Source organism: Terrabacter sp. 01T434 (assembly GCF_056398545.1).
Map to the genome: position 1 here is coordinate 224,205 of NZ_JBFTPP010000001.1, position 54,927 is coordinate 279,131.

54 protein-coding genes (2 of these 54 running past the window's edge) are annotated in these 54,927 nt (G+C 71.9%); 28 read left to right on the forward strand and 26 right to left on the reverse strand.

Going from position 1 to position 54,927, the window contains the following annotated elements:
- Positions 1-354, forward strand: the 3' portion of a protein-coding gene (locus AC1DIW_RS01075; protein ID WP_478106176.1) for an ANTAR domain-containing protein. It extends 15 nt beyond the left edge of the window; 354 of the gene's 369 nt are visible here — the last part of the coding sequence; its start codon lies beyond the left edge, outside the window; the stop codon is at positions 352-354.
- A gap of 30 nt (positions 355-384) precedes the next feature.
- Here the strand turns inward: AC1DIW_RS01075 and AC1DIW_RS01080 are convergent, their stop codons facing one another.
- Positions 385-1,128: an ANTAR domain-containing protein gene (locus AC1DIW_RS01080; RefSeq protein WP_478106177.1), complete on the reverse strand. Its 744-nt coding sequence runs from the start codon at positions 1,126-1,128 to the stop codon at positions 385-387.
- A gap of 174 nt (positions 1,129-1,302) precedes the next feature.
- Here AC1DIW_RS01080 and AC1DIW_RS01085 point away from each other — a divergent pair, with 174 nt between their 5' ends.
- The 5 genes from AC1DIW_RS01085 to AC1DIW_RS01105 all read left to right on the forward strand — a co-directional run bounded on the left by AC1DIW_RS01085 (position 1,303) and on the right by AC1DIW_RS01105 (position 4,756).
- On the forward strand, positions 1,303-2,001 hold the full coding sequence (locus tag AC1DIW_RS01085; protein ID WP_478106178.1) for a GAF and ANTAR domain-containing protein: 699 nt from the start codon (positions 1,303-1,305) through the stop codon (positions 1,999-2,001).
- 27 nt (positions 2,002-2,028) lie between these two features.
- Complete coding sequence (locus AC1DIW_RS01090; protein WP_478106179.1) at positions 2,029-2,685, forward strand: HAD family hydrolase; 657 nt, start codon at positions 2,029-2,031, stop codon at positions 2,683-2,685.
- Positions 2,686-2,820: 135 nt separating this feature from the next.
- Complete coding sequence (locus tag AC1DIW_RS01095) at positions 2,821-3,645, forward strand: hypothetical protein (protein WP_478106180.1); 825 nt, start codon at positions 2,821-2,823, stop codon at positions 3,643-3,645.
- Positions 3,642-4,130, forward strand: coding sequence for a phage holin family protein (locus tag AC1DIW_RS01100; RefSeq protein ID WP_478106181.1), 489 nt, complete (start codon positions 3,642-3,644; stop codon positions 4,128-4,130). The genes AC1DIW_RS01095 and AC1DIW_RS01100 overlap by 4 nt, the downstream gene beginning before the upstream one ends.
- Entirely contained in the window at positions 4,127-4,756 is a 630-nt protein-coding gene (locus tag AC1DIW_RS01105; RefSeq protein ID WP_478106182.1) for a DUF3618 domain-containing protein, read from the forward strand. Before AC1DIW_RS01100 ends, AC1DIW_RS01105 begins: the two co-directional genes overlap by 4 nt.
- Before the next feature lie 99 nt (positions 4,757-4,855).
- Here AC1DIW_RS01105 and AC1DIW_RS01110 read toward each other — a convergent pair whose 3' ends face one another.
- Positions 4,856-5,722 (reverse strand): sigma-70 family RNA polymerase sigma factor, encoded by an 867-nt coding sequence (locus AC1DIW_RS01110; RefSeq protein ID WP_442280791.1) that lies wholly within the window; start codon positions 5,720-5,722, stop codon positions 4,856-4,858.
- 211 nt (positions 5,723-5,933) lie between these two features.
- On the opposite strand from AC1DIW_RS01110, the gene AC1DIW_RS01115 reads away from it, so the two are divergent.
- Positions 5,934-6,158 (forward strand): hypothetical protein, encoded by a 225-nt coding sequence (locus tag AC1DIW_RS01115; RefSeq protein ID WP_442280790.1) that lies wholly within the window; start codon positions 5,934-5,936, stop codon positions 6,156-6,158.
- Positions 6,159-6,172: 14 nt separating this feature from the next.
- On the opposite strand, the gene AC1DIW_RS01120 is transcribed toward AC1DIW_RS01115, so the two are convergent.
- Positions 6,173-6,538 carry a histone-like nucleoid-structuring protein Lsr2 gene (locus tag AC1DIW_RS01120; protein WP_442279591.1) on the reverse strand — a complete coding sequence of 122 codons (366 nt, stop codon included), beginning with the start codon at positions 6,536-6,538 and terminating at the stop codon, positions 6,173-6,175.
- 174 nt (positions 6,539-6,712) lie between these two features.
- On the opposite strand from AC1DIW_RS01120, the gene AC1DIW_RS01125 reads away from it, so the two are divergent.
- From AC1DIW_RS01125 to AC1DIW_RS01135, 3 genes are all read left to right on the forward strand, one after another.
- A complete protein-coding gene (locus AC1DIW_RS01125; protein WP_442279592.1) occupies positions 6,713-7,753 on the forward strand; it encodes an iron ABC transporter substrate-binding protein in 1,041 nt (346 codons plus the stop codon).
- A gap of 94 nt (positions 7,754-7,847) precedes the next feature.
- On the forward strand, positions 7,848-9,308 hold the full coding sequence (locus tag AC1DIW_RS01130; protein WP_478106700.1) for an ABC transporter permease: 1,461 nt from the start codon (positions 7,848-7,850) through the stop codon (positions 9,306-9,308).
- Positions 9,305-10,465: an ABC transporter ATP-binding protein gene (locus tag AC1DIW_RS01135; protein ID WP_478106183.1), complete on the forward strand. Its 1,161-nt coding sequence runs from the start codon at positions 9,305-9,307 to the stop codon at positions 10,463-10,465. Before AC1DIW_RS01130 ends, AC1DIW_RS01135 begins: the two co-directional genes overlap by 4 nt.
- Before the next feature lie 4 nt (positions 10,466-10,469).
- Here the strand turns inward: AC1DIW_RS01135 and AC1DIW_RS01140 are convergent, their stop codons facing one another.
- Positions 10,470-11,891, reverse strand: a complete 1,422-nt coding sequence (locus tag AC1DIW_RS01140; RefSeq protein WP_478106184.1) for an ATP-binding protein — start codon at positions 11,889-11,891, stop codon at positions 10,470-10,472.
- Positions 11,892-12,022: 131 nt separating this feature from the next.
- On the opposite strand from AC1DIW_RS01140, the gene AC1DIW_RS01145 reads away from it, so the two are divergent.
- Both AC1DIW_RS01145 and AC1DIW_RS01150 read left to right on the forward strand, forming a co-directional pair.
- Complete coding sequence (locus AC1DIW_RS01145; protein ID WP_478106185.1) at positions 12,023-14,047, forward strand: alpha/beta-hydrolase family protein; 2,025 nt, start codon at positions 12,023-12,025, stop codon at positions 14,045-14,047.
- 103 nt (positions 14,048-14,150) lie between these two features.
- A complete protein-coding gene (locus tag AC1DIW_RS01150) occupies positions 14,151-14,561 on the forward strand; it encodes a DUF7144 family membrane protein (protein ID WP_478106186.1) in 411 nt (136 codons plus the stop codon).
- An 18-nt stretch (positions 14,562-14,579) separates the two neighbouring features.
- On the opposite strand, the gene AC1DIW_RS01155 is transcribed toward AC1DIW_RS01150, so the two are convergent.
- The 3 genes from AC1DIW_RS01155 to AC1DIW_RS01165 all read right to left on the reverse strand — a co-directional run bounded on the left by AC1DIW_RS01155 (position 14,580) and on the right by AC1DIW_RS01165 (position 16,396).
- Positions 14,580-14,921 carry a DUF202 domain-containing protein gene (locus tag AC1DIW_RS01155; protein ID WP_478106187.1) on the reverse strand — a complete coding sequence of 114 codons (342 nt, stop codon included), beginning with the start codon at positions 14,919-14,921 and terminating at the stop codon, positions 14,580-14,582.
- Positions 14,918-15,286, reverse strand: a complete 369-nt coding sequence (locus tag AC1DIW_RS01160) for a YidH family protein (RefSeq protein WP_442279599.1) — start codon at positions 15,284-15,286, stop codon at positions 14,918-14,920. Before AC1DIW_RS01160 ends, AC1DIW_RS01155 begins: the two co-directional genes overlap by 4 nt.
- A 141-nt stretch (positions 15,287-15,427) precedes the next feature.
- The gene (locus tag AC1DIW_RS01165; protein ID WP_478106188.1) at positions 15,428-16,396 is read right to left on the reverse strand and encodes an aldo/keto reductase; all 969 of its coding nucleotides are present in this window, start codon (positions 16,394-16,396) and stop codon (positions 15,428-15,430) included.
- Positions 16,397-16,510: 114 nt separating this feature from the next.
- Between AC1DIW_RS01165 and AC1DIW_RS01170 the strand changes: the two genes are divergently transcribed.
- The 3 genes from AC1DIW_RS01170 (at position 16,511) to AC1DIW_RS01180 (ending at position 20,971) form a co-directional block, all read left to right on the forward strand.
- On the forward strand, positions 16,511-17,350 hold the full coding sequence (locus AC1DIW_RS01170; protein WP_478106189.1) for an aldo/keto reductase: 840 nt from the start codon (positions 16,511-16,513) through the stop codon (positions 17,348-17,350).
- Positions 17,351-17,759: 409 nt separating this feature from the next.
- On the forward strand, positions 17,760-20,669 hold the full coding sequence (locus AC1DIW_RS01175) for a winged helix-turn-helix domain-containing protein (RefSeq protein WP_478106190.1): 2,910 nt from the start codon (positions 17,760-17,762) through the stop codon (positions 20,667-20,669).
- Positions 20,670-20,764: 95 nt separating this feature from the next.
- Entirely contained in the window at positions 20,765-20,971 is a 207-nt protein-coding gene (locus AC1DIW_RS01180; protein ID WP_442279603.1) for a hypothetical protein, read from the forward strand.
- A 53-nt stretch (positions 20,972-21,024) separates the two neighbouring features.
- On the opposite strand, the gene AC1DIW_RS01185 is transcribed toward AC1DIW_RS01180, so the two are convergent.
- Positions 21,025-22,830 carry an SLC13 family permease gene (locus tag AC1DIW_RS01185; RefSeq protein WP_478106191.1) on the reverse strand — a complete coding sequence of 602 codons (1,806 nt, stop codon included), beginning with the start codon at positions 22,828-22,830 and terminating at the stop codon, positions 21,025-21,027.
- Positions 22,831-22,918: 88 nt separating this feature from the next.
- On the opposite strand from AC1DIW_RS01185, the gene AC1DIW_RS01190 reads away from it, so the two are divergent.
- Positions 22,919-23,098 (forward strand): hypothetical protein, encoded by a 180-nt coding sequence (locus AC1DIW_RS01190; RefSeq protein WP_478106192.1) that lies wholly within the window; start codon positions 22,919-22,921, stop codon positions 23,096-23,098.
- Here AC1DIW_RS01190 and AC1DIW_RS01195 read toward each other — a convergent pair.
- The 5 genes from AC1DIW_RS01195 to AC1DIW_RS01215 all read right to left on the reverse strand — a co-directional run bounded on the left by AC1DIW_RS01195 (position 23,072) and on the right by AC1DIW_RS01215 (position 27,730).
- The gene (locus AC1DIW_RS01195) at positions 23,072-23,629 is read right to left on the reverse strand and encodes a copper chaperone PCu(A)C (RefSeq protein ID WP_478106193.1); all 558 of its coding nucleotides are present in this window, start codon (positions 23,627-23,629) and stop codon (positions 23,072-23,074) included. The genes AC1DIW_RS01190 and AC1DIW_RS01195 overlap by 27 nt on opposite strands.
- A gap of 316 nt (positions 23,630-23,945) precedes the next feature.
- Entirely contained in the window at positions 23,946-24,731 is a 786-nt protein-coding gene (locus tag AC1DIW_RS01200; RefSeq protein WP_478106194.1) for a response regulator, read from the reverse strand.
- Positions 24,707-26,497: a GAF domain-containing sensor histidine kinase gene (locus AC1DIW_RS01205; protein ID WP_478106195.1), complete on the reverse strand. Its 1,791-nt coding sequence runs from the start codon at positions 26,495-26,497 to the stop codon at positions 24,707-24,709. The genes AC1DIW_RS01200 and AC1DIW_RS01205 overlap by 25 nt, the downstream gene beginning before the upstream one ends.
- A gap of 53 nt (positions 26,498-26,550) precedes the next feature.
- Positions 26,551-27,054 carry a pyridoxamine 5'-phosphate oxidase family protein gene (locus AC1DIW_RS01210; protein ID WP_478106196.1) on the reverse strand — a complete coding sequence of 168 codons (504 nt, stop codon included), beginning with the start codon at positions 27,052-27,054 and terminating at the stop codon, positions 26,551-26,553.
- A 1-nt stretch (position 27,055) separates the two neighbouring features.
- Positions 27,056-27,730, reverse strand: coding sequence for a hypothetical protein (locus AC1DIW_RS01215; protein ID WP_478106197.1), 675 nt, complete (start codon positions 27,728-27,730; stop codon positions 27,056-27,058).
- Between the two features lie 193 nt (positions 27,731-27,923).
- Between AC1DIW_RS01215 and AC1DIW_RS01220 the strand changes: the two genes are divergently transcribed.
- Positions 27,924-28,424: a universal stress protein gene (locus tag AC1DIW_RS01220; protein WP_442279610.1), complete on the forward strand. Its 501-nt coding sequence runs from the start codon at positions 27,924-27,926 to the stop codon at positions 28,422-28,424.
- A 7-nt stretch (positions 28,425-28,431) separates the two neighbouring features.
- Here the strand turns inward: AC1DIW_RS01220 and AC1DIW_RS01225 are convergent, their stop codons facing one another.
- The 5 genes from AC1DIW_RS01225 to AC1DIW_RS01245 all read right to left on the reverse strand — a co-directional run bounded on the left by AC1DIW_RS01225 (position 28,432) and on the right by AC1DIW_RS01245 (position 34,224).
- On the reverse strand, positions 28,432-29,391 hold the full coding sequence (locus AC1DIW_RS01225; RefSeq protein ID WP_478106198.1) for a glycosyltransferase family 2 protein: 960 nt from the start codon (positions 29,389-29,391) through the stop codon (positions 28,432-28,434).
- A complete protein-coding gene (locus AC1DIW_RS01230; protein WP_478106199.1) occupies positions 29,388-30,482 on the reverse strand; it encodes a glycosyltransferase in 1,095 nt (364 codons plus the stop codon). The genes AC1DIW_RS01225 and AC1DIW_RS01230 overlap by 4 nt, the downstream gene beginning before the upstream one ends.
- Positions 30,479-31,561 (reverse strand): glycosyltransferase, encoded by a 1,083-nt coding sequence (locus AC1DIW_RS01235; protein WP_478106200.1) that lies wholly within the window; start codon positions 31,559-31,561, stop codon positions 30,479-30,481. Before AC1DIW_RS01235 ends, AC1DIW_RS01230 begins: the two co-directional genes overlap by 4 nt.
- The gene (locus AC1DIW_RS01240) at positions 31,549-32,652 is read right to left on the reverse strand and encodes a glycosyltransferase family protein (protein WP_478106201.1); all 1,104 of its coding nucleotides are present in this window, start codon (positions 32,650-32,652) and stop codon (positions 31,549-31,551) included. The genes AC1DIW_RS01235 and AC1DIW_RS01240 overlap by 13 nt, the downstream gene beginning before the upstream one ends.
- A 180-nt stretch (positions 32,653-32,832) precedes the next feature.
- A complete protein-coding gene (locus tag AC1DIW_RS01245; RefSeq protein ID WP_478106202.1) occupies positions 32,833-34,224 on the reverse strand; it encodes a cation:proton antiporter in 1,392 nt (463 codons plus the stop codon).
- Between the two features lie 126 nt (positions 34,225-34,350).
- Between AC1DIW_RS01245 and AC1DIW_RS01250 the strand changes: the two genes are divergently transcribed.
- A complete protein-coding gene (locus AC1DIW_RS01250) occupies positions 34,351-35,112 on the forward strand; it encodes an ANTAR domain-containing protein (protein ID WP_442279616.1) in 762 nt (253 codons plus the stop codon).
- 9 nt (positions 35,113-35,121) lie between these two features.
- On the opposite strand, the gene AC1DIW_RS01255 is transcribed toward AC1DIW_RS01250, so the two are convergent.
- Complete coding sequence (locus AC1DIW_RS01255; protein ID WP_442279617.1) at positions 35,122-35,490, reverse strand: hypothetical protein; 369 nt, start codon at positions 35,488-35,490, stop codon at positions 35,122-35,124.
- A gap of 52 nt (positions 35,491-35,542) precedes the next feature.
- Positions 35,543-36,724 carry a zinc-dependent alcohol dehydrogenase gene (locus AC1DIW_RS01260; protein WP_478106203.1) on the reverse strand — a complete coding sequence of 394 codons (1,182 nt, stop codon included), beginning with the start codon at positions 36,722-36,724 and terminating at the stop codon, positions 35,543-35,545.
- A gap of 53 nt (positions 36,725-36,777) precedes the next feature.
- On the opposite strand from AC1DIW_RS01260, the gene AC1DIW_RS01265 reads away from it, so the two are divergent.
- A complete protein-coding gene (locus AC1DIW_RS01265; protein ID WP_478106204.1) occupies positions 36,778-37,827 on the forward strand; it encodes an SDR family NAD(P)-dependent oxidoreductase in 1,050 nt (349 codons plus the stop codon).
- 12 nt (positions 37,828-37,839) lie between these two features.
- Here the strand turns inward: AC1DIW_RS01265 and AC1DIW_RS01270 are convergent, their stop codons facing one another.
- The 3 genes from AC1DIW_RS01270 to lysX are packed head-to-tail and all read right to left on the reverse strand — an operon-like array spanning position 37,840 to position 43,356.
- Positions 37,840-38,832 (reverse strand): SGNH/GDSL hydrolase family protein, encoded by a 993-nt coding sequence (locus tag AC1DIW_RS01270; RefSeq protein ID WP_478106205.1) that lies wholly within the window; start codon positions 38,830-38,832, stop codon positions 37,840-37,842.
- Between the two features lie 13 nt (positions 38,833-38,845).
- Entirely contained in the window at positions 38,846-39,961 is a 1,116-nt protein-coding gene (locus tag AC1DIW_RS01275; protein ID WP_478106206.1) for an alpha/beta hydrolase, read from the reverse strand.
- Positions 39,952-43,356: a bifunctional lysylphosphatidylglycerol synthetase/lysine--tRNA ligase LysX gene (lysX, locus tag AC1DIW_RS01280; RefSeq protein WP_478106207.1), complete on the reverse strand. Its 3,405-nt coding sequence runs from the start codon at positions 43,354-43,356 to the stop codon at positions 39,952-39,954. Before lysX ends, AC1DIW_RS01275 begins: the two co-directional genes overlap by 10 nt.
- A 244-nt stretch (positions 43,357-43,600) precedes the next feature.
- Here lysX and AC1DIW_RS01285 point away from each other — a divergent pair, with 244 nt between their 5' ends.
- Both AC1DIW_RS01285 and AC1DIW_RS01290 read left to right on the forward strand, forming a co-directional pair.
- On the forward strand, positions 43,601-45,124 hold the full coding sequence (locus tag AC1DIW_RS01285) for an FMN-binding glutamate synthase family protein (protein ID WP_478106208.1): 1,524 nt from the start codon (positions 43,601-43,603) through the stop codon (positions 45,122-45,124).
- Positions 45,121-46,842: a thiamine pyrophosphate-dependent enzyme gene (locus AC1DIW_RS01290; RefSeq protein WP_478106209.1), complete on the forward strand. Its 1,722-nt coding sequence runs from the start codon at positions 45,121-45,123 to the stop codon at positions 46,840-46,842. The genes AC1DIW_RS01285 and AC1DIW_RS01290 overlap by 4 nt, the downstream gene beginning before the upstream one ends.
- A gap of 3 nt (positions 46,843-46,845) precedes the next feature.
- Here the strand turns inward: AC1DIW_RS01290 and AC1DIW_RS01295 are convergent, their stop codons facing one another.
- Positions 46,846-47,337, reverse strand: coding sequence for a MarR family winged helix-turn-helix transcriptional regulator (locus AC1DIW_RS01295; RefSeq protein ID WP_478106210.1), 492 nt, complete (start codon positions 47,335-47,337; stop codon positions 46,846-46,848).
- A 75-nt stretch (positions 47,338-47,412) separates the two neighbouring features.
- On the opposite strand from AC1DIW_RS01295, the gene AC1DIW_RS01300 reads away from it, so the two are divergent.
- From AC1DIW_RS01300 to AC1DIW_RS01315, 4 genes are all read left to right on the forward strand, one after another.
- Entirely contained in the window at positions 47,413-47,628 is a 216-nt protein-coding gene (locus tag AC1DIW_RS01300; RefSeq protein WP_442279626.1) for a hypothetical protein, read from the forward strand.
- Positions 47,629-47,687: 59 nt separating this feature from the next.
- Positions 47,688-48,011, forward strand: a complete 324-nt coding sequence (locus tag AC1DIW_RS01305; protein ID WP_478106211.1) for a hypothetical protein — start codon at positions 47,688-47,690, stop codon at positions 48,009-48,011.
- Between the two features lie 75 nt (positions 48,012-48,086).
- Positions 48,087-48,413, forward strand: a complete 327-nt coding sequence (locus AC1DIW_RS01310) for a hypothetical protein (protein WP_442279628.1) — start codon at positions 48,087-48,089, stop codon at positions 48,411-48,413.
- 199 nt (positions 48,414-48,612) lie between these two features.
- Positions 48,613-49,857: a D-arabinono-1,4-lactone oxidase gene (locus AC1DIW_RS01315; protein WP_478106212.1), complete on the forward strand. Its 1,245-nt coding sequence runs from the start codon at positions 48,613-48,615 to the stop codon at positions 49,855-49,857.
- A gap of 24 nt (positions 49,858-49,881) precedes the next feature.
- Here AC1DIW_RS01315 and AC1DIW_RS01320 read toward each other — a convergent pair whose 3' ends face one another.
- Positions 49,882-50,361 (reverse strand): MarR family winged helix-turn-helix transcriptional regulator, encoded by a 480-nt coding sequence (locus tag AC1DIW_RS01320; RefSeq protein ID WP_442279630.1) that lies wholly within the window; start codon positions 50,359-50,361, stop codon positions 49,882-49,884.
- A gap of 194 nt (positions 50,362-50,555) precedes the next feature.
- On the opposite strand from AC1DIW_RS01320, the gene AC1DIW_RS01325 reads away from it, so the two are divergent.
- On the forward strand, positions 50,556-50,750 hold the full coding sequence (locus tag AC1DIW_RS01325; protein ID WP_442279631.1) for a BldC family transcriptional regulator: 195 nt from the start codon (positions 50,556-50,558) through the stop codon (positions 50,748-50,750).
- A 58-nt stretch (positions 50,751-50,808) separates the two neighbouring features.
- Here AC1DIW_RS01325 and AC1DIW_RS01330 read toward each other — a convergent pair whose 3' ends face one another.
- Positions 50,809-51,369 carry a MarR family winged helix-turn-helix transcriptional regulator gene (locus AC1DIW_RS01330; protein WP_442279632.1) on the reverse strand — a complete coding sequence of 187 codons (561 nt, stop codon included), beginning with the start codon at positions 51,367-51,369 and terminating at the stop codon, positions 50,809-50,811.
- A 62-nt stretch (positions 51,370-51,431) separates the two neighbouring features.
- Here AC1DIW_RS01330 and icmF point away from each other — a divergent pair, with 62 nt between their 5' ends.
- The gene (gene icmF, locus AC1DIW_RS01335; protein WP_478106213.1) at positions 51,432-54,701 is read left to right on the forward strand and encodes a fused isobutyryl-CoA mutase/GTPase IcmF; all 3,270 of its coding nucleotides are present in this window, start codon (positions 51,432-51,434) and stop codon (positions 54,699-54,701) included.
- 105 nt (positions 54,702-54,806) lie between these two features.
- Positions 54,807-54,927, forward strand: partial view of a helical backbone metal receptor gene (locus tag AC1DIW_RS01340; protein WP_478106214.1) — the 5' portion only. Its footprint extends 635 nt past the window's final position; 121 of the gene's 756 nt are visible here — the first part of the coding sequence; the start codon lies at positions 54,807-54,809; its stop codon lies off the right edge, out of view.

Here is a 54,927-nt window from a genome sequence, read left to right on the forward strand (position 1 = left end):
GCATCTGTGTTCCAGTCCGAGTCCTTGGCGGAGTCCCTGGCGGAGTCCCTGGCGGAGTCGCGGCCCCATGCCCACCCGGCGCCTGTGGAGCCGCCCGAGCGGTTCCTACCCGAGACGACGGAGGAGTACCTGCTCGACGCCCTCGAGCGCCTGGACGCCTCCGAGATGCGGGCCGGCCACCTGACGACCGCCCTCGTCCACTCCCGGACCATCGGTGCAGCGGTCGGGGTCCTCATGGCGACAGGCAAGATCACCGAGGCCGAGGCGTTCGACCGCCTGCGCGAGGCCAGCATGGGGCAGAACCGGAAGCTGCACATCATCGCCCAGGAGGTCGTGGACCGGGGAACTCTCTAGTCGGACGCCGCAGCCCGACGCGGGCACCGCCTAGCTGCGCCCGTGCGGGGACACGTCGACGGCGCCCGTGTCGATGACGTCCAGGGCGACCTCGTGCAGCTTGCGGTTCGTGTTCTGGCTCGCGATCCGGAGCAGGCCGAAGGCCTGCTCCCTCGTCAGCTTGTGCTGGCCCATGAGGACGCCCACGGCCGTGGCTATGTCACGGTTGGAGACGAGAGCCCGCTCGAGGTTGGTCGTCCGGTCGAGCAGGTGGGCTGCCGACACGGCCTGCGCGGCATGCGTCGTGAGGAGCAGGCCCTCCGCCAGGTCGTGCTCGTCGAAGGCGTTCACGTCTTGGGCGTACAGGTTCATGCCGGCGATGACGCCGGTCGCTTCGAGACTCATCCGGTAGGACAGCATGCTGTGCAGGCCCAGTTCTGCGGCCACGCGACGGCCGTACTCGGGCCAGCGCTCGTCCGTCTCGAGGTCCTCCGGCTGGTAGATCGCCCGGTCGACGATGGCATCGAGGCAGGGCCCCGAGCCCAGCTCGTACTGGATGCCGTCGGCGTGGCGCGCCACGTCGTCCGTAGCCGCAGCCGTGACGAACCGTTCGTGCGTGAACGTGGTGATGCTGGCGGCGCGGGCGGCCGGGATGCGTTCTACGGCCAGCTTCAGGACGGCCTCGAAGGGGTTGGACTGCGGGGAACGAGAGAGCTCGTCACCGAGGCGCTCGAAGTCCTCGGCCACCCGGCGCAGGTGGGCGGCGACGTCAAGGCTGCTCGTCGTGTCGTTCATGGCTGGGCTCCTCTGTCCCGGAGTGCGGCCGGAGCAGCCGCGAGAGACGTTCAGGCGGTGCGGACCCGCGCTCGAGGCGGCGGCCGCGGTGGAGAGATCGGCCATCGCCGACCTGCAGGTACCCCTACCCAAGCCACTGGAGGATGGAACGCGAAAGTGGGTACGGGGCGCGTCGTGGAGCCGATTCCTGAGACGAGAGAGGCCCTGCGTCGCCTGGAGGAGCTCGGTGACCAGGATCTCGGACGCGACCTCGACGACGCGGCCTCGGCATTGGGAAGACGGGTGCCGGGGCTGGTGGGCTTCAGCATCAGCGTCCTCGAGCAGGACGTGACGTTCACCTACCTCGCGTCCTCCGTGCCGCTTGCCGGGCTGGATGCTCTGCAGTACCTCGACGGAGGGCCCTGCGAGGAGGCGGTCGGCACCGGCTCGGTCGTGACGGCCGACCACGCGGACCCGCTGGACGAAGGGCGCTGGCAGCTGTTCGCGGCCGCGGGCAGGAGCCGCGGGGTCGGCAGCACGCTGTCGCTGCCCATCTTCGCCGGACGTGAAGTGGTCGGCAGCGTCAACATCTACGGCGCGGCCGGCGACACCTTCGCGGGCCGTCACGAGGAGCTGGCCGGGCTCTTCGGCGCCTGGGCTCCCGGGGCCGTCACCAACGCGGACCTCTCCTTCAGCAGCCGGCTCAGGGCCGCCGGAGCCGTCGAACGGCTCGAGGACCTGGCCGTGGTCGACCTGGCGGTCGGGGTCCTCGTCGCGGCCCACACGATCTCCCCGGTGGAGGCCCGACATCGGCTGGATCTGGCGGCCGCGCGGGCCGGCGTGCCCGTCGTGGACGTCGCGCGCCTGCTCGTCGACGTCGGCACCGGACGCTGACCCGCTCCCTCTGGGTAGGTCTCGACCATGATCGACACCGTCATCCTCGACGTCGACGGGACACTCGTCGACAGCAACTACCACCACACCCTCGCTTGGTCCCGCGCGTTCGGGCGACATGACCTCAACCCGCCGCTGTGGCGCATCCATCGCGCCATCGGCATGGGTGGCGACAAGCTCGTGGCCGAGGTCGCGGGTGGCGATGTCGAGACCGAGCTCGGCGACGCCCTGCGCGACCAGTGGACCGAGGAGTTCGACCAGCTCATCGGCGAGGTGCGGCCGTTCGACGGCTCCCGCCTCCTCCTGGAGACGCTCAAGGAGCGTGACCTGCGCGTCGTGTGCGCCAGTTCGGGGCAGCCGCAGCACGTCGAGACCTTCCTGGACCTCTTCGACGGGCGCTCCGTGGCAGACGCCTGGACCACGGCCGACGACGCCGAGGAGAGCAAGCCGGCGGCCGACCTGCTCCTCGCGGCACTGGGCCGGGTCCACGGCACGAGCGGGGTGATGGTCGGTGACGCGACGTGGGACGCTCGCGCGGCGCGGGCTGCCGGCATGCCGTCCCTCGGCCTGCGCACCGGCGGCTTCGGTGACGCCGAGCTGCGCGACGCCGGGGCATCGGATGTCCTCGACGGGCCGCGGGCCCTGGTGGACGCAGTGAAGCAGGGTCTGCTCGACCGTCTCTGACTCACGACCCCCCTCGGCGTTTGCGCGCGGGCCAGAGGGGTACACCATCCGGCAAGACGGCGCCCAGCATCCCGACGCTCAAGAAGCGGGCCGGACTTGGGACCCGCGCCGATCTCGGAAGGGGTTCACGTACTCATGACCGATCGAATGACCGAACGGATCGATTCCCCCCAAGCGCCGACCGCAACCCTCGGAAACGGCGCCGGCCCTGGCTCGCCGGGTGAGGCCGGCGCCAAGGAGCATGCCGGCGCCGTGGCCCAGGATGCCAAGGAGAGCACGAAGAGCGTCGCCTCCACCGCGGCCTCGGAGGCCAAGGACGTCGCCCACGAGGCGCGGACGCAGCTGCGTCAGCTCTTCGACCAGTTGACCGGTGAAGCCACCGACCAGGCCTCCGGGCAGACGCAGCGCGCCGTCCAGGGCCTGCGCTCCCTCGGCAGCGAGCTCTCCGGTATGGCCGAGAGCCAGCAGGGCCAGTCCGGCATGGCAGCCGACCTGGCGCGACAAGGGGCTTCCCGGCTCGACGCCGCCGCCAGCTGGCTCGAGGGCCGGGAGCCGGGCGAGATCCTCGACGAGGTCCGCACGTTCGCGCGCCGTCGGCCCGGCACCTTCATCGCCGGCGCCGCCATCCTCGGGCTCGTCGGCGGCCGTCTGACGCGCGGACTGACGAGCGATGCGTCCGGCAGCAGCAACGGCCAGGCCTCGCCCGTCCGGAGCAGCTCCGCCGACGCGACCTACGGCGCCGGCACGGCGTATGCCGCTGACACGGGATACGCGACGGACACGGCATACGGTGACGAGACGGCATACGCCACGGACGCGGCATACGGTGACGAGACGGCATATGCCGCCGAGCCCGTCGATCTTAGCGACACCGACCCCACTCGGGTCGACGCCGGCATCGACCCCGCCACCTACACCCACCCCGGACCGGCCACGGGGGTCTCCGGGGAGTCGCGATGAGTACCGCACTGCCCGAGGGGCAGTACCGCGGTCCGGTCGCGGCCGAGCCCGGCTTCGACCCCGTGCATGAGACAGGTCACGAGACAGGTCACGAGAAGGCGGAGTCGGCCTCCATCGGTGAGCTCGTCGCTGACGTCAGCCAGGGCCTGTCGACCCTGCTGCGGCAGGAGATCGCCCTGGCGCGCGCCGAGGCGAAGCAGTCCGTGACGCAGGCCGGCAAGGCCGGCGGCAAGTTCGGGGGTGCTGCGCTCGCCGGCTGGATGGCGCTGCTCTTCCTCTCGATCGCCGTCTGGGAGTGGCTGTCGTCCGCCCTGAACAGCCGGGGCTGGGCGGCCGTCATCGTCATGGCGGTGTGGGCCGTCACCGGCGCCGTGCTGTTCAGCATGGGGCGGCGGGACCTCAAGAACATTCAAGGCATGGAGCGCACCGTGGAGACCACCAAGCAGGTCCCCGAGGCGCTCAAGGGACACGAGGAGACGCTGTGAGCACGAACTACCAGTCCACCAGTGACGACCCGGACGTGATCCGGGCCGACATCGAGCGCACCCGGAGTGAGCTGAGCCGCGACGTCAACGCACTCGGCGAGTCCGTGACCCCCGGCAACATGGCCCGCAAGGGAGCTGACAAGGTCAAGGGCCGTGCTGTCGGGCTCAAGGACCAGATCATGGGCTCGGCGTCGGACGCCGGCCAGGCGACGTCCGACAGCGCGTCGTCGATGGCCTCCAGCGTCGGCGACGCCACCCACGGCGCCGCCAGCACGGTCAAGCGCCAGGCGCGCGGAAACCCTTTGGCTGCAGGGCTCGTCGCCTTGGGAGCCGGTTGGCTGCTGGGCTCGCTGCTGCCTGCGAGCAGCAAGGAGGCCGAGGTGGCCGAGGCGGTCAAGGACCGTGCGGCGCCGGTGCTGGACGAGGCCCAGTCGACCGTCAAGCAGATGGCGCAGGAGAGCGCCGACAACCTCAAGCAGCCGGCGCAGGACGCGGTCCAGTCCGTCAAGGACCGCGCCCAGGACTCGGTCGGGACCGTGAAGCAGGAAGGCGCGTCCGCGGTCCAGGACGTGGCCGAGAGCGCGAAGAGCCATGCCGACGAGGCAGGCGCCACCTCGGGCGCCTGACGCCGCCTGACGCCGCCTGACGCACCGCTCGACGACAACAGCTCGACGCGACGGCTCCCGACCGCATTCCAGCGGTCGGGAGCCGTCAGCTCGTGAGCGTCAGGATGCGGGGCTGAGCCGCGCGGCCGCCTCCGCTGCTTCGGGGCCCTCATCGGTGAGCCCGCCGTCCAGGGTTTCGCCGACCTGGGCGTCGAGCTGGTCGTGAAGTCGAGTGGTGATGCGTCGCAGGCGGCGCGAGACCTGCATCTGGCTGACGCCGCGGGCCTCGCCGATCTCGCGCTGGGTCATGCCGTCCACGTAGCGCATGAGCAGCAGCTCGCGCTCCTCGTCGTCGAGCTCGCTCAGGACCTGGGTGAGGCAGACGCGGTCGTCGGCCGCCTCGAGGTCGTCGTCCGGGCAGGCCAGGAAGGCTGCCAGTCCTGGCCGTTCGTCGTCGGCGGGGCTGCAGTCGAGGGACAGGGGGCGGAAACCCGTTGCAGCGGCAAAGGCCTCGCGGACCTGGTCGATGCTCGTCCCCACGGCCTCGGCGAGGTCGGCGTCGGTGGGTGTCGTGCCGAGCTCCTGCTCGAGCGCGGAGCGGACGGCCTGCAGGTCGGCCCGCAGCTCCTGGAGGCGCCGTGGCGGGCGCACGACCCACCCGCGGTCGCGGAACCAGCGCTTGAGCTCGCCGGAGATGGTCGGCACGGCGTAGGCGGCGAACGACGGCGCGTGGCCGGGCTCATAGCGGCGGACGGCCTTGACGAGTGCGAGCCGGGCGACCTGGACGAGGTCCTCGTGCTCGATGCCGCGCCCGTCGTAGCGGCCCGCCATGGTCGTGCAGAGGTCGAGGTAGAGCAGGACCACCTGCTCGATGACTCGGTCCTTCTCCTCCTCGCACGTGGCTGCGGCGAGCTCGTCGAACAACTCGGACGTCCGTGCGTCGCGGTCGATGAACGAGGATCGGGGTTGGGCAGAGTGGGGCGCCATGACTCATCTCCGGTTCATTCGGATGACGGAGTCGGCGCTGTGGTTGGACCGCTCTGACACTCCGACCCTGCCACGACCGCGCGGCTCGTGCAATCCCCTGCCCTCCCGGCCGGGGCGCCGGGACGGTCCCCCTGCCCGGCGACGGCGTGTCGCGGGCCGTCCCGGTAGCCTGAGCGTGGCCGTCCACCCACAGATTCGGAGATCCCAGAACGTGACGTCGCAGCCTGACTGGAGAAGCGGGACCCCCCACCCCACGGGCGGCTACGACAAGGTCATCGTCGCCCGCGGCGACACCCTCTACTTCACGGCGGCGCGGCTGCACCGGCTCGACGGGCCGGCCGTGGAGGCCGAGGACGGCTCGGTGCAGTACTGGGTCCACGGCAAGCGCGTGACGGAGCAGGAGTACCGCGATCGCGGGACGAGCCAACAGGTCTGATCGGGCCGTGCGCCCTAGCGGTGGGCGTCCTTGTAGGCCTTGACGACCGGCTGCGGGATGCGGCCGCGGGCGGGGGCGTGGTGTCCGTTCTCCGCAGCCCAGGCACGGATGAGCGCGTTGCGGGACTCGCCCACGGCGGGGAGCACCGTGGTGAGGCGCGCGCGGGGGACCAGGGTGTCGACGAGGCCGGGATCGGCGCTGCGCTCGTCACCGGCTCGCCGGGCCCTGGACACCCAGCCGCCCAGGGACGAGCGGAGCTGTCCGGCGTTGGCTGCGGACAGGTCGATCTCGTAGGTCCGGCCGTCGATGCCGAAGGTCACCGTCTGGTCGGCGTCCGACCCGTCGAGGTCGTCGACGAGGGACACGATGGTCTGACGCATGACCGAGAGCGTAGTGGGGTGCCGGCACGAGTACCGCGCAGCGTCAGCCGTGTCCCGCGCGATCCGGCAGGGTGGTCAAGTGCGTCCGGAACGGCATGTAAGGTAAGGCTTACCTACCAGGACGTGCCGGCCGCGAGACCGGCACGTCCCTTCCGGATCACGAAGGCAGCTCACATGACCTCCCGCCCCCACACCCTGATCGGCGTCGCCATGACGACGGCCGGTGCCCTCGCCCTGGCGGCCTGCGGCTCCGGGTCGTCCGCGAGCGGCGGATCGAGCGCCGGCACGGGCAGCATCACCGTCTACAACGCGCAGCACGAGAGCCTCACAAAGGAGTGGCTCGACGCGTTCACGAAACAGACCGGGATCAAGGTCACGGTCCGCAACGGTGACGACACCGAGATGTCCAACCAGATCGTGCAGGAGGGCGCGGCGTCGCCGGCCGACGTCTTCCTCACGGAGAACAGCCCCGCCATGACGCAGGTCGAGAACGCCGGCCTCTTCGCCGACGTCGACAAGGCCACGCTCGACCAGGTGCCCGCCGAGTACCGCCCGTCCACGGGCAAGTGGACCGGCATCGCGGCCCGCTCGACCGTCCTCGTCTACGACAAGCGCAAGCTCAAGGAGAACCAGCTTCCGGCGTCGATGCTCGATCTCGCCAAGCCCGAGTGGAAGGGCCGCTGGGCCGCGTCGCCGTCGGGAGCCGACTTCCAGGCGATCGTCTCCGCGCTGGCCGCGCTCAAGGGGAAGGCCGCGACGAACGAGTGGCTGACGGCGATGAAGACCAACGCCAAGGTCTACAAGGGCAACAGCACCGCGATGAAGGCGGTCAACTCGGGCGAGGTCGAGACCGCGCTGATCTACCACTACTACTACTACGGCGACCAGGCCAAGACCGGCGAGAACTCGGCCAACGTCGGCACCCACTACTTCAAGCACCAGGACCCGGGCGCCTTCGTGTCGGTGTCCGGTGGCGGGGTGCTCAAGTCGTCGAAGAACGCCGCGGCCGCCCAGTCGCTGCTGAAGTTCATCACGGGCAAGGCCGGCCAGGAGGTGCTCCGACAAGGCACGTCCTTCGAGTACGCCGTCGGCTCGGACGTGCCCTCCAACCCGGTGCTCGTGCCCCTCAAGGACCTCCAGGCCCCGACGGTCGACCCCGCCAAGCTCAACTCCGCCACGGTCACCGATCTGATGACCCAGGCCGGTCTGCTGTAGTTCTCCGGTGACCACCGAACTGACTGCGCTCCGGGGGCGCCGGCGACCCCCGGTGCTCCCGGTGCTCGCGGTGCTCATCGCGCTGTTCTCGCTCATGCCCCTCGGCTACGTCCTGGCGATGACCGTCGCGACCGGCTGGGACACCGCCGTCGGCCTGATCTTCCGGGCCCGCGTCGGCGAGCTGCTGCTCAACACCGTCCTGCTCATGCTGTTCTCGGTGCCGCTGTGCCTCGTGCTCGGCGTCGCCGGTGCCTGGCTCGTCGAGCGGACCCGGCTGCGCGGCAACAGGTTCTGGGCGCTCGCCCTCGCCGCGCCGCTCGCCATCCCGGCGTTCGTCAACAGCTACGGCTGGGTGTCGGCCGTCCCGTCCCTCGGCGGTCTCTGGTCGGGCGTGCTCATCTCGGTGCTGTCCTACTTCCCGCTCGTCTACATCCCGGCGGCGGCGACGCTGAGCCGCCTCGACCCGGCGCTCGAGGAGTCGGCGGCCTCCTTGGGGCTCGGGCCGTGGCACGTGTTCCGCCGAGTCGTGCTCCCTCAGCTGCGGCTCGCGATGACCGGTGGCGCGCTGCTCGTCGGCCTGCACCTGCTGGCCGAGTACGGCGCCTTCGCGATGATCCGCTTCGACACCTTCACGACGGCGATCATGGTGCAGTACCAGTCGACGTTCAACGGCGCCGCCGGCAACATGCTCGCGAGCGTGCTCGTCGTCCTGTGCCTGCTGCTGCTCGTCGCCGAGGTGCGCAGCCGGGGCACCGCCCGCTACGCCCGCGTCGGCTCCGGTGGCCAGGCCGTGCCGGGGCGTATGCCGCTGGGCCGCCTCCACGCCCCCGCGCAGCTCTCGCTCCTGCTCCTCGTCGTGCTCGCCGTCGGGGTCCCGATGTGGTTCGTCGTGCGGTGGGTCGTGCTCGGCGGCTCGGCGATCTGGGTGCCGGACGAGCTCGTCCCGGCCCTGCTCCAGACGCTGCTCTACGGCGTGGCCGGTGCGGTGGCGACGACCCTCGTGGCGTTCCCGATGGCGTTCCTCGCCGTGCGCCGGCCGAGCTGGTTCACGCGGTCCCTCGAGCTGTCCAACTACGTCACGAGCTCGATGCCCGGCATCGTCGTCGGCCTCGCCTTCGTCACCGTGAGCATCCGCCTGCTTCCCGGGCTCTACCAGACGGCGTTCGTGCTCGTCGCGGCATACGTCCTGCTCTTCCTGCCCCGCGCGCTCGTCAGCCTGCGCTCGGGGCTCGCCCAGGCCCCCCGTGAGCTCGAGGAGGCCGCGCAGGCGCTGGGCGTGCGCCCCTTGGCCGCCTTCGCCCGGGTCACCCTGCGCCTGACGGCGCCGGCGGCCGCTGGGGGAGCGGCGCTCGTCTTCCTCGCCATCGTCAACGAGCTGACGGCGACCCTGCTGCTCTCACCGAACGGCACGCGCACCCTCGCGACGCAGTTCTGGGCCAAGAGCAGCGAGATCGACTATGCCGGCGCCGCCCCCTACGCGCTGCTCATGGTCGTGCTCTCGGCCCCGATGACCTACCTGCTCTTCCAGCAGTCGAAGAAAGCGGCCGGACAATGACACCGACACCCCTGACGAGCCCGCAGACCTCCGCGGCCACGACGGTCGACTACCACGATCCGGCCGCGCGCGGTCGTCTCGAGGTGGGCGGACTCGTGAAGAGCTTCGGAGGCCAGCAGGTGCTGCGCGGGGTCACGCTGTCGGTCGACCCGGGCAGCACGACGGCCATCGTCGGCCCGTCCGGTTCGGGCAAGACGACCCTGCTGCGCCTCATCGCCGGCTTCGAGCGGGCCGAGGCGGGCTCGGTGACGTTGAGCGGGCGTGCGCTCGCCGGCGAGGGCGCCTGGGTGGCGGCGCACCACCGCGACGTCGGCTACGTCGCCCAGGACGGGGCCCTCTTCCCCCACCTCACCGTCGGTCAGAACGTCGCCTTCGGCATCGACACCGCGCGGCTGCCGAAGGGGCGCAAGGCCACGCGGGCCAAGGTGGCGGAGCTGCTCGAGATGGTCTCGCTCGACGCGGCACTCGCGGCCCGCCGTCCGCACGAGATCTCGGGCGGCCAGCAGCAGCGCGTCGCGCTCGCGCGGGCGCTCGCCCGCGAGCCCGAGCTCATGCTGCTCGACGAGTCCTTCTCCGCGCTCGACGCCGGGCTGCGGGTCGCGACCCGGCGCACGGTCGCCAAGGTGCTCCACGACGCCGGGATCACCACGGTGCTCGTCACCCATGACCAGGCCGAGGCGCTCAGCTTCGCCGACCAGGTGGCCGTGATGCGCGACGGTCTCCTCGCCCAGGTCGACAGCCCCCTCGAGGTCTACACCCGGCCGGTCGACCGCGCCACGGCGGAGTTCCTGGGCGACGCCGTCATGCTCGAGGCCTGGGTCGACGGCGACACCGCCACGTGCTCTCTCGGAACGGTCCGGCTGGCGCCCACGACCCGTCGGGGCCGCGTCCAGCTCATGCTCCGCCCCGAGCAGATCCGCGTCGACGAGAACGGCCCGATCCGCGGCGTCGTCGTCGACACCGACTACTTCGGGCCCGAGAGCACCGTCCGGCTCGAGCTGACCTCGGGGCGTGAACCGGGTTGCGAGACATCGGCGCTCGCCCGTGGGGGCGAGATCATCAGCATCCGTCACTCCAACGCGTTCATCGCCGCCAAGGGCACCGAGCTCCGCCTGCGGATCGAGGGCGAGGCCATCGCGTTCCCGCCGGACGCCTGAGCCGTCAGGGCATCGGCACCGGGACGTCGGTGCCACCCTGCGGCGTGACGCGCGTGCGCATCTGGACGATGCTCGGCATCGCCACGAACCCGCCTGCGAGGAGCGCCTCGCCCTGCCGGAAACGCGCCGCCTGAGCCAGCAGGCCCCGAGGCACGAACCCGAAGGCAGACGCGAGCTGCTCGAGGTCCTCGCGCGAGTTCATCCGCATCAGGGTCAGGTTGTCGCACTGCGACACGATGCCGGGGTGCACCTTCGAGGGGCGCTGCGTCGACAGGAGCAGCCACAGGCCGTACTTGCGGCCCTCGGCGGCGATCTGGATGAGGCGGTCACGCACCGCGACGCCGAGCGGGGTCTCGGGGTCGGGCGGGCAGAGGTTGTGAGCCTCGTCGACGACGATGAGAAGGGGCCGCCGCTCGGCCCGCCGCGCCCACAGGTCGTCGAGGACGGCGAGGGCGACGGTCAGCTGCTCCTCGGGCCGCTCGTAGCCGCCGAGGTCGAGCACGGTGGCGGCCGGCCGGCGGGCGATGACGTCGGTCACCGGCACCGCGCCGAGGGCCCACGTCCTCGTCCACTCGATGACCCCCAGGTTCTCGATGCGCTGGGCGAGGGCCTCGGCATCCGGGTCGCCGAGGGAGCGCAGGTAGGGCAGGATCTGCCCGGCGTCCACGGTGTCGAAGTCTACGGAGAAGAGGCGCAGGAGCGCGTTGTACTCCGCCCGGTCCACGATCGGGTCGAGGCGCAGCACGGCGGCCTTGGCCCGCGAGGTGAGTGTGGTGAAGCGCACCCGCAGGGGGGTCTGCTCGTCGTCAGGACGGAGGATGACGACGTCACGGCCGCCCAGGGCTCCCCCCTGGAGCGCGTTGGCCTCGACGGCCTGCTCGTGGAGCCGCACGAAGTCGCTGTTGGGGTCGAAGACGACGATGGGCAGCCGGGTCGTCAGGAGGATGCGTTCGAGGAGGACGCCGAGGGCGTACGTCTTGCCGGAGCCGCTCTGGCCGCACCAGAAGGTGTGCCGGTTGAGGCAGTTGGGCACCAGTGCGACGCCCACCGAGTCCTGCCCCGCGAGGTGGCCGAGGTGCAGCTCCGGGTCGGCCGCCGACAGCAGGTGTTGGACCGTGTCGGGCCGCGTCGGCCGGACGGCGACGTCGTGCCACGGCGAGCCCGCAGGTCGTCCCGAGGCGCCGGACCCGCCACCGAACTGCACGAGGGTGCCGGAGGCCGAGAAGCCCGCTGCGGACCCGTCACCGGTGACCTCCTCGACGAACGCGAGGACGCCGCCCTCGCCCTCGGGCTCGAGGTAGTCGCCTGGCACCGGCTGCTCGTTCGACGGGCCGCGCGCCACGAACGACCTCCCGTCCACGGACTCCAGGCGGGTCAGGCCGGGAGCCGGCTCGGGGGGCGGGGCGACGTCGACGTTCGTTGCCATGACTCCATGATGGCCACCTGGGCCGGGCCATGGGGCCGTCCTGGGCCACACGCTCCCCGCCTCGGGGCACATTCACCCTCGAAGGGTGAGCGCTGGGCGCACCGTCGTGTCCATGCTCGGAGCAGGAGGGCGTGCGACGCCGGGCCGGCGCGTCCATCGGTTCACTGGCGGGAGGGCTCATGGAGCAGTCGGACTTCGTGCAGACGGGGCAGAAGGTCGGTCTCGTCATGGCCTCCGTCGTCACGCCGTCGACCCTGGCGCCGTCGCTGTCGAAGCGCTCCTGGCAGGACCAAGGCCTCATCACCGGGCTGTCGACAGGCGCGAGCTACCTCCTCACCCTCTTCTCCCAGGACGTCATCGACGTCGTGACCCCTGCCGTCGCCGGGGCCGCGACCACCTGGTCGCTGTTCCCCGACGACTGGCCCGAGGAGCGGCGCCGCTCGGTTGCGGCCCTCGGCTGCGAGCTGGCGATGACGCCGCTGGGACTCGGCCTCGCGGCATACCTCGACCGTCGTGGCGTCGCGACGGCCAGGGACGGCCTCGTGCGCCAGGCGGCCTGGCGGATGGGCTCCACGGCCCTGTGCGGCACGATCCTCATCGGGGCCACCGCCGCGGTGCGCCGGCTCGACCGCGCCGTCGGGGCCGACGGGCGCCTCGCTGCGCTGCCCCTGTCGATCCCCGTGGGTCTTGCCACGTCCGTCGTCATCGAGCGTGCTCGCCGCATCGGCACCGACGGCGGTGTCGACGCGGCCGGTGACGTCCCGACCATCGGTGGGCTCGCCGCCGGAGGTGGCGTTCTCGCGGTGCTCTACGGCGCCGGCTGGTTCGAGCGGTGGACGGCCGAGCAGGTGCGCCGGCTCGCCCCTGGCGCAGCCCCCGGTGTGGGCCTCGCGTGGCAGGTCGTCTCGCACGCGGCGTTCGCGGCCGGAGCCGGCGTCGTCGTCAGTGCCCTGTGGACCCGGGCCATGCAACGGATCGAGGCCGTGACGACCACCGTGGACCCGTGGATGAGCGCTGCGTCCGGCGTGTGGACGGACCCGATGGTGAGCGGCGACCCGGCGAGCCTCGTCTCGTGGGACTCGCTCGGGCGCGAGGGGCGACGGCACGCCGTGACCTTCGTGCGGCCGGCACCGATCGTCAGCCCGCCGCCCCTGCCCGACGGCACGGTCCCGGCCGACCTCTCCATCCCGACCGTGATGGGCGAGCCGGCGATGGCGCACCCGGTGCAGGTGTTCGTCGGCCTCGACAGCGCAGCGACCCCGGCCGAACGTGTCGAGCTCGCCATCGCCGAGATGGACCGCACCGACGCCTGGTCCCGCTCGTTGCTCATGCTCGTCTCCCCGACGGGAACCGGCTACGTCAACTACGTGGCCATCGCCGCCGCGCAGTACCTGACCCGCGGCGACATCGCGAGCGTGACGATGCAGTACTCCCGACGGCCGTCACCGCTCTCCCTCGGCAAGGTCCGCGACGCGCGCGAGCAGAACCGTCTGCTGTGGCTGCGCATCCTCGAGCGCGTGCGCACCATGCCCCCGGACGCGCGGCCCGAGGTGGTGCTCTTCGGGGAGTCGCTCGGCGCCCACACGAGCCAGGACGTGCTGCTGGGATGGGGGACGCTCGGGCCGCAGGCGCTCGGCATCGACCGGGCCCTGTGGATCGGGACCCCCGACGGCAGCAAGTGGATGCACGAGATCACCGGCGCCCCCCGGCTCGACGTCGACCCGGCGCTCGTGGCGGTCGTCAACGACCACGAACAGTTCATGGCCCTGGACGAGGCCGCGCGGGCCCGGGTGCGCTACGTGCTGCTCAGCCACGACAACGACGGCGTCACGAAGTTCGGACTCGACCTGCTCAACCGCAGGCCGCCGTGGTTGGGTCCGGACCGGCCGCAGCCCGAGCAGGTCCCCGGGAGGTCACCCCGCGGCATACCGCCCGGCATGCGGTGGCGTCCCGTCACGACGTTCTTCCAGACGCTCATCGACATGAAGAACGCGCAGCTGCCGGGATCCTTCAGGGCCTGGGCGCACGACTACCGCGCCGACCTGCCGGAGTTCATCCGCGACATCTACGACCTCCACTGCACCGACGCGCAGATGGACGCGATCCAGGACGCCGTGCGCCGACGGGAGGCCTACCGCGAGGACGCCTTCGCCTGACTCGGCCGGCTGCGGATCATCCTCTCCGGATGAGCCGCCCGCGGGTCGAGCTTCGTAGCATCGAAACACGTCGAGAACGCTCCAACTCGTCTCGGAGGACCCCATGGCAAGCACCAGCACCACCCACCGCACCCGCACGCTCTGGGCCGCCGGCTTGAGCACCTTCGCCGCCACCCTCATGATCGTCGTCGGACTCTTCCAGTTCGTCGAGGGCCTCGTCACCGTGGTCAACGGCACGGACTTCCTCGTCCGCACGCCGAACTACGTCTTCACCTTCAACGCCTCGGCGTGGGGCTGGTTCCACATGATCGTCGGTCTCGGTGCAGCAGTGGCCGGAGGCTTCATCTTCACCGGCAACGTCTTCGCGCGCTCGGTCGGCATCGCGCTCGCCGGAGTCTCGGCGATCGCCAACTTCATGTGGCTGCCGCACTACCCGATCTGGGCGATCGTCATCATCGCCCTCGACGTCTTCGTCATCTGGGCCCTGTGCACCGTGGACCTCGGCAAGACCTGATGCGGACGCGGGCACGCGTCACCGGAGCGCGATGACGACGACGAACACCAGCGCGGCCAGCCCGACCACTCCCGTCGTCGCGGCCGTGCGGGCGAGCGTGCGCGCAGGGACACCACGCGCAGGGACGACGTCACCCGGGCGCACGAGGCGGCTGCCGTCGCGGTAGCGACGACGAGCGGTCAGTGCGAGGTCGACGCTCCACACCAGGCCGAGGGCGGCCACGGCATACCCCAGCGGTCCGAGCTGCGGCGGGAGCACCCGCAGGCCGATGAGTGAGCCGACCGCGACCGACAGGGCGGTGCGGCGCCAGGCCAGCGCCGTGCGCTCGGCCTGCATGCCCCGGTCGGCCGGAGAGGTCACAGCAGCAGACCCACGATGACAGCGAGGGCCACGAGTCCGAGCATGACGGCAATGGGCAGCTTGAGACCCGAGGACGGCAGCGGCGCGACGTGGCGCATGGCGCGCTCGGTCCGCATCCACGAGAGCCATGCCTGCGCGGTGGCGGCGATGCCGGCGAGGACGAGCAGCACCGAGATCGCTTCCCGCAGCCACGGGGTCAGCGGCACCTGCAGCGCCTCCACCGCAAGGCCTGCCGCGACGAAGGCGAGCCCGGTGCGGATCCACGCGAGGAAGGTGCGCTCGTTCGCGAGACTGAAGCGCGGGTCCGGGTCCTCGCCGTGCTCGAAGACCGAGCGCGGGAAGCGCCGGTGGCCGTCGGTCGGCATGGGTCCACCTCCTCATCGAAGCCCGTCGCGGAAGTGCGACGTCCCGATCATCCCCCAGAGGTCGGGCGCCTCCGGTAGCGGCACGCGTGACCCACCGTGGGCCGCCCGCCGTGACGCCCCGGTCCGGTCACGTGCGCCCCGTCAGAAGCCCGACGGCTCACGCGGGGTGTAGGGCGCCTCGAGGGCGGCGACCTCGTCGTCGCTCAGGTCGACCTCGAGCGCCGCGACGGCGTCGGCCAGGTGGTGCTCCTTCGTGGGGCCCACGATCGGCGCGCTGACGACGGGCTGGCGCAACACCCAGGCCAGCGCCACCTGCGCCATCGGTATGCCGCGGGCTCCGGCGACCTGTTCGACGGCGTCGGCGATCGGCTTGTCCCGGTCGGAGAACAGGGTCTGCCCGAACGCGTCGCTGCCCGTGCGCTTCGTCTCGGTGCCCCATGGGCGAGCGAGACGACCGCGGGCCAGCGGGCTCCACGGGACGGCGCCCACGCCCTGGGTGGCCAGCAGCCCGAACATCTCGCGCTCCTCCTCGCGCTGCATGAGGCTGTACTGGTCCTGCATCGACACGAAGCGCGTCCAGCCGCCGAGGTCGGCGGCGTGCTGCATCGTCGCGAACTGCCACGCCCACATCGACGAGGCGCCGATGTAGCGCGCCTTGCCGGCCTTGACGACGTCGTGGAGCGCCTCCATCGTCTCCTCGACCGGAGTCTCCGGGTCGAAGCGGTGGATCTGGTAGAGGTCGACGTAGTCGGTCCCGAGGCGCGCCAGCGAGGCATCGACCTGCTCGAGAATCGCCTTGCGGGACAAGCCTGCCCCGCCCGGACCGTCGTGCATGCGGCCGTGCACCTTGGTGGCGAGCACGACGTCCTCGCGGCGCGTGTAAGCCTTGATGGCGCGGCCGACGATCTCCTCGGACGACCCGGCGCTGTAGACGTTGGCCGTGTCCCAGAAGGTGATGCCGAGCTCGACGGCCTGACGGAAGAGCGGCTCGCTCTCGGTCTCGTCGAGGGACCAGGCGTGGTTGCCGCGGCTGCTGTCGCCGAAGCTCATGCAGCCGAGGGCGATCCGGCTGACCGTGAGGCCTGACTGGCCCAGACGGGTGTACTCCATGGTGTGTCCTTCCGGAGATTCGGTCACCAGCCCTGCCCGTACCCGTTGCTGCGGGATGCGTCGCGGGTGGTCCGGATCCGCCGGCACGCGCCGGTCCTGCGTAGGTTGGGGAGCATGGTGACTCTCCCGACACGCACGCTCACGGACGGCGCCGCCCTGCCGGCCCTCGGCTTCGGCACGTACCCGCTCACCGGCGAGGACGGCATACGCGCCATGGTGTCCGCGCTCGAGGGCGGCTACCGGCTGCTCGACACGGCCGTCAACTACGGCAACGAGGCGGAGGTGGGCGAGGCGATCCGCAGGTCCGGCGTGCCGCGTGACGAGATCGTCGTGCAGACGAAGGTGCCCGGCCGGGACCACGCGTTCGACGGGGCCGTCGCCTCGATCGAGGGGTCCCTCGAGCGCCTGGGCCTCGAGCAGGTGGACGTCGCCCTCATCCACTGGCCCAACCCGAGCGTCGGGCTCTACGTCGATGCGTACCGCGCGCTCGTGGAGTGCCGCGAACGGGGCCTCGTGCGGTCCGTCGGCGTCAGCAACTTCACCGAGGAGCACCTCGCCGACGTCATCGAGGCGACGGGCGTGACCCCGGTGCTCAACCAGGTCGAGCTGCACCCGCTCTTCCCCCAGGAGCCCCTGCGCTCGGTCCACGAGCGGCTCGGCATCGTCACGGAGGCGTGGAGCCCCCTCGGCAAACGCAACGCGCCGTTCGCCGCCGACCCGGTGGCTGCAGCAGCGGAGGCCCACGGCGTCACGCCGGCCCAGGCGATCCTGCGCTGGCACGTGCAGCTCGGCGTCGTTCCGCTGCCGAAGTCGTCGGACCCCGCCCGGCAGCGCAGCAACCTTGACGTCTTCGGATTCGAGCTGACCCCCGACGAGATGGCCGCGATCACCGCGCTCGGGCGCGCGGACGGTCGGCTGTTCGGCGGCGACCCGGACACCCACGAGGAGATGTGACGTAGGCGTCCCGGACCCCCGCGTGCCCGTGGATGCAACGACGGACGTTGGGCATTCGGGTGGTTCCCGCCTTTCCCGGCGTTAGTGTGAAGTTGGGCTGAGCGGCCGGTGACCGCGGTCGTCGGCGGTCGAGCGGTCAGTCCGGAACGTGCCGCAGACGTGACCCCTCGCGAAAGTGCACCGGTATGACTTCGTCACCGCAGCTGCCCCTCATCCGTCGGTCGACCGGACGTGCCCACGAGTCGAGGAGACCCGTCGGGTCCCGCGGCGGGCGCTGACCGTCGTGCGCTCGGGGACGGCCAGGACCGTCGGGACCGCTGGCGCGAGGGACCGGCGGACCGAGGGTGACGATCCGGCGCCGTCCCGCCCCTCGCCCAAGCACCGGGTTCCGGGCCTGACCGGGCGAACCGTGAGCCGGAGCGCGATCCACGTGCCGACGCCTCTGGTGTCGGCGTCCGAGCGCGGGAGCGGCACCACGGTGCTCGTCGCCGGCTCCGTCGGCACCGGCAAGACGACGCTGCTCGCCGACTGGGCTCGCGAGCTGGAGCGGCGCGGCGACCTCGTCGGGTGGGCGTCGCTCGATCGTGAGGACAACGACCCGCAGGTCATGGCCGGGACGCTGCTCGGAGCCGTCCGCGCCGCTGCTCCCGGCACGGTGGCGGGGCTGGACGACCAGACCGCGCCGGGCCGGGTCGGTACCGCGTTCGTCACCCGCCTGATCGAGCTCGCCGGGGCGGCTGCCGAGAACATGTGGCTCGTCCTCGACGACCTCCATCTCGTCCGGGACCCCCGTTGCGTCGAGCTCGTCGAAATGGTGGTGCGCTGGGCGCCGACCCACCTGCACGTGGTCATCGGGACGCGGGCCGAGCCGGACCTGCACCTGGCACGTCTGCGCCTCCAGGAACGACTCGTCGAGGTGCGGGAGCGGGACCTGCGCTTCTCGCTCGACGACACCCGCGAGCTGCTGTCGCGGCACGACCTCGCGCTCGAGGACCACCAGGTGCGTTACCTCCAGGAGCTCACCGAGGGCTGGGCCGCGGGTGTCGCACTCGCTGCCGTCTCGCTGGCCCGCGGTCGCGACGCGGACGTCTTCCTGCGTGAGTTCGCGCGGAGCAACCGGGCCATGTCCGGCTACCTCGTCGAAGAGGTGCTGGCGAGCCTCGACGAGTCGACGCGCGAGTTCCTCCTCTCGACCTCCGTCCTCGAGGACCTCACGGCAGACCTGGGGGCCGCAGTCACCGGCAGGGACGACGCAGGGGCGCTGCTCGAGTCCCTCTCCGCGGACAACGCCATGGTGACCGTCGACCGGGTGGGGACGCCGACCTACCGCTACCACGTGCTCCTGCGCAGCTACCTCAGCGCGATGCTCGAGGCCAGGAGCGCGCGCGGCGCACGTGACGTCCACGCCCGGGCCGCCCAGTGGTATGCCGCCCACGACGTTCCCGGGCAGGCCCTGCGTCACGCAGAGGCAGCGGGCGACCTCGACCTCATGAGCGACGTCATCCACCAGCACGCCCTGCACCTGCTGCTCGACGGTCGCGCCTCCGACGTGGAGTCCGCGGTCCGCGCGGTCCGCGCCGACGACCCCGTCATGACCGCAGTCGCGGCATTGGCGAGCCTCGACCTCTCCGACCCCGCGGCGGCCCGTGACCAGCTCGCATCGCTCGTGACCCAGCCGGGGACGTGGTTCTCGGAGACGTTGCGTGATCAGCCCGTGACGGCGGCGGACCCGTCGATGCTGCCGCTCGAGCGGCTCCTGGCCGTGGGTCTGCGGTGGCTCGCCTTCGTGGGCGACACCCCAGCGGGGCGCCGGCAGGGCCCCGTCCCCGTCCCCGATGCCGAGCCGAGCTTCGCCGAGACGCTCGCAGACGGCCTCGCAGACGGCCTCGCCGCCGGGCTCGCCGCCGAGCTGAGCTCGACCTTCACGGCGTGGTCCGAGGAGTCGGCACCAGCGGGAAGCACGTCGCCGCCGATCGGCGGCGACCTCCCGTCCGCCGCCGTCACGGTGCAGAACCTGCCGGAGCAGGGTCTGTCGGCCGGACGGGTGCCCCATGCCCAGACCGACCTGACCCTGCTCGACGAGCTGACGAGCGGCGACGTCCTCCTCGGTGCCGGACGTCTGGACGAGGCGCGGGCCGCCTACCGGTCAGCCCTCAGGACTGCGCAAGGGTCCGGCCACCCGTTGCCGGCGCTGCAGGCCATGGTGGGTCTGGCGTCGGTGGCGGCCGGTCGGGAGGACCTCGTCGAGATGACGGTGTGGTCAGAGCGTGTTCTTGCCGACGCGCAGGGTACGCCGTGGGTGGCGGCGCCCCGCCTGCTCCCCGCCCACGTCTTGGCTGCTTGGGGGGCCTTCAACGTCCTCGACCACGCCACCGCGCGTGAGCGCAACCGGGCAGCGCTCGAGCTGCTGACAGCGGTCGCGTCGACGCATGGCGCAGCCCTGACCGACGTCGAAGCGAGCAACGCGTCCGACGGGATGTCGACGGCGGCTCGCGGCCTCGAGCAGCTGGGGCGACTGGCCAGGATGCTCGAGGCCAACCTCGACCTCGTCGAGGCGGCCGACCAGCCGGGAGCCCGACAGGACGTCGTGGCCAGGGTCATGGCAGGTGCCCGCACCGTGGCGCGTGTGGCGATGACTCCGCACATGGCCGTGGCAGAGCTGTCCCGCGCCCATCGGATCGTCTTGCAGGCAGGGTTTCCCCGGCTCGCCCTCGAGGTCGAGCAGCTCTGCTCGGGCTTGCCCGGGGCCGAGACCGAGGTCGCGTCGATGTCGGGTCTGCGTCACCTGTACGCCGGTGACGATGCCGCGGCGCGGACGGCGGTCTCCCGGATCCTCGGGGCCGACCCCTCGACGTCCACGCTGCGCTCATCGCTCACCGCGCACCTCGTCGTGGCGGCGGCCGCCCAGCGCAACGGCCAGCCGGCCGTCGCCCACGAGGAGCTCGTCCTCGCCCTGACCCGGGCCGCGCCCCAGCGTGCCCTCCGCCTGGTGCTCGAGGTCGCACCCGAGGTCGCCGACATCCTCGCGGCTGGAGCCGGTCGCTTCGGTGAGCTCGAGCCGTTCGTCCTCGAGCTGCGCGCGCACGCGCGCCCTGTCGGCAGCCTGCGGGCCGGCCCGGTCCTCGACGTGGCGCTCAGTGCGCGCGAGCTGAGTCTGGTGCGAGAGCTGCCCTCCCTGCTCACCGTCGCCGAGATCGCCGAGGCACGGGCCGTGAGCCGCAACACGGTCAAGACCCAGCTGCGATCGCTCTTCCAGAAGCTCGGCGTGGGGTCCAGACGCGATGCCGTGGCCGCTGCGCGCCGCCTCGGGCTCCTGTGACGCACGGCTCACCCGTCCGGGGTGACGCCCGGGTCGGCGGGGAGCGGCACGATCGAGGCAGGAGCTTCGGCATCGGATCGACGCAGGGAGGCGGCGTGCGCTACGAGTTCATCCTGGTCGAGCACATTCCGGACGTCGCCCGCGCGGCGTTCCCCGAGCTGGAGGAGTCGACCGTCGCGACCGGCACCACGGGGTCGGTCATGTTCGGCGACGTCGTCGACGCACCGCACCTGCACGGCATCCTCGACCGCTTCCAGGACCTCGGGTTCACGCTGCTCGAGCTGCGCCGGCTCCCGGACTGACGACCGCTGTCCCGTGGCCGCCCTCGGCAGCACGCCGCCGAGGGCGGAGGCCGTCAGAACCGCCACACGAGCGGGATGACCGCGACGCCGACCACCAGCCACACGAGCATGACCGGCAGCCCGAGTCGCCAGTAGTCGCTGAAGCGGTAGCCGCCGGGGCCCATGATCATCAGGTTGGCCGGCGTCGCGATCGGTGTGAGCAGCGACGCGGCGCCGGCGACGGCCACGAGCATGAGCACCGGCTGCACCGAGACCCCGGTCTCCTGCGCGGCCGCGACGGCGATCGGCACCACGATGAGCACGGTCGCCGTGTTGCTGACCACCTGCCCCACGACGGCGGTGAGGGCGAAGAGCGCGACGAGCAGCAGGTAGGGGCGGCCGTTGCCGACGAGGTCGATGAGGCGCCTGGCGACGAGGTCGGCGGCGCCGCTCGTCTGGATCGCGGTCGACAGCGGGATGAGGCCACCGATGAGCACGACGGTCTGCCACGAGACGGCCCGGTGGGCCTGGTTGACGCTGACCACCTTCGTCAGCACCATCGCCGTCGCCGCTGCGAGGCCGGCGATCGCCGGGGGCGCGAGGCCCAGCGCGAGCACCACCACCATGGCAAGCAGCACGACGATGGCTCTCCCGGAGCGCGGTCCGAGCGGAACCGCTTGTCGGCGAACGAGATCGGGGGAGTCGACGAGCAGCACCTCGCGGTCGTCCACGAGCTCCTCGATGGAGTCCCAGGTGCCGTGCAGGAGAAGGCTGTCGCCCGGCGCCAGCTCGAGCCGGGTGGCGCCTACGTCCCTGCCGAGCCGGCGGATGCCGAGCACGACGAGGTCAGCACCTCGCATCTGGCCCGGGAAGGACGTCTCGCCCACGAGTGGAGAACGAGGCGGCACGACGACCTCCGCGACCCCGACCTCACGGTTGATGATCCCGGCCGTTCCGACCGTGATGGGCCGCATCGCGACGGCGAGGCGCAGCTCCGGCACCAGACGGCTCACCGCGTCGCTCATGCCGTTGACGATGACCACGTCGTCGTCGCCGACCGGGGTCGCCCCCGTCACGGCCTGTCCACCGGCGCTCTGGACGCCGATGAGGGTCACGCCGGGGTATGCCGCGAGGTCGAGCCGTCCTGCCGGCACCCCGACCACGGGCGAGCCGGGACGCACGCGGAGACGGTAGAAACCGTCGTTGAGCTCGTAGTACGCGGCGAGGCGGTTGGCGTGGTGACCGAGGTCCCGCACGGGCTGCGACGAGGGCCGGTGGGGGAGCACCCGCGGTGCGAGCAGCACCCCGAGGGCGATCGTGGTCACGACGAGCGGCAGGCCGACCACCGCGAAGTCGAAGAACCGGAACGGCGTCGAACCCGCCTCGACGGACGCCTGGGACACGATGACGTTGACGGGGCTGCCCGTCAGGGCGAGCAGGGAGCCGGCGCTGCCGGCGAAGGCCATCGGCATGAGCATCAGTGACGGCGAACGGCGGATGCGGGTGGCCAGGACGAGCACCATGGGCAGCAGGGCGGCGACCGACCCGTTGAGGGTGATGACGGCCGTCAGGACCGCGCACAGGCCGAGCAGCGCGACCATGAGCCGTACCGCGCCGTCTCCGACGATGTCGATGAGCGGCTGACCAGCCCACGTCGTCACACCGGCCGAATCGATGGCCTCGCTGACGACGAAGAGGGAGGCGATGAAGACGACGACGGGGTCGCCGAAGCCGGAGAGTGCCGTGTTCGCGTCGACGAGGCCCGTGGCGTAGAGCGTCAGGCAGGCCAGGACGGCCACCGCACCCACTGGCAGGCGGTTCCACACGAAGAGGACGACCGTCGCCCCGAGGACGACCAGGCTCGTGGTGGCCGGGCTCACGGTCTCATCGTCCGCGCAGCCGCCTCTGGTGCGGTCACCCGCGACGGGTGAATCGGGATGAACCGCAGGGCGGCCATGCCCTGCTGCCGTGCTCACGGCGGCCCGCATCAGCGAGGTGGCACAGCTGCCGGAGGCCCCGGGCTGGCGCAACAAGGTCGCCACCGGTTTCGGCAGCAGCCTGCTCGTCGAGCTCGCCTGCGCCTTCGAGCGGCCGGCACACGGGGACGGGCGCGTGCCCGGGTCAGCTCGTGCTCGGCGCGACGGGTGAGGCGGGGGAGACGGGAGAGACGGTGGGAAGGCCGAAGCCGTCGACGAAGACGTTGACCGTCACGGTGCCGGCCTTCTCGAAGCGGAAGCTCACCGGCAGCAGCCGACCGGCCCGCACGTCGACCTTGAGGTCGACCATCTCGAGGTGCAGTCCGCCGGGGTACTGGAGGGACACGACGCCTGCGCCGGGGAGATCGATACGGACCGGCCCCTCGGCCCCGTCGGTGCCCTGCCGCATGACCACCTGCCGCGCGTAGACCGTGCTCACGGCCACCAGTCGGTCGGCCGTGCCACCGTCGTTGGCGAGGGTGGTGAACAGACCCGTGTTGCTGCCCCCGAGCAGCTTGCGCTCCTCGGGGGCGTCGATGCGGGTCGCGAGGAGGCGGATGTCGCCGACCTGCGCGTTGACGCTCGTGCCCCGGGCCGGGTTGGTGATGCGCTCCTGCACCGGATCGGGCTGCGACGTGCACGCGGCCAGCGGCGCGAGGCTGATGGTCAAGAGCGCGGCGACGACGATCGGTCTGGTCCTCATGCCCCGTCAGGCTAGGTCGCGAGGCGGCTGGGCGACTCCCCCGTCGTGGGTGATCGGGTCAGGGGCGCCGCCCGCCACCCGGGCCTGAGGGCGACCGTCATGAGGACCAGACCGTTCGACTGCGCCCGGGTGGGTACTGGGCAGGTGGCGGCATCGTCGCTCTTCAACCAGTCAGGGGCGGCGGTGGCGTCCACTCGCGTGGCGCGGGACCTCCGCGGACGGCGAGACGGCACCCGCTCGGGGGATCGGGTGCCGTCTCACTCCCATCATCGCTGTTCCCAGCACTGCGTTACAGAGGGTCTGCCGGCGTATGCCGTCACGGGCGTCCGTGCCCGTCGGCGGGTTCCGTGGCGTGCTGGGCGCCGTACACCGCCGCTTGGGTGCGTCGCTCGAAGCCGAGCTTGGCGAGCAGCCCGGAGACGTAGTTCTTGACGGTCTTCTCCGCCAGGTGCAGCTGAGCGCCGATCTGGCGGTTCGTCAGGCCCTCCGCGATGAGATCGAGGATCTCCTGCTCTCGGTCGGTGAGGGTGTTGGCACCGGGCCAGGGGTCCGCCCGGCCGGGGTGCCCCGGGTGTGCGGGGTATCCCGGGTGGCCCGGCCGTCCGTCGCGTCGATCGTGACCGTCACGCCGGTCGGAGGACGAGTCGGCCTCGGGGCGGCGGATGCGTTCCAGCAGCCGCTCGACCAAGGCCGGGTCTACCAGGGAGTGCCCGGCGGCGACGTGGGCGACGGCGTCGGTCAGTGAGGGGCCGCGGATCTGCTTGAGCAGGTAGCCCGCAGCGCCGGCCATGACCGCGGCGAACAAGGCGTCGTCGTCGTCGTAGGAGGTGAGGATGAGGCACCGGGTGCCGGGGCTGGTCACCTGCACCTCGCGGCAGACGTCGATGCCGCTCCCGTCGGGCAGCCGAGCGTCGAGCAGCGCGACCTGCGGCGCGAGCGTGGGGATGCGCCGCAGCGCCTCGGCGGCCGTCCCCGCCTCGCCGACGACGCGGAAGTCGTCGTGCGACTCGAGCAGGTCGATGAGGCCGCGCCTGACGATCTCGTGGTCGTCGAGCAGGAAGACCGTGATCGGCGTCGTCACCTCCCCGGTCGTGCGCTCCATGACAGCACCGTTCCCCTCTCGCCCGTGGTCAGCGTGCACTCGCCGTGTCGGGCCCGTGCCCGGCTCGCCAGGTTGTCGAGGCCCCGGTGGGGTCGCCCACCCGGAGGGGCGCTCGTCTGCACCGGCGCCGACCCGTCGTCGATGACCTCGACCCTGACGACAGTGGGGGTGACGGCCACGTGGACGTCGACGGCCGAGCAGTTGGAGTGCTTGACGACGTTGGTCAGCGACTCTCGCAGCACGGCAGTGACGTCGTGGAGCAGTGGGGGGTCGAGCACGGTCGCCACCGGCCCCTCGAGCCGCAGCGTCGGCTCGAAGCCGAGGGCGGCGGTCGAGGAGCGGACGACCTCCAGCAGCACGGCCCGGGCGTCCAGGGACGACCTCGGCTTCTGCAACGTGAAGATCGCGGTCCGGATCCGCCGGATCGTCTCGTCGAGGTCCTCGATGGCCCTGCCGAGCGCCTCACGCACGGCGGGGTCGGTCGCTCGTCCCGTGACGGCCTCCAGCGTCAGCTCCGTGGCGAAGATCCGCTGGATGACGTGGTCGTGCAGGTCACGCGCGATCCGGTGGCGGTCCTCGAGCATGGCGACCCGAGCCTCGTCGCGCCGACCGTCCGCGAGCTCGAGCGCCAGCGCTGCGTGCAGGGCCAGCTGTTCGGCCATCTCGACGTCCGTGCGACTGAACGGAGGGCTCCCGGCGTAGCGCGCGACGACGACCGCACCGCGCACGCCCGCCTCTCCCACCAAGGGGCATGCCATCGCAGGTCCCCACGTCCCGTCCGAGACCACCGGGGTCAGTGCCGGCTCTGCGCGTCCCGTCTCGTCGGCGAGGGTGGCTCGTCGGTCGCGCATCGCCGTGCCCGCGAGCGACGGCTCTGCGGGGTATGCCGTCCCGACGATCGAGTCCGTGCCCTCACCACGGGCAACCTCGACGACGAGCTGCTCGGGATGGTCCGGAGCGGGGACGGGAGCGTCGGGCGCAGCAGGATCGGTCTCCGCCGGGAAGTCGAGGGTGACGACGTCGGCGTCGGCGAGGCGCAGCACGGCGTCGGCGATGCGGACGAGCACCTCGTTGCCCAGCCCGGGCCTCAGCAGGTCGCGGCTGATCTCGGCGGACGCCCGAAGCCACTCCTGCCGTCGCCGTGACTCCTCGTAGAGGCGGGCGTTCTCGATCGCGACCCCGGCGCTGGCCGCCAGCGCGACGACGAGGTCCTCGTCGTCGGAGCTGAAGTCCGCCCCGTCGACCCGTTCGGCGAGGTAGAGGTTGCCGAAGACCTCACCCCGCGAGCGCACCGGCACCCCGAGGAAGCCCTGCATGGGTGGGTGGCCAGGCGGGAAGCCGACGGATCTCGGGTCGTCGGAGATGGCATGCAGCCGGATCGCCCGGGGTTGCTCGATGAGCGCGCCGAGCACCCCCCGTCCGGTGGGCAGGTGCCCGATGCGCTCCACCGTGTCGTTGTCCATGCCCGAGTGGATGAACTGCTCGAGCAGGCCGTCGGCGCCGAGCACCCCGAGGGCGGCGTAGCGTGCCCCCGCAACGGCCCGCGCCGCCTCGACGATGCGCCTCAGCACCCCCGGCAGAGCGAGCTCCGAGACCACGGAACTACTGGCGGCGAGCAACCCGCGGAGGCGGTCCTCCGCCGAACCCGGCGGTTCGGACAGCTCGGGCACCGGCGCGGCGCGCTCGACCATCAGCGTCCCGCCCTGGCAGGGCACGTCGGGTTTCCAGCTGGAGGGTTCGTCGCACGAGTCGACGTCATGCGTCAAGGCTAGGCCTGCTCTGGCCAGTGGGGGGCGGTTGTGGTCAGGTCGGCTGAGCGTCAGTGTGCTCCTCGCCGCGCCACGGACGGCACCCTCTGTGATCCGAACGAACGGCCGGTCAAGCGCTCGACGGTGATCCCGATGAAGACGTTGCGCACGCCACCGGCCCACGGCTCGGCCCCGTCGACGGTCCACAGGTGGGTGAGCAGGGCGGGCGAGGCCACGGCCTGGCCCCGTCCGCGGGCGATGACACTCCAGCCGGTGTGCTGGGTCGCGTCGAGGTCGTCCACCTCGAAGACCACCTGCGTCGGACGCACGAGCTCGGAGAGCACCCCGAAGGGGGAGGTGCGGAAGACGATGAGCTCGGCCACGCAGGCATAGCTGACGGGAAAGATCTGCGGACCGTGTCCGGCGTTCCACCCGATGCGGCCGATGTCGCGGGACTCGAGGAGCGTCTGGCACTCCGCGAGAGTCAGGTCGACGTAGTTGATCCGCCGGTTCGAACGCTGGGGGTGCGACGGCACGGTGCGCTCGGGTCCCGCCCGGTAACCGGACGCCGACATCTCACGACCCCGTCTTCTGGCGCGTCGAGGCCACCCGGTGCGGGCGGTGTGCCTCCCGTACGGCGCCGTACGGGACCGGACGTCCGAGCTCCACGGTGGAGGCGGGGCGAGGCTCGGGTGTCGCCGCGCGCAGCATCGCGCGGCAGCGGGCGAGCTCGGCGCGCACCCGCACCAGCTCGGTGTGCAGCTCGAGCTCGTGGACGAGGTGGTCGCCGACGCTCCGTGCCCAGGCGTCGACGGCGCGCCAGTCGGCGCACCAGGTCATCGGGATCGTCGAGTCGCCGTCGAGTGGCGGCCCGTCCGTCTCGAGCGCCGAGGTCGGCTCGGGCTCGGCCGGACGGGTGGCGCGCGACCCACGGGGCGAGTGGCTCACCCGCAGGGCGTGGACCGCGACGACGAGGTCGAAGCCGTCGGTCGTGGTGACCGCGACGCTGGGGCGGCACGCCACCCGGTGACCGGCGCAGGTCAGCTCGTCGGCGATGGCAGCGGCGATGGCCTCGTCGATGCCGGCCGTCAACGCGGCGAAGGAGGGCGGTGTCGGCGCGGCCGACAGCGACGGGTCGGACGATGTCGTCATCGTGGGCGTGGTGCGCGCCTCGTCCGTGCCGCCGTGGACCGAACCGGTGGTCTCGGTCGGCGGCGACGGGGTGGAGTACGTGATGAGGACGGTGCACATGGTGCTCTCCCTGGTCGAAGCCGTCGGTGTGGGGCGCTGCGTCGATGGTGCGCGCACCATCGAGGACCGGGGTACGGCCGAAGGTCGGGCGCCCCGTGGGACCAAGGTCCCGAACCGGACAGGACCGTTGCACCTGCCGTCGCGCCTCGTGGCGGGGCAGTCTGGGTGAGAGGTGAGGAGCACCATGGACGAGATGACACGCCCTGATGGCGGATCGCGCGCGGCGACACGTGGCGAGGGAGGCCCCGGAGCGGGTGCGTCCGGGCAGACGGGCCGGATCGTGGTGGGCGTGGACGGCTCGAAGCAGAGTCGCATCGCGCTGCGCTGGGCCTGTGCCGACGCGCGTGCCAAGGGGGCCGTGGTCGTCGCGCTCGCGGTGTGGCACCTCTACCCACTGGCGCCGCCCGAGCGTGTCGGTGCGTCGCCGTGGTGGTTCACGACCGACCCGCAGGAGGCCACGGCGGCCTACCTCGGGGAGGTCGTGGACGAGGTCGTCGCGGACTTCCCCGACGTCGTCGTCGAGCAGCAGGTGGTGTCGGGCCACGCAGCCGAGGAGCTGATCCGCCAGTCCGCCCGGGCGGAAGTGGTCGTCCTCGGCGCGACCGGGAGCGGCGGCTTCGCCGGGATGACTCTCGGCTCGGTCAGCCGGGCGGTCCTCGAGCACGCGCTCAGCACGGTGGTCGTCGCCCGCTGACACCTCCTCAGGTGGACGGGGCGCTGTTCGTCCGCCAGGTGCCGTCGGCTGACCGACACGCGAGTCCCCGCGCGGCGAACGCCTCGAGCCATCCCTCCATGGGCCACCAGCCCCAGCGCTCGGCGAACCGGTTGGCGTTGGCGACGATGTCGTGCACGTGCTGCACGGGAGGAGAGGCTGTCGGGTGGTGCTGGTGGTGGGCCAGGGCGCCCCCCACCCACAGGAGCCGTCCGCCCGCAGCGCCGACCCGTTGCCCGAAGTCGGTGTCCTCCCCCCCGTAGCCGACATAGCCCTCGTCGAAGCCCCCGACGGCCCTCCACGAGGGCACGGTGAGGGCGAAGGACAGCGACCAGAAGAGACGCAGGTCCTGTGCCGGGCTCGCCTCGTCAGCGGCCAGGACGGGACGGGCCGGGTGCGGTGGCGCGAGTCCGGTCAGGGCTGCCAGGCCCAGGTCGCGGTAGTCGCGTCCGGGCGGCATGGGAGGCAGGTAGGCGACCTCCCCGGCAAGGACCACCGGGCCGTCAACGAGATCCGGGTGTTGCGCATGTGGCCTGTGGCCGGCCACGGAGCCCAGCACGCCGGCATACCGTTCGAGCAGCCCTGCCGAAGGGATGCAGTCGACGTCGAGCAGCACGACCCGGTCGGCGCCGGTCGCCGCGGCCACGTCCACGCCGAGGTTGCGGGCGGCGGCCAGGGGGAGGTGGCCGCCGCGACGGCCGATCGAGGCGACGTGGACCTCCCAGCTGCCAGCGTGCTCGCGGGCGACGGCCTCCACGCGTGGGTCGTCCATGGCGACGATGACGTGCGCATCGGGGAGGCGTCGCTGCTGGCGCAGTCCCCACAGCTGGCGCTCGAGGTGCTCGTGGCGTCCGTGCACGATGGTGACGACGGCCAGCGTGCCCGTCCCGCCGGAGCGAGGCGCCTGGCACGGCGGGCGAGGCAGTTCCAGCCCGAACGGGTCCGTCACGACACCGCCCCGGTCGCCGTCGTGGGGCACTGTCGGTCGGCCAGCGCGTCGAGCCGGGCTGCGGCGGACTCCGCCCCGTGGCCGGTCGACCACGCACCCCAGCCCTCACCGCCCCGGCGGAGTGCGCGGTCGAGCAGCCAGGGCCAGCTGGCGGCCTCGGGCCACGTGTCCAGCCCGACGGCCATGCCGAGGCGGTCGACCGCCCGCGCCGTGGCCACCTGCTCGTCGAAGGGGCGGGGCTGGGCGACCACGACCGCGGGTCGTCGGGCGGCGGCCACCTCGGCCACGGCGTTCTGGCCGCCGTGGGTGACCACGACGTCGGCGGCCGCCAGGTCGGCCCACAGGTCGGGCGAGGGCGAGCCGGGTCCGCGCTCGACCCAGTCCCAGCCCGGGGTGGCGGCCCGGGCGGCCTCGACCTGCGCGGCCGAGGTGCCGCGGCCGCCGCCGCCCCACAGGAGCAGGACGCGCCGCGCCGCCGCCGCGCCTGCCCGGCTCACGGAACGGTCGACATCGAGTGCATCGGTCCCGGCCGCGTGCCCGGAGTTCTCACCAGGCGTCCGGGCCGGCCCTCGGCCGTCGAAGCGCGACAGCGCACCGACAGCCCAGAGCTTCGCCAGCCAGGACTGGGGCCAGCCCTCGGTGTGCGCGGCCTCGGGCCACGGCGCGAGCAGCCCGTCGGCGAGGTCGTAGGCGAGGGAATGGGTTCGGTCGGTGCGCACACCCGGCATGGCGAGCACCACGACAGGCACGCCGCAGAGGCGACTCAGCACGGCGATCTCGACGGACACGTCGGCGACGACGAGGGAGGGCCGGGCACGCCGGATCCACCCGGCGACTGCGGCCATGCGGTCCGCCAGACCGGGGTCGTGCCGGGGTGCCCAGTGCAGCACGTCGTGAGCGGTGGGGTCGGCGAGCAGGGCGGCCGCGGGCGGCATACGGTCGTCGCGCTCGAGGTGGACCCACTCCTGGTCCCAGGACAGTGGGGCGGGCAGCGAGCTGAGGCCCGTCACCGGAGACCTCAGGTGCTCGGCGACGGCCTGCAGGCGGGTCAGGTGACCCAGGCCGTGGTGGTGGACGTAGTAGCCGATCACGCGGCACCGCGGAGGCCGGTGATCGACAGGTAGAGCTCGAGATACCGCTCGACCATGACGTCGACCGAGCACGCGGCGACGGCGTGCGCGCGGCAGTCGGCCCGGTCGAGACGGACGGCCGTCGCCACGGCCTGCGCCGCCTCGCCGGACCCGGCGTCGCGCGGGAGCAGGACACCGACCCCGGGGACGACGAACTCCCGGAGGCCACCACGGTCCAGGGCGACCACCGGGGTGCCGCACGCCAGCGACTCGGCGGCGACGAGGCCGTAGGGCTCGTCCCACTCCGGCGTGACGAGCATGGCTGCACTGCTGCCGACCAGCGCGACGAGGCCGTCCGTGTCGAGATGGCCGACGTAGGAGACGTCGTCGTCGAGCTCGCCTGCGACGTGTCGGGCGAAATAGCCGGCGTCACCGACGGGTCCGGCGATGCGTAGCCGGCGCCCGGACGCCCGCGCCATCGCGACGGCCCGGTGGGGTGCCTTCTCGGGGACGATGCGACCGACCCACACCAGGTCGTCGCCACCCGGTCCCGCGACCCAACGCCGGACATCGACACCGTTGTGCACGACGTCCGGCGAGGCGACGTGCGACCACGACTGCGCCGTGTGCCTGCTGACGGCCACGAAGTGACTGTTCCGCCGGGACGTCCGGGCACTCGAGTCGATCGCGATCGCCGGCTCGAGCCAGGGGGTCGGCGGGGTGTGGAGGGTCGTCAGCACCGGCGCGCGGAGCGTGTCGGCCATGGCGACAGGGAGGTGGTGGACACTGTTGTTGTGCACGACGTCGATGTCGTCGCGCCGCTGGAGGGACAGCATGACCTGCAGGTAGGCGTGGTGCTCGCGCAACCACGCCTCCGGGACCATCGACACGTCGGCACGTGCCGTGTCGCTGAGGCGCAGTGGCGCGACGTCGAGTTCGGTCGCCCCGAGCGTGGGGTCGCTCCCGGGCCCGGCGAAGAAGGTGACGTCCACGCCGCGGCGGCGAAGGCCGCGGACGAGGTGCCACGTCAGGGACTCCAGACCGCCGGCGAACGGCTCGGCGATCGGGTGCTTCGAGGCAGCCAGGACTACGACGTGCACGTCGCACCCCGGTCGGCCACCGCGGCCAGCACGCCGGCATACACCTGCTCGTGGACGCGGGAGATCTCCTGGCGCTCGCGGCGGCGCGCCTCGGGGTCGGCCCGCCACGTCGGGCGCTCGCGGTAGGCGCGCAAGAGCCCCTCGCGCAGCGATGGGGCGCCGTCCCCGTTCCGCTCGGGCGTCGACCCCGGCACGCCGTAGACGATGCAGGGCCGTTGGTCGGCGTAGTAGCCGCAGTCGGGGACCAGCACCGTGGTGCCCAGGTCGTAGCACGCCTCGAGCCACCCGGAGTGGGTGCCGAAGCGATAGGGCAGGACGGAGACGTCGAGCGACTGGAGGTAGTGCCAGAGCTCTCCGTCGGTGAAGTAGTCGTGCACGTGGAGGTCGACGAGGCCGCGGCCGGCGAGCTCACGCAGGCGCGGCTCGAGCTCGACGGCATGACGGGGATGCCCGGGCGTCATGACGTCGGTGTGGGCGTCGACGCGCAGCCGCGCACCCGGAAGGTCGGGGAGCGTGGCGACGATCTCCTCGATGACGGGGAGGGGGTCCATCCCCGCTCGCAGGCTCTTGGCGTGGACGCCGATGACGAAACCGGGGTGGGGCACTCGCTCCTGCGAGAGCCGCGGCTCCTCGACGACATGCGGGTGCGGCACGACGATCGCCTCACGACCCCAACGGCCCGCGATCTCCGCCGCCGCCCCGGGAGTCAGGGTCAGGACGGCATCCGCCGCCTCGACGAGGACGCCGAGCTGGGCGTCGTGCAGTCCTTGCTCGACGTGGTGCGGGTTGCGCAGATCGTGCACCGTGACGACGAGCGGGCGGCCGTGACGGCGCAGGCTCGAGACGACGTCTGCGAGGTCGTCGGGCGAGACGGCGTCGAAGCCGAAGTGCACGTGCATGAGGTCGAACTCGTCGGCATGCTCGTCGACCCAACCCGGCTCGAGCATCCTGGGCGGCCACCACTGCGCGTCGGGGACGTCGGCGCGCGGTCGTGGGTCGGGCAGGCGGGTGACCGTCGTCCGGCCGTCCGGCGGCGCGAGGTGCCGGACGTAGACGTGGCCTGACGGAACGGATGCGATGACGGGACTCAACCGGTTGCCTCTCGGTACGCACGCCCGACGCACACCGATCGAGGGGGCGTCGGCGCGGGGTCGGGGGCCGCTGGGCTGGAGCCTCCCCAGCACTCATACCCGCGCGGGGGTGCCGGCACACCTGCCGGACCGTGCCTGCGTGGTCGGCCCGTTCCGAGGGGAGCGTCTGCGTCAGGCGCGCTATGCCCGGCCCGCGCGCTCTGCTCGGCCGGCGCGCTCACGGCGGCGCTCGAGATAGCGCATGACCGGCGTCGCGAGCGTCCCGTGCACCATGACCGACAACAGGATCGTGAAGGCGACCGTGGACCACATCCAGCGCTCGTCGGAGAAGGCGTGCTCACCGGCGGCGAAGGCGAGGTAGTAGAGCGAGCCGATTCCGCGCACCCCGAAGAACGCGGTCGCGAGCGTCTCGCGGCGGCCGAGGCCCCCCGGCAGACCCGGGGGCCGGGCCCGCAGGCGCAGGCTCACCCACCCGGCGAGAGGGCGCAGGACGAAGACGAGGGCCAGGGCGATCACCACCCCGCGCCAGTCGAGCTCGCCCAGCACGCCCTTGGTCATGGCCATGCCCAGCATGAGCAGGATGATCAGCGTCAGCAGACGCTCGAGCCGCTGGACCACCTCATGCATCGAACGGTGGTAGTGGTGGTTGCGTTCGGCCGCACGCAGGGTCATCCCGCACGCGAAGACCGACAGGAACCCGTAGCCACCCACGAGCTGGCTGGCGCCGTACGTCAGGACGAGGGCCGCCAGGGCGAGGAGGGGCTCACCCTGCTCAGCGAGACGCAGTGAGCGCCGCGAGGACCGGAAGGCGATGCGGGCCAGGCCCCAACCGACCGCGATCCCCACCGCGACGCCGATGACGACCTTGCCGACGAGGTCCCACGCGAACCACTGCAGGCCCCACGAACCCACCGAGGACAGTCCTCCGGCGGAGGCGAGCAGCAGGGCCGCGGTGACGAACGGGAAGGCGAGACCGTCGTTGAGACCGGCCTCGGAGGTCAGCGCGAAGCGCACGTCGTCCTTCTCGTCGACAGGCTCGCCCAGTGCCTGGTCGTCGTCGGGAGGAGAACCCGCACCCTCGTCCGCGGCATCGTCCGGAGTGCTCGTGGTGTCGACGCGTGGGCCCTCGACCTGGACGTCGCTGGCCAGCACGGGGTCGGTCGGGGAGAGGGCCGCCCCCAGGAGCAGGGCGGCGGCCGGCGCGATGCCGAGCCCCCAGCCGAGCAGCGCCACGGAGGCGATCGTCAGGGGCATCGCGATGGCCAGCAGCCGCCACGTCGGGGACCACGCGGCCCACGAGGCACGGCTGCGCCAGTCCAACGAGCGGTCGATGGCGAGGCCGACACCCATGAGGGCGACGAGGATCGTGAACTCGGTGACCCGCTCGACCTGCGGCCGGATGACGACCGGGTCGAGGCGCATCCCCTCGGGCAGTGGGAGCAGGCCGATGGCCATGCCGAGGAGCAGCAGCACCATCGCTGCCGACACGGCATACCGGTCGAGCACGGAGGGGAGCACCGCTGCGAGGAACATCGCCGCTCCGGCGATGAGGTAGATCAGGTTGATGGACATGACGACACGCAGGTGCTCCTCGGGGTTGGCCTCCTGATGACCTACCCGGGTCGGTGCCCCTCCGATCGGCTCTCGCCTCGGTACTCGCCAAGGTCTACGGTCGACGGGAGAAGGGACGGTGAGCGGATGGGCGCTGACGAGCTCCAGCAGGCCGAGGACGAGCTGCGCGTGGTCGCCGAGTCCTTCGGCCAGCTCGGTGCCGAGCTCGAGTCCATGGAGCCCGCCGACACCCTGGACGCCGTGGTCCGGATGGCCGTCGACCGCGTGCCGGGTTCCGTCTGCGCGAGCATCACGACCTACGAGCACGGCCGCTTCCGGACGGTCGCGGCGACCGACGACCGGGCCCGTCGCGCCGACGACATCCAGTACGCCCTGGGCTCGGGTCCCTGCCTCGACGCCATCGTCGAGGACGCGCTCTACCGCCCGCGCGACCTGCGTCACGACAAACGGTGGCCGGAGTACGGCGAGCGGGTCTCGAGGGAGCTCGGTCTGCTCAGCATGCTCAGCTACCGCCTCGGCCACGAGACGGACGACAGCATCGACGGCCTCAACATCTATGCGGACGAGGTGGCCGCGTTCGACGAGCACGCCGAGCTCGTCGGTCTCATGCTCGCCACCCACGGGGCCCTGGCGGTCGCCCTGTCGGCCAACCAACAGCAGGTCGAGAACCTCCGGAAGGCCCTCGTCAGCAACCGCGAGATCGGGGTCGCCATGGGCGTGTTGATGACCCGGCACCAGGTGACGCGTGACCAGGCCTTCGGGCTGCTGCGGATGGCGAGCCAGAACACCAACCGCAAGCTGCACGAGGTGGCCCGGGAGGTCGCCGACACCGGCGTCCTGCCGACGATCGGCGGCGGCCGACCGCGGCTCGAGGACGCCACGGACTGACCGCGACGCTCAGTCGCGCTCCCACGGGGCGTCCTCGCCCATCTTCGCGTAGTACTTCGCGAGGTGGCTGCGGACGCGGTCGCGGTCCTTCTCGGGCAGGTCCACGCCCCCACGGGACCCCTGCATGACGGCGGCCGCGGCCATGACCCCGCGGGGCACGGCCCGGAGGCGACCGTCCACGACATCCGCGACGAGCAGCTTGTATGCCGTGAAGTTCGTCTTGTGCTCGGCGTCGTACCAGACGTGGGCGTCGCGGTACTTCTCGTTCGGCTCGTCGGTGGCGCCGGCCCACTCGCGGACCCGCTTCTCCGCGGCGTCGCCGTCCCACTCCCGGTCGCGGTCGGCCAGGGGCAGGTCCTGGAAGCTGGTCACACTCATCGGCTTCTCCTTGCTCGGTGGATGGGGGCTGCGTGCGGGGTCGGCGCGTGTCTCAGGGCGTGAGGACGACCTTGAGGCACTCGTCCTGCTTCTCCTGGAAGACTCGGTAGAGGTCCGGTGCGTCGTCGAGGCCGGCCCGGTGCGTGGCCAGGCCCTCGAGGCCGAGCACGTCGTCGTCGGTCCGGACGATGTCGAGCAGCTCGTCGCTCCAGCGGCGCACGTGGCACTGGCCCATCCGGACCGTCAGGCCCTTGTCGAAGAGCTCCATCATCGGCATCGGGTCGGCAGAGCCGCCGTAGACGCCGCTGATCGACAAGGTGCCGCCACGGCGGACGGCCGCGACCGCGGTGTGCAGAGCGGCCAGGCGATCGATGCCGAAGCGTTCGATGGCTCCCCGGGCGACGGGCTTGGGCAGGCGGCTGGCTGCTCCGATTACCATCTCCGACAAGGGGTTTCCGTGCGCCTCCATGCCCACCGCGTCGATCACGGCATCGGGTCCTCGGCCGTCCGTCATCTCGATGAGCGCATCGACGACCTCGGTGTCGCGCGCATCGATGACCTCGGCGCCGTGGGCGCGAGCCTTCTCGATCCGGTCCGGCACGAGGTCGACCCCGATGACGCGTCCGACCCCGCGGTGCCGGGCCGCCCGGACGGCGAGCTGCCCGACGGGGCCGAGCCCGAGGACCGCAAGGGTGTCGTTGGCGCTGACGTCGGCGTACTCCACCGCCTGCCAGGCGGTCGGCAGGATGTCGGACAGGTAGAGGAAGCGCTCGTCCGGCCGCTCGTGGGGGATGACGATCGGACCGAAGTCGGCATGCGGCACCCGGACGTACTCCGCCTGGCCGCCGGGCACGGATCCATAGAGGCTCGTGTAGCCGAAGAGGCTCGCGCCCTTGCCCGACGCGGTGTTCTGGGTGGTCTCACACTGCGCGAAGAAACCGCGCTGGCACATCCAGCACCGTCCGCAGGAGATGTTGAAGGGCACGACGACCCGGTCACCCACGGCCAGCGTGGCGACGTCCGGGCCGACCTCCTCGACGATGCCCATGAACTCGTGGCCGAGGACGTCCCCCGGCTGGAGGTAGGGGGCGAGCACCCGGTAGAGGTGCAGGTCCGAGCCGCAGATGGCGGTGGATGTGACTCGCACGATGGCGTCAGTGGTGTCAGCGATGACGGGGTCGGGTACGTCGGTCACACGGACGTCCTCGATGCCGTGCCAGGTGAGAGCCCTCATGTCGTGGCTCCTACCCAAGGCGGCGTGAGGAAAAACCCGCCAGGAGGCGCAGCATGCACCCGACCCGACCGACCGACCGGGCCCTGTCCGACGCGACAGCGTCCACCGAGTCGACCGAGACGACCGAGACGACCGAGACCTCCGCCGAGCGGCCGGTGGCCGTCGTCCTCGGCGGGTCTCGCGGGCTGGGACTGCTCATCGCCCGGGAGCTGCTGAGCCGCGGGCACCGCGTGGTGGTCGCGGCACGGGACGTCGAGGAGATCGAGGGCGCGGCACGGACCTTGAGCGAGTGGGGACCCGTGTCGGGTGAGCGGTGCGATGTGCGGGACCGTCACGACGTCGGGGAGCTGGTGGGCCGGGTCGAGCACGTCGTCGGCCCCATCGAGGTCCTCGTCACGGTGGCCGGGGTCATCCAGACCGCTCCCGTCGAGTCACTCGTTCTCCACGAGTTCGAGGACGCGATGGACACCATGGCCTGGGGTCCCATCCATGCCGCCATGACGGTGCTGCCCCACATGCGTCGTCGCGGACGCGGGCGGATCGGGACGGTGACCTCCATCGGGGGCATGGTGTCGCCGCCGCACCTGCTGCCGTATGCCACGGCGAAGTTCGCCGCTGTCGGCTTCTCGGACGGCCTCGCGGCGGCTCTCAGCGGGAGCGGCGTCACGGCCACGACCATCGTGCCGGGACTCATGCGGACCGGTGGTCACCAGCATGCGCGCTTCGGCGGTGACGCAGCGGCGGAGTACGCGTGGTTCGCGTCGGCCGCCTCGCTCCCGCTCTTGTCCGTCGACGCCGATCGTGCCGCCCGGCGGATCGTGGACGCCGTGCTCGCCGGCCGCCCGATGGTCGTCCTCACGCCGCTGGCCTGGCTCGGGATCCGGTTCCGTGGGCTCGCCCCGGCGACGACGACGCGCCTCATGGGGCTGATGGGTCGGCTGCTGCCCGACGCGCCCGGGCGGGAGGGGGCCCGGACGGCCCCGGGCCACGAGGCGAGACGCCGGCTCGGGTCCCCCCTCGTCGACCGGCTGACGATCCTCGGCGACCGGGCGGCACGGCGCAACAACGAGGGAGCGCGTCGAGCGTCCGACACCGTGACGTGACGGCGGACGATCTCAGGGCGCCGCCGTCCAGGCGGGCACCGCTCCCGTCATGAGGAGCTGGTCCACCACGGCCCCGGCGAGGAGGGCGTGGCCGTCGGCATTCGGGTGGTCGCCGTCGAAGAGCAGGTCGTCCGTGGGGTCGCGCGTGCCGGTCGGGCCCTTCAGCGGGCTGTACGCGTCGACGTAGACGGTCCCTGTCGTGGTGGCCACCTGCTGGATGGTCTCGTTGACGAGCCGGGTGAGCGCGTCGCTGCCGAGCACGTAGCTCTCGCCCAGCGCACGACCGACCGACCCGTCGACGGTGATGTTCCAGTAGCCGAGCAGGGCGATGCGCAGGTCCGGGCGGTGGTCGATGCTGCGGACCGTCTGGATGATCTGGGTCAGCCCGTCGCGCAGTCCGGCCACCGTCGAGGACCAGCAGGCCGACCCCGCGGCCGGGAAGCAGCTGCTGTCCTCGACGCGGTCGAGGTTGAAGTCGTTCGCGCCCACCTCGACGACCACGAGGTCGGCACTGGCGAGGTGGTCGCGGGTCGGTGCGGAGTCGAGGTCGGAGACGACGTCGGCGGTGGTCCAGCCGCCGTTGGCGTCGTTGTGCACCACCCAGCCGCGGTGGGTCAGCTGCCCGAGCCGGCTGCCCGTCTGCTCGACGTAGCCGGTGCAGCCGCACGTCTCCGCCGAGGGCACCGAGTCGCCGAGCCCGACCAGGGTCAGGGGCCCCTTGGCAACGGACGGGCTTGCCGAGGGTGTCGCAGGGTCGGCTCCCGAGGCTCCCGAGGCTCCCGAGGCTCCCGCGGGACCGCTCGCGAGGGTGGGGGTCGGGCCGGGCGCGGGCTCGACCGTGGGAGACGGGAGCAGTCCCGGGACGATCCCGCTCACGACGAGGCCCACGAGCGCCGCCAGACCGAGCAGCACCGCGATGACGTGGTGGGAGGCAGGGCGACCACGTGCGCGAGACCGCGCTGGGGCGTCGGGCCGCGGCGCCCTCGGCAGGTCGCCGGACGGCATACGCCCTCCTCCTTCAGGCACGGAACCCGGGCAGGGTCTGGGCCAGCCAGGTCAGGGCGTTCGGCACGTAGGGGGTGAACACGTCGAGACGGTGCCCGCCGTGCGCGAGGACGGTGGCCGTGACGTCGAGCGGTGGCCGGGCGACACTGAGGAACTTCGACGTCGTCGGATACGACAGGGAGTCCTCTCGCGAGGTGAGCACCCACATCGCCACGGGTGGAGGCGCGTTGCGCGCGAGGGCGACCAGGTCGTAGTTGCGCAGGCCGTCCGTGGTCAGCGGGTCGTAGGCCGCGCTGAAGTCGGGGCGGAAGTAGCCCTGGAGCACGACCGCGGCGCCGTAGACATCCGGGTGACGCATGGTCAACGACGCCGCGCACCAGGCGCCGTAGGAGTAGCCCACCGTGGCCCAGGAGGTGCGCTTGCGCTGGACCCGGAAGTGGTGGACGGTCCACGCCGGGAGGTCGTGCGCGAGCCAGGTGTCGGTCTGCGGCTGACCGGGACCGCCGTTGACGCACTCGGTGTCGAGGCTGGCCGGGGTGTCGATGCGCGGCACGACGACGATCGACGGCGCCATGCGGTGCTGCGACGTCAACAGGTCGATGGTGCTGATGAAGTTGAGCCCCAGGAAGGTGCTCGGGCTCCCCGGGAAGCCGTGCAGGCCCACGATGACCGGGTAGGTCCGCGGCGAGTGTGGGTCGTAGCCGGCCGGGAGGTAGACGTAGACCTGCGCCTTGGCGTTCGAGCGCGCCGCGACGACGGTGTAGGTCTGCAGTCGGGTGGACGGCTGTGGCAGCCCGGGCAGCACCCCGGGGGTGACGGCGCCGCCGAGGCCCGGACCGTGCACCGGCGCCGCGACGACCTCGGGGACCGTGCCGCCCTGGTGGGTCTGGACGGAGGAGGAGCGGGACCCGAAGAGGTCGCCCCAGCTGGAGTAGAAGAGGTACTGGTCGTTGAGCGCCGCTCCGGCCACGGCGACGACGATCACGTTGAGCAGGAGCACCTGGGCACCCCGCACCGCCCCGGCCACGACCGGACGCCGGGAGCGGGGCAGTCCCGCGACGAGCAGGCCGAAGAGGGCGAGTGCGATGACGCCCAGCAGGACGAGCAGGCTGGCATCGGTCAGCTCCATGCAGGGCTCGCTTCTCGAGGGGCTGGGGTGGGTGTGGTGACCCGAGCGTCTCCGGCCTCGCGGGCGGGGCGGGCGGAACCGGCCTCTCGGGCGGCGAGGGCGCCGGGCGCCGGGCGGGTGAAGGGAAAGGTGAGCACCGAGCGGATCGGGGTGTTGGTGAGCAGCATGACGAGCCGGTCGACCCCGAGCCCGAGACCTCCGCTCGGCGGCATGCCGGTCTCCAGGGCCAGGAGGAAGTCCTCGTCGACCTCCATCGCCTCCGGGTCACCGGCGGCGGCCTTGAGCGACTGCTCCGTGAGCCGGGTCCGCTGGTCGAGGGGGTCCGTCAGCTCGCTGTATGCCGTGCCGATCTCCATCCCGGCCACGACGAGGTCCCAGCGTTCCACGAGCCCGTCCTCCCGGCGGTGCGGACGGGTCAACGGAGAGGTCTCCCGCGGGAAGTCGACGTAGAAGGTCGGCTGCAGGGTCGTCGGCTCGACGAGAGCGGCATACAGCTCCTCGATGACGGCGCCGGCCCCCATCTCGGGACGCACCCGGACCCCGTGCATCGCGGCGATGCCGAGGAGCACGTCGATGTCGGTGCCCATCGTCACCGTGCTCCCGACCGCCTCCGAGACGGCATCGAGCACGGGGACGACGAGCCACTCACCGCTGATGTCGAGCAGCTCGACACCGTCGAGGCCGGCGCGGACCTGGCCGGCAGCCGGGACGGGGATCACCTCACGACCGTGCACGGCGCGGGCCGCCTCCCGGACGACACGTTCCGCGAGCAGGCGCATCGTCACGTAGTCACCATGGGGCTGGTAGACCTCGAGCGAGGTGAACTCGGGGTTGTGCGTCGCGTCGGCGCCCTCGTTGCGGAAGTTCCGACCGAGCTCGAAGACCGGCCCGAGGCCGGCGACGAGGAGCCGTTTGAGGTAGAGCTCGGGCGCGATGCGCAGGGACAGGTCGACGCCGTAGGCGTTGATGAAGGTCCGGAAGGGGCGAGCGCTCGCTCCGCCGTGCGTCGTGTGGAGCATGGGCGTCTCCACCTCGAGGAAGCCGGCGTCGGTGAGGCTGCGACGGATCGCGCCGACGACCGCCGAGCGGCGGCGCAGCAGCTCGACGCCGCCCGGATGCACGAGCAGGTCGGTCGAGCGTTGCCGGGCCTTGGCAGCGGGGTCCTCGAAGGCGTCGAAGGGGATGGGGTGCAAGGACTTGGCCTCCATCCGCCAGGTCTGCGCGAGAAGGCTCCGGGTGCCGGAGCGGGAGAGGCCGGTCGTGCCGTCGACACGCACGAGGTCGCCGACGTCGACGAACGCCGTGAACTGGTCGAGGCCCTCGCGACCGAGGCGCGCCGCGTCGAGCAGCACCTGCACCCGGGCGTCGCCGTCGACCAGGGTGGCGAAGACGACGCCGCCGTGGTCACGCACCTGGCGCACGCGCCCCACCACCGAGAGCGTGCGCCGCCCGTCCCAGTCCTGCGCGTCGAGGTCGGCGAGCGGTGTCGTGGCGACCGACGAGGCGCCGACGGGGTAGGCGTCGAGACCGGCCTCGCGCATCCGTTCGACGGTCGCGGCCCGGTGGCGGAACTGGTCGGAACGCCGCGGACCGAGCGCCTCGACGTCGGCGCTGGTCGCAGCCATCTCGGCGGCCAGCGCCAGGTGCTCGGGGTCGAGCTCCGTCGAGGAGCTCCGCAGGGAGGGATAGCGCACGAAGCCCTCCGCGGCGCCGACCGCCACGGCGACCTGGGGCAGCGAGACCGCGTCGTCGTAGCAGAGGAACCGGGGCTGCCACGACGGCTCGTACTTCTTGTTCGAGCGGTACAGCCGCTCGAGCTGCCAGACGCGGTCGAGCAGACCGAGCACCGAGGCGCCGACCCGCGTTAGCGACCGCGACCCGAGGCGTTCGGCGTCTTCGAAGACCGCCCTGAACATGCAGAAGTTGAGCGAGACCCGGGTGAGGCCGAGCTGGCGCGAGCGCGTGAGGAGCTCGTTCACCATGAGCTCGGTGACGCCGTGGGGCGCCTCGGGGGACCGGCGCATGACGTCGAGGGAGACTCCGGCACGTCCCCAGGGCACGAGGGACAGGAGTCCGACGAGAGACCCGTCGGACCCGTGCGCGGTCACGTGCAGGACCTCGTCGTCCGCGCGGTCGCCCGACCGGCCCAAGGCCATGGAGAAGCCGCGGTCGGTCTCTCCCCGGCGCCAGGCCTCCGCGCGATCCGAGAGCTCGGAGAGCTCGTCAGCACGCAGCTCGCGCTGGCGGCGTACCTGCACCTCGATCCCGGCGCGGGCGGCCCGGCTGACGGCGTGCCGTACCGGTGACAGGGAGGCTCGTCGCAGGTCGTAGTGCGCAGGGTCGAGGATCGCCTCGTCCCCGAGGAGCAGCACGCGCATGCCCCCGGTGGCGGCATACGCCCGGGCTCCTCTTTCACTGGCGCCCACCACCGCGGGCACCCAGCCGAACTCGCGGGCCTCGGCCCGCCAGGCCTCGATGGCCGGCTGCCAGCTGTCGCGGTGCCCCACGGGGTCGGCGGACGCGAGCGACACTCCTGCGATGACGCGGTAGGTCACGGCCGCGCGGCCGTCGGGGGAGAACACCGAGGCCTTGTCGCGGCGGGTCGCGAAGTAGCCGAGGGAGTCCTCGGAGCCGTGCCGGGCGAGCAGGCCGCGCAGGGCCACCTCGCGGTCCTGCGACCACCGGCTGCGGGGACGGGCCGAGGCGAGGAAGAGGGTGACCGCTGCGAGGATCGTCAGCGCCGCGCAGGCCGCGACCACGTCGACGACCCAGGGTGGGATGCCGGCGAGGTTGCGGCGCCCGACGCCTCCGAAGGCGGCGAGCACCGTGCCGACGAGCTCGCGCACCTGGGACCGCGGTGCGTTGACCGCGCCGACGAGCAGCCAGGCGACGACGGTGGTGACCGCCGAGCCGACCGCGAGGGCAGCAGCGGCCAGCCCCCATGAGCCGCGCTGCAGGCGACCGGTGAACTCGCCACGGATGCGCCACAGCCACCAGAGGGCGATGACGGCCACGACCATGGAGACGGTGTCGAGGCCACGGCCCAGATCCCCCCGGGTCTCCCACATCTCGCTGAGTGGCAGCCGCACGCGGGGGAGCATCTCGGCGACGCCGAGGTAGATCCCGAACGCCTGGAAGACGGCGACGAACCAGAGCCCGATGCGCTTGCGACCCCACAGTGCCCGCGTGGCGAGGGCCAGCACGACGACCGACACGAAGGTCGCCCCGACCGGCACGTTGAGCAGGCCGAAGACCTCCTCGGCAAGGGTCGGGTGGGTGTGGGAACGCGCGAAGAGGGTGAGCGCGAGCGCCACGACGGTGGCGACGGCGTAGAGACCGGTGACCAGCCGAGCAGGACGGTGCGAAGCCGGCGTCCGGAAGATTCGGGTCCCCATGAGCCCGACGATCCCCGATCCGGCTGGTTGTTTGCTGGATGGTCCCTGTGACGAATCGGCCCTCGCCCGAGCATGGGGTGAACCCCCGAGGAGACGTTGACTCAGGAACCTCTCAGGTAGCCGGCCCGGCCTCGCGGGTAGGTCGCTGGGGGACGCGAACGACGGAGTGCGCCTGCCCGAGCGCGCGCTCCCGACGTGTACGCGGGTCGGCACTCGGCCCGTCCGATCGAGCAGGAGGCAAGCCGTGGGTCGCAGCAGATGGGTGGTCGGGGGAGCCGGCGCGGGGGCGGCGGGGTTGGCGGCGTGGGACTTCCTCCAGCGCAAGCACACGATCCTGCGGCGCTATCCCGTCGTCGGCCACCTGCGTTACCTGCTCGAGGACATCCGCCCCGAGCTGCAGCAGTACTTCATCGAGCGCGACTGGGACGGCCGACCCTTCGACCGCGACACGCGCTCGGTCGTCTACGAGCGGGCCAAGGGCATCCACGGCGAGCGCCCTTATGGCACCGAGCTCGACGTCAACGCGGTCGGCTACGAGTACCTCGTGCACTCTGCTGCCCCGGCCGACCCGCCCGACGCTCCGGCCCGCGTCCTCGTCGGCGGTCCTGACTGCACCAAGCCCTATTCCATGGCGCTGCTCAACGTGTCGGCGATGAGCTTCGGTGCCCTGTCCGCCAACGCGATCCGCGCCCTCAACAAGGGTGCGGCGCTCGGTGGGTTCGCGCACGACACCGGCGAGGGTGGCCTGTCGCCCTACCACCTCGAGAACGGTGGCGACATCGTCTGGGAGATCGGCACGGGCTACTTCGGCGCCCGCACCAAGGATGGCGACTTCGACCCGGCCTCCTTCGCGGACAAGGCGTCCGGGGAGTCCGTCAAGTGCGTCTCGCTCAAGCTGAGCCAGGGTGCCAAGCCCGGCATCGGCGGGGTGCTGCCCGCGGCCAAGGTGAGCCGGGAGATCGCTGACATCCGGCAGGTGCCGCAGGGTGAGAAGTGCGTCAGCCCGCCGAGCCACCGTGTCTTCCACACACCCGTCGAGCTCATCGAGTTCATCGCCCGCATGCGTGAGCTGGCCGGCGGCAAGCCGACCGGTTTCAAGCTCTGCGTCGGTTCGCGGGTCGACGTCCTCGCCATCTGCAAGGCGATGGCGGAGGTGGGCACGACCCCGGACTTCATCGTCGTGGACGGCTCCGAGGGTGGCACGGGCGCCGCGCCACTGGAGTTCGAGGACCACGTCGGCATGCCGCTCACCCACGGCCTGATGACCGTGCACAACGCGCTCGTCGGGGTGGGACTGCGCGACCGCGTGCGCGTCGGGGCGAGCGGCAAGGTCGCGGCCGGCAACGACGTCGTCAAGCGGCTCATCCAGGGCGCCGACTACACCAACTCCGCCCGGGCGATGATGATGGCCGCGGGGTGCATCCAGGCCCAGCGCTGCCACACCGACAAGTGCCCCAGCGGCGTCGCCACCCAGAACGCCCGTCGAGCCAGGGCGCTCGACGTCGGGGACAAGAGCGAGCGCGTGCACCGCTACCAGGAGGCGACGGTCGACGAGGCCATGCGGATCATGGCTGCGATGGGGATCACCGACCCGGCGGACCTGACGCCGCACCACCTGCGGCTCAACATCTCGGCCACCCGCAACCAGTCCTACGCCGAGCTCTACGACTGGCTCGAGCCGGGGCAGCTGCTCACGGAGCCCCCACGGGACTGGGCCCACGACTGGGCCGCGGCCAGCGCCGACCACTTCGGCGGGAGGCTGTCATGACCACCGTCGCCGAGCACATCATCACCTCGTTGGCCGACGCGGGAGTGACCCAGGTCTGGGGTGTGGTCGGCGACGCCCTCAACCCGCTGACCGACGCGATCCGCACGGAGGAGCGCATCGAGTGGGTGGGGGTGCGGCACGAGGAGGTCGCGGCCTTCGCCGTCAGCGCGCAGGCCCAGCTGACCGGCACGCTCGGGGTGTGCATGGGCACGGTCGGTCCCGGTTCGATCCACCTGCTCAACGGCCTCTACGACGCGAAGAAGTCGCACGCGCCGGTCCTGGCCATCTGCGGACAGGTCCCGAGCCCGGAGATCGGCACCGACTTCTTCCAGGAGGTCGACAACAACGCCCTGTTCGCCGACGTGTCCGTGTGGAGCCAGACCCTGACGTCGGCCGAGCAGCTGCCCTACCTGCTCGAGCAGGCCGTCAACGCGGCCCAGTCGATGCGCGGTGTCGCCGTGCTGACCCTGCCCGGTGACGTCGGCGACCTCCCGGTCGACAAGTCGGTGCGGCCCGCCACGTTCGCGCCCGCAGGGGTGCCCGCGCCGGCACCCGACGCCCAGGTCGAGGCAGCCGTGGCCGCCCTGGCGGGCGACGCACCGGTGACGCTCCTCGTCGGCTGCGGGGCTCGTGACGCCAGGTCGCAGGTGCTCGAGCTGGCCGACGTCCTCGCGGCCCCGATGGTGCTGACGCTCAAGGCGAAGGAGGGGCTCGAGCATGACAACCCGTTCGAGGTCGGCCAGTCCGGGCTCATCGGCAACCCCGCAGCCGCCAAGGCGATGGACGACTGCGACGTGCTCGTCCTCGTCGGCACCGACTTCCCCTACCGCGACTGGTACCCGACGGGGAAGACCGTCATCCAGCTCGACGCGCGCGGCGAGCACGTCGGCCGACGCACGCCCGTGCAGCACGCCCTGGTCGGTGACGCCGCGGCGACGCTCGACCGGCTCGTCCCACGTCTCGACCGGCGCGCGGACCGCGCCCACCTCGAGACGGCCCGCACGGCATACCAGAAGTGGCACGAGCGGCAGCGCTCGCTGCTCGACCCGGACCACGACGAGACGCTGCTCGGGCGGGCCCGCGCCGTCCTGGACAACCCCGACGAGCGGATCCGGCCGGAGGCGGTGGCCGCAGCCGTGGACCGGCTGGCACCGGACACGACGATCTTCACGAGCGACACCGGCATGTCGACGGCGTGGCTCGCGCGCTTCGTCACGATGCGAGGCACTCGACGGCTCGTCGGCTCCTACAACCTCGGATCGATGGCCAACGCGCTGCCGATGGCGCTCGGCGCGCAGGCCCTCGACCGCACCCGTCCGGTCGTGGCCTTCGCCGGGGACGGCGGACTCATGATGCTGCTCGGTGACCTGCGCACCGCCGTGACCTACCGGCTCCCGGTCGTCGTCGTCGTCTTCGACAACGGGCGGCTCGGCATGGTGAAGCTCGAGCAGGAGCAGGGCGGGCTGCCGGAGTTCGGGACCGAGCTCGACAACCCGGACATCGCCGCCGTCGCAGCGGCGATGGGGCTGACGAGCCGCCGCGTCACGGAGGCGGACCAGCTGGACGACGCCGTCACCTGGGCGCTCGCGGCCGACGGGCCGGTGCTGCTCGACGTCGTGACGAACCCCGACGAGGTCGCCATCCCGCCGAAGCCCAAGCTCGCCCAGGGCTGGGGCTTCGCGATCGCCAAGGCCAAGGAGGTCGTGGAGAGCCGGTAGCGCTCAGCGCCGGGGCTGGTGAGCGGGCGTCGAGGCCGCGATGACCCGGCTCAGTGAGGCGTGCAGGGCCTGGAGCTCCTCGACGTCCATGCCCAGGGTCGCGACGATCCGGGGTGGGACCTGGAGAGCCTGCTCGCGCAGGAGGCGCCCGCGCTCGGTCAGCGTGATGGCGAGGGCCCGGTCGTCCTCGGGGTGGCGGTCGCGCGTGACGAGGCCGGCGCTCTCGAGGCGTTTCAGCAGCGGCGACAGTGTCGCCGGCTCGAGACTGATGAGCTGGCCGATCTCGCGCACCGTCAGCGGTGAGCGCTCCCACAGGGCGAGCATGACGAGGTACTGCGGGTGGGTCAGGCCCAGTGGCTCGAGGACCGGGCGGTAGAGCGCGATGACGTTGCGAGCGGCCACCGCCAGGGCGAAGCACACCTGGCGGTCGAGCCGCAGCAGGTCGTCGGGGGCGGTGCTCGTCGCAGCGTCGCTCACGGTGGGGCGGGTGGCCATGGCGCTGGTCCTCCGGTCTGTCGTCATTGATGTGTACACTAACAGTTAGTGCCCTAATCATATGGAGGAGTCATCGTGTCTCGGTCGGGATCCAGCGCAGGACTCTCCATCGGCTACCGGATCGGTTACCGGTTTCGGCTCATCGGACTCACCCTCTTCGGGCCGGCCCAGCTCGGGGAGGCCAACGACCCCAAGGCCCGCCTCGAGCGTGAGCGCGCGGCCAGGGTGGCCGGGGCAGCCAGGTCCAAGGCGGCCAGGTCCAAGGCGGCGCCGCGCTCTCGCGACAGCTGAGCACGTCTCGCCGGGGTCGGTGTGGGTACGTCCCATGAGACACCGACCGAAGGAGAGACATGGGTGACCGGGTAGGGCTTTTCGTCATGCTGGGCGTCGTCGTCCTGCTGTGCTCGATCCTGTGGGTGATGCGCCCGCGCCGTCGCACCCCGGACAGCGTCGAGCACGAGACCCTGAATCCCGAGGTCGAGGCTGCCGACGGAGGCGCGGTGGCGCCTCCCGACCCAGACCGGCTCATCGGCAACCCGCCCATCGACACGCTCTCGGCGTCCGGTGAGGGCAGTGCCGTCGCAGGCGCGGGTGCGGGTGGGCGAACGCCTGACGTGCGCGACCCGCTGAGCGCACCGCCGAACGACGTGGGCAACTCTCCCGACCAGGCCTGACCCCGTCCCTTTCGCGTCCGCCACCTCCCGCACCGGAGTACCGTCGAGTGCGGGGGACCGGACCCGGGAGGTGCCATGGGTGATCGTGTAGGTCTGTTCGTCATGCTGGCCGTCGTCGTGATCCTGCTGATCGGGCTCGTCCTGGTGGGACCCCGGCACAGCCGCCGCGGGCGCGACACCAGCGAGACGCTCAACGCCCACCCCGACGAGACCGAGCGGGCTCGGCGCGACCACCCCGAGGGCGCGGAGCGGTCGCACCTGGTGGGCAACCCGCCGGTCGACACCATCACCGCGGACGGGTGGGGCGTGGCGCGGCCCGGGGAGGGAGCCGAGCCCGAGGAGCTGCCCGAGGACGTCCACCCGGAGCTCCACGAGCAGCGAGGACGCCACCGACGCCACTAGGCGCCGCCTGCGCAGATCGCTCACTCCTGACCGAGGCGCCAGGTCCTCGTGCTCGCGCAGCGGTCGCCAGCCCGCAGTCTCGCCGACGGGAAGTTCGGATGGTTGGGGCGTCAGGAAATCCCTGTGTTTCCAGAGCGACCGCCCGGGGGCCGCGTGCCGTGCCGGCTCGTGCCCACCCGGCGCACGGCAGACTGACACGATGGCGGAGACGAACTGGGCGGGCAACCACACGTACCGGGCGCGCATCGAGCGGGTCCGGTCGGTCGAGCACCTCCAGGAGGTCGTGGCCGCGGCGCCGCGCGTGCGCGCGCTCGGATCCCGGCACAGCTTCACCGACCTGACCGACATCACCGACGCCGACGACGGCGTGCTCGTGTCGCTGGTCGACCTGCCGACGACGGTCGAGGTCGACCCGGGGACGCGCACGGCTCGCGTGACGGGGCACGCGGCATACGGCGACGTGGCGACGCAGCTGCAGCGAGCCGGGTGGGCCCTGGGCAACCTGGCCTCGTTGCCGCACATCTCCGTCGCAGGCGCCGTCGCGACGGGCACCCATGGCTCTGGCGTCGAGAACGGTTCTCTCGCAACGGCCGTCGGCTCGATCGACATCGTCGGTCCCGACGGCGAGCTGCGCACGGTGCGTCGTGGCGACGCCGACTTCGAAGGCAGCGTCGTCGCGCTCGGTGCCCTGGGGGTCGTCACTGCGGTGACACTCGACGTCGAACCCACCTACGACGTGCGGCAGGACGTCTACACGGGCCTGTCGTGGGAGGCCCTGGCAGCCGAGCTCGACGCGATCACGGGCAGCACCTACAGCGTCAGCCTGTTCACCCGCTGGCGCGGCGCGGGCATCGAGCAGGTCTGGCTTAAGAGCCGCTCCCCGGAGGCGCCACGCGAGCCCCAGGGGGCGGTGGCCGCGACGACGGCGCTGCACATGCTCGAGGGTGCCGCGGTGGAGGCGGTGACCGAGCAGGGTGGCATCCCCGGTCCGTGGCTCGACCGGCTGCCGCACTTCCGCATGGGGTTCACCCCGAGCCGCGGGGAGGAGCTGCAGAGCGAGTACCTCCTCCCGCGCGAGCACGCCCTGACCGCGATCGAACGACTGCGCAGCCTGGGCCCGCGGCTGGCTGCCGTGCTCCAGGTCTCCGAGCTGCGCACCGTCGCCGCCGACGACCACTGGCTCAGCAGTGCCTACGGCCACGACGTCGTCGGCGTGCACTTCACCTGGCTGCGCGACGAGGAGCAGGTGTATGCCGTCCTACCCGCCATCGAGGAGGCCCTCCTGCCGCTCGGGGCGCGGCCACACTGGGGCAAGTGCTTCGTCGCAGACGTCCGCGAGCTCGACGCGCTCTATCCACGGATGTCCGACTTCCGCGCGCTGCGCGACCGCGTCGACCCCGACCGCGTCTTCGGCAACGCCTTCCTCGACCGGGTCCTGGGCTGAGGCGCGGTGCGACGCGGGACGGTCTCAGTGACGCTTGCGTCGACCAGGACGCGGCGGCCGGGCGGCCTCGATGTCACTCGTCACCCCGCGCAGCCCGGTCGCGATGGCGTCGAGCAGGGTCGCGACCCCCGGTAGGTCGGCGGTCGCGACGGGGTCGAAGGCCTGCGGCATCCAGTCGCGGACCTCGCCGAGCCGGCGCATCGCCGACTCGGGAATCTCGACGGTGCTGCGTCGACGGTCGTCAGGGTGGGGGACCCGCACGACCATCTCGCGCTCCACCAGCCGGTCGACGAGCGTCGTCGTCGAGCTCGTCGTCAGCCCCAGAGCCGTGGCGAGGTCGGTCTGCCCCATGGGACCGCGGGCCAGCAGGTGGCTGATGGCGCGGCTCTCGTTGACGGTCAGGTCGAGGTGGCTCGCCACGGCGATGCGGTAGCGCTCGCCGGCGAGAATCAGCTCCCGGAGGGCGGCGGTCGCAGCGTCGCGAGCGGCGGTGGGCGGTCTCATGCGCCCAATGTAGTGAGTGCAGTCGCTCGTCAGTCTGATCGCTTGATTGTCGAATGAAGTACCCGTACCGTGATGGATGCGGCCTTCCGGACGCGCCGCTCGGCCGCCCGCGGGATCGTCGGACTCGGCGTTGAGCAGCCAGCGCCGAGTCCGAACCCCTCCACCGGTGCTGCGTTTCAGGCAAGGCGGCTCAGATGAACGGCAACGACACGGCGGTCGAGAGACTCCTCACCCCGGCGGAGGTCGCGACGATCTTCCGCGTGGACCCCAAGACCGTCAGTCGGTGGGCCCGGTCCGGCAAGCTCAACGCCCGGCGAACGTTGGGCGGTCACCGGCGCTACCCCGAGAGCGAGATCTGGGCGCTGCTCGACCAGCACCAGGACCACTAGGACACGGCCAGGACCGCACCCGCCGTCCCGGAGTGGGCGCGGAGGCGGTCCCGCGGGCTCAGAAGTCGCCCGCGCCGCGTCGCAGCCGGGTGAGCACGTCCACGAGCGAGCGCACGTCCTCGGCGCCGAGGTCCGGCTGCTCGAACACCTCGGTGTTGAGCGCCTTGGTGGCCTGCTCGGCCAGCTCGCGTCCCGTCGCCGTCAGGGCCACGAGCATGGCCCGTCGGTCCTCGGGATGCGTCGAGCGCGTCACCAGTCCGGCGTCCTCGAGCCGGTCGACCGCGTTGGTGACGCTCGTCGGATGCACCTGCAGGCGGCTGCCGATGACCTTCATCGGCAGCGACCCGCGGCGGCTGAACCAGAGGAGCATGAGCACCTCGTACCGGGCGAAGGTGACACCGAGCGGCTTGAGGGTCGCCTCGACCCGGGCCAGGACGATCTGGTGCGCCCGCATCAGCGAGGTGATGGCGGCCATGCCGTCGGCGGCCGGGCTCCAACCCTGCTCGACCCACTGCTCGCGCGCCCGGGCGATCGGGTCGAACCCGAGGCCGGACCCTGCCGCGACACCGGCCGGCGCCGCGCCGCTCACCCCGTCTGCCGCACTGGTCTGCGCACTCATGGCGCCATCGTAGGGTCGCGGACGCGTTGACGTCCATTAGTAGGAAGTCCTAGTATTTTCCCATGTCTGACGCACCGAAGCGCGACCTGCACCAGCCGACCCACCACGTCCGGCTCGTCACCGCGAGCAGTCTCTTCGACGGGCACGACGCGTCGATCAACATCATGCGGCGCATCATGCAGACGCAGGGCGCAGAGGTCATCCACCTCGGGCACAACCGCTCGGTCCAGGAGGTCGTCGACGCGGCGATCGAGGAGGACGTGCAGGGCGTCGCCGTCAGCTCCTACCAGGGCGGCCACGTCGAGTACTTCGAGTACCTCGTGCAGCTGCTCAAGGAGAACGGTGCAGGACACATCCGCGTCGTCGGGGGTGGTGGCGGCGTCATCGTCCCCGAGGAGATCGCGCGGCTGCGCGAGTCCGGGGTCACCATCTTCAGCCCCGAGGACGGGCAGCGGCTCGGGCTCGCCGGCATGATCAGCACCGTCGTCGCCGACTGCGACTTCGACCCCTGGGAGACCAGTGCCGCGTCGCTCGACGCGGTCCTCGCCGGAGAACGGGCTGCGGTCGCGCGAGCCATCACCGGCGCCCAGGAGGGTGACATCGACGATGCGACCCTCGCGCAGCTCCACGAGGCCGCCGGGCGTCGGCGCGTCCCGGTCCTCGGCATCACCGGCACCGGCGGATCGGGCAAGTCGAGCCTCACTGACGAGCTGATCCGTCGTCTGCGCCTCGACCAGCAGGACAAGCTGCGCGTGGCCGTCCTCGCCATCGACCCCACCCGCAGCCGCGGCGGCGGCGCCCTCCTCGGCGATCGCATCCGCATGAGCTCCCTCGACGGGGACCGGGTCTTCTTCCGCAGCCTGGCGACGCGAGGTGGCTCCCAGGTCCCGACGCACCTCGACGACGTCCTCGACATCGTGCGCGCGGCCGGCTTCGACCTCGTCATCCTCGAGACTCCCGGCATCGGCCAGGGCGACGCCGCCGTCGTCGACTACGCCGACGTCTCGCTCTACGTCATGACGCCCGAGTTCGGCGCGAGCAGCCAGCTCGAGAAGATCGACATGCTCGACCGCGCCGACGTCGTCGCCATCAACAAGTTCGAGCGCCGCGGCGCCGAGGACGCCCTGCGTGACGTCGGCCGCCAGATGGTGCGCAACCGCGAAGCCTTCGGCAAGAGCCCCGCCGACATGCCCGTCTACGGCACGTCGGCCGCGACCTTCAACGACGACGGCGTCACCGCGCTCTACCAGGAGCTGCGAGACCTGTTGTCCGACAAGGGGATGCCGTTCGAGGAGGGAGTGCTGCCGCGTGTCGCCACGAAGCAGTCGACGCGCATCGCGACGATCGTGCCCGCCTCGCGGGTGCGCTACCTCGCCGAGATCAGTGACACCGTCCGCGGCTACCACGAGACCACCGAACGGTATGCCGCAGCCGCCAGCCGGGTGCAGCGGCTCGAGTCCGTGCGCGGCGAGCTCGCAGCTGCCGCCGCGGCCGACGAGGTGGGCAGCGCCGAGAGCGCGGTCGACGCCGTCGAGGCCCTCCTCGACGAGGCGCGCACCGACCTTCCCCACGAGGTCGCCGGTGCCCTCACCGCCTGGCCGTCGGTCGTCGAGTCCTACTCCGGCGACGAGCAGGTCGTGCGCATCCGCGACAAGGAGATCCGCAACGTCCTGACGCGGGAGTCCCTGTCGGGCAACAAGATCCCTCGTGTCTCCCTGCCCCGATATCGCGACCACGGCGAGCTCGTCAGCTTCCTGCGCCGTGAGAACCTCCCGGGCTACTTCCCCTTCACCGCCGGTGTCTTCCCGTTCAAGCGCGAGGGGGAGGACCCCGCCCGCATGTTCGCCGGCGAGGGCGACCCGTTCCGCACCAACCGGCGGTTCAAGCTGCTCTCCGAGGGCCAGCCGGCGACCCGCCTGTCGACGGCCTTCGACTCCGTGACGCTGTACGGCCGGGACCCCGACCCGCGCCCCGACGTCTACGGCAAGGTCGGCACGTCCGGCGTGTCCGTCGCGACCCTCGACGACATGAAGGCGCTCTACGACGGCTTCGACCTCGTGTCGCCGACGACGTCCGTCTCCATGACGATCAACGGTCCCGCCCCGACGATCCTCGCCTTCTTCCTCAACACCGCCATCGACCAGCAGGTCGACGCCTTCACGGCGCGGGAGGCTCGGGAGCCGAGCGCCGACGAGCGCCAGGAGCTCACGGCATACGCCCTCGCCAACGTCCGCGGCACGGTGCAGGCAGACATCCTCAAGGAGGACCAGGGCCAGAACACCTGCATCTTCAGCACCGAGTTCTCGCTCAAGATGATGGCCGACATCCAGGAGTGGTTCATCGAGCACCAGGTGCGCAACTTCTACTCCGTGTCGATCTCCGGCTACCACATCGCCGAGGCCGGGGCCAACCCCATCAGCCAGCTCGCCTTCACCCTCGCCAACGGTTTCACCTACGTCGAGAGCTACCTCGCGCGTGGCATGAAGGTCGACGACTTCGCGCCCAACCTCAGCTTCTTCTTCAGCAACGGCATGGACCCCGAGTACTCCGTGCTCGGCCGGGTCGCCCGTCGCATCTGGGCCGTCGCGATGAAGGAGCGCTACGGCGCGGGGGAGCGGTCGCAGAAGCTGAAGTACCACGTCCAGACGTCGGGCCGGTCCCTGCATGCGCAGGAGATGGACTTCAACGACATCCGCACCACGCTGCAGGCGCTCATCGCGATCTACGACAACGCGAACTCCTTGCACACCAACGCTTTCGACGAGGCCGTGACGACCCCGTCCGAGGAGTCGGTGCGCCGCGCGCTCGCCATCCAGCTCATCATCAACCGTGAGTGGGGGCTCGCGATGAACGAGAACCCGCTCCAGGGCTCCTTCGTCATCGACGAGCTGACCGACCTCGTCGAGGCAGCCGTCCTCAAGGAGTTCGACCGCATCACCGAGCGCGGCGGCGTGCTCGGCGCGATGGAGACCGGCTACCAGCGCGGCCGCATCCAGGACGAGTCGATGCTCTACGAGCACCGCAAGCACGACGGCAGCCTGCCGATCATCGGGGTCAACACCTTCCGCAACCCGCACGAGGGTGAGGTGCCCCGCAAGGTCGTCCTCGCCCGCGGCACCGAGGACGAGAAGCAGGGCCAGCTCTCGCGCGTCCGTGCGTTCCGCAAGGAGCACGAGGTCGAGGCGACGGCGGCGCTCGAGGAGCTCAAGGCCGTCGCGATCGAGGGCGGCAACGTCTTCGACGTCCTCATGCGCGCGGCGCGGGTGTGCTCGCTCCAGCAGGTGACCGAGGCCTTCTTCGAGGTCGGCGGCCAGTACCGCCGCAACGTCTGACCCCACCCCTTCAACCGTCGAAAGGCCACGTCGTGTCGCCTCTCAACCGTCGAAAGGCCACGTCTTGTCGCCTGTGCGCACTCGAGAGGCCACGTGGTGCCGCCCGTGACACTCGCTGACGACCTGGCGTATGCCGTGTCCTTGCCGAGGGCGCCACGGCGGGTCGTGTCGCTGGTGCCGTCGATCACCGAGGCTCTCGCGACGAGCTGCCCGGAGCGTCTGGTCG

Excerpts from the sequence above, each read along its gene's own strand:
- AC1DIW_RS01080 (WP_478106177.1), bottom strand. The coding sequence starts at position 1,128 with ATGAACGACACGACGAGCAGCCTTGACGTCGCCGCCCACCTGCGCCGG.
- AC1DIW_RS01090 (WP_478106179.1), top strand. The coding sequence starts at position 2,029 with ATGATCGACACCGTCATCCTCGACGTCGACGGGACACTCGTCGACAGC.
- AC1DIW_RS01095 (WP_478106180.1), top strand. The coding sequence starts at position 2,821 with ATGACCGATCGAATGACCGAACGGATCGATTCCCCCCAAGCGCCGACC.
- AC1DIW_RS01100 (WP_478106181.1), top strand. The coding sequence starts at position 3,642 with ATGAGTACCGCACTGCCCGAGGGGCAGTACCGCGGTCCGGTCGCGGCC.
- AC1DIW_RS01110 (WP_442280791.1), bottom strand. The coding sequence starts at position 5,722 with ATGGCGCCCCACTCTGCCCAACCCCGATCCTCGTTCATCGACCGCGAC.
- AC1DIW_RS01120 (WP_442279591.1), bottom strand. The coding sequence starts at position 6,538 with ATGCGTCAGACCATCGTGTCCCTCGTCGACGACCTCGACGGGTCGGAC.
- AC1DIW_RS01125 (WP_442279592.1), top strand. The coding sequence starts at position 6,713 with ATGACCTCCCGCCCCCACACCCTGATCGGCGTCGCCATGACGACGGCC.
- AC1DIW_RS01130 (WP_478106700.1), top strand. The coding sequence starts at position 7,848 with ATGCCCCTCGGCTACGTCCTGGCGATGACCGTCGCGACCGGCTGGGAC.
- AC1DIW_RS01135 (WP_478106183.1), top strand. The coding sequence starts at position 9,305 with ATGACACCGACACCCCTGACGAGCCCGCAGACCTCCGCGGCCACGACG.
- AC1DIW_RS01140 (WP_478106184.1), bottom strand. The coding sequence starts at position 11,891 with ATGGCAACGAACGTCGACGTCGCCCCGCCCCCCGAGCCGGCTCCCGGC.
- AC1DIW_RS01150 (WP_478106186.1), top strand. The coding sequence starts at position 14,151 with ATGGCAAGCACCAGCACCACCCACCGCACCCGCACGCTCTGGGCCGCC.
- AC1DIW_RS01160 (WP_442279599.1), bottom strand. The coding sequence starts at position 15,286 with ATGCCGACCGACGGCCACCGGCGCTTCCCGCGCTCGGTCTTCGAGCAC.
- AC1DIW_RS01165 (WP_478106188.1), bottom strand. The coding sequence starts at position 16,396 with ATGGAGTACACCCGTCTGGGCCAGTCAGGCCTCACGGTCAGCCGGATC.
- AC1DIW_RS01170 (WP_478106189.1), top strand. The coding sequence starts at position 16,511 with ATGGTGACTCTCCCGACACGCACGCTCACGGACGGCGCCGCCCTGCCG.
- AC1DIW_RS01195 (WP_478106193.1), bottom strand. The coding sequence starts at position 23,629 with ATGAGGACCAGACCGATCGTCGTCGCCGCGCTCTTGACCATCAGCCTC.
- AC1DIW_RS01200 (WP_478106194.1), bottom strand. The coding sequence starts at position 24,731 with ATGGAGCGCACGACCGGGGAGGTGACGACGCCGATCACGGTCTTCCTG.
- AC1DIW_RS01210 (WP_478106196.1), bottom strand. The coding sequence starts at position 27,054 with ATGTCGGCGTCCGGTTACCGGGCGGGACCCGAGCGCACCGTGCCGTCG.
- AC1DIW_RS01215 (WP_478106197.1), bottom strand. The coding sequence starts at position 27,730 with ATGTGCACCGTCCTCATCACGTACTCCACCCCGTCGCCGCCGACCGAG.
- AC1DIW_RS01220 (WP_442279610.1), top strand. The coding sequence starts at position 27,924 with ATGACACGCCCTGATGGCGGATCGCGCGCGGCGACACGTGGCGAGGGA.
- AC1DIW_RS01245 (WP_478106202.1), bottom strand. The coding sequence starts at position 34,224 with ATGTCCATCAACCTGATCTACCTCATCGCCGGAGCGGCGATGTTCCTC.
- AC1DIW_RS01250 (WP_442279616.1), top strand. The coding sequence starts at position 34,351 with ATGGGCGCTGACGAGCTCCAGCAGGCCGAGGACGAGCTGCGCGTGGTC.
- AC1DIW_RS01255 (WP_442279617.1), bottom strand. The coding sequence starts at position 35,490 with ATGAGTGTGACCAGCTTCCAGGACCTGCCCCTGGCCGACCGCGACCGG.
- AC1DIW_RS01260 (WP_478106203.1), bottom strand. The coding sequence starts at position 36,724 with ATGAGGGCTCTCACCTGGCACGGCATCGAGGACGTCCGTGTGACCGAC.
- AC1DIW_RS01265 (WP_478106204.1), top strand. The coding sequence starts at position 36,778 with ATGCACCCGACCCGACCGACCGACCGGGCCCTGTCCGACGCGACAGCG.
- AC1DIW_RS01270 (WP_478106205.1), bottom strand. The coding sequence starts at position 38,832 with ATGCCGTCCGGCGACCTGCCGAGGGCGCCGCGGCCCGACGCCCCAGCG.
- AC1DIW_RS01275 (WP_478106206.1), bottom strand. The coding sequence starts at position 39,961 with ATGGAGCTGACCGATGCCAGCCTGCTCGTCCTGCTGGGCGTCATCGCA.
- lysX (WP_478106207.1), bottom strand. The coding sequence starts at position 43,356 with ATGGGGACCCGAATCTTCCGGACGCCGGCTTCGCACCGTCCTGCTCGG.
- AC1DIW_RS01290 (WP_478106209.1), top strand. The coding sequence starts at position 45,121 with ATGACCACCGTCGCCGAGCACATCATCACCTCGTTGGCCGACGCGGGA.
- AC1DIW_RS01295 (WP_478106210.1), bottom strand. The coding sequence starts at position 47,337 with ATGGCCACCCGCCCCACCGTGAGCGACGCTGCGACGAGCACCGCCCCC.
- AC1DIW_RS01305 (WP_478106211.1), top strand. The coding sequence starts at position 47,688 with ATGGGTGACCGGGTAGGGCTTTTCGTCATGCTGGGCGTCGTCGTCCTG.
- AC1DIW_RS01310 (WP_442279628.1), top strand. The coding sequence starts at position 48,087 with ATGGGTGATCGTGTAGGTCTGTTCGTCATGCTGGCCGTCGTCGTGATC.
- AC1DIW_RS01315 (WP_478106212.1), top strand. The coding sequence starts at position 48,613 with ATGGCGGAGACGAACTGGGCGGGCAACCACACGTACCGGGCGCGCATC.
- AC1DIW_RS01320 (WP_442279630.1), bottom strand. The coding sequence starts at position 50,361 with ATGAGACCGCCCACCGCCGCTCGCGACGCTGCGACCGCCGCCCTCCGG.
- AC1DIW_RS01325 (WP_442279631.1), top strand. The coding sequence starts at position 50,556 with ATGAACGGCAACGACACGGCGGTCGAGAGACTCCTCACCCCGGCGGAG.
- AC1DIW_RS01330 (WP_442279632.1), bottom strand. The coding sequence starts at position 51,369 with ATGAGTGCGCAGACCAGTGCGGCAGACGGGGTGAGCGGCGCGGCGCCG.
- icmF (WP_478106213.1), top strand. The coding sequence starts at position 51,432 with ATGTCTGACGCACCGAAGCGCGACCTGCACCAGCCGACCCACCACGTC.